At 72.6% G+C, this 57,078-nt stretch carries 46 protein-coding genes (1 of these 46 running past the window's edge); 14 read left to right on the top strand and 32 right to left on the bottom strand.

Translation table 11 applies throughout. The features are described 5' to 3' along the window. The first annotated feature begins 187 nt into the window (after positions 1 to 187). On the top strand, positions 188 to 1,726 hold the full coding sequence (locus tag OEIGOIKO_RS28220; RefSeq protein ID WP_125056343.1) for a class I adenylate-forming enzyme family protein: 1,539 nt from the start codon (positions 188 to 190) through the stop codon (positions 1,724 to 1,726). Positions 1,727 to 1,816: 90 nt separating this feature from the next. Here OEIGOIKO_RS28220 and OEIGOIKO_RS28215 read toward each other — a convergent pair whose 3' ends face one another. Together OEIGOIKO_RS28215 and OEIGOIKO_RS28210 are read right to left on the bottom strand one after the other, a co-directional pair. Then, positions 1,817 to 2,170, bottom strand: coding sequence for a cytidine/deoxycytidylate deaminase family protein (locus tag OEIGOIKO_RS28215; protein WP_032926488.1), 354 nt, complete (start codon positions 2,168 to 2,170; stop codon positions 1,817 to 1,819). A 110-nt stretch (positions 2,171 to 2,280) separates the two neighbouring features. Continuing rightward, complete coding sequence (locus OEIGOIKO_RS28210) at positions 2,281 to 3,111, bottom strand: helix-turn-helix transcriptional regulator (protein ID WP_246178137.1); 831 nt, start codon at positions 3,109 to 3,111, stop codon at positions 2,281 to 2,283. 231 nt (positions 3,112 to 3,342) lie between these two features. Here OEIGOIKO_RS28210 and OEIGOIKO_RS28205 point away from each other — a divergent pair, with 231 nt between their 5' ends. Then, entirely contained in the window at positions 3,343 to 4,830 is a 1,488-nt protein-coding gene (locus OEIGOIKO_RS28205) for an MFS transporter (RefSeq protein ID WP_125056342.1), read from the top strand. Positions 4,831 to 4,866: 36 nt separating this feature from the next. On the opposite strand, the gene OEIGOIKO_RS28200 is transcribed toward OEIGOIKO_RS28205, so the two are convergent. Continuing rightward, the gene (locus OEIGOIKO_RS28200; RefSeq protein ID WP_125056341.1) at positions 4,867 to 5,643 is read right to left on the bottom strand and encodes an AraC family transcriptional regulator; all 777 of its coding nucleotides are present in this window, start codon (positions 5,641 to 5,643) and stop codon (positions 4,867 to 4,869) included. Positions 5,644 to 5,788: 145 nt separating this feature from the next. Here OEIGOIKO_RS28200 and OEIGOIKO_RS28195 point away from each other — a divergent pair, with 145 nt between their 5' ends. Further along, entirely contained in the window at positions 5,789 to 7,021 is a 1,233-nt protein-coding gene (locus OEIGOIKO_RS28195; protein WP_246177567.1) for an MFS transporter, read from the top strand. Positions 7,022 to 7,073: 52 nt separating this feature from the next. Here OEIGOIKO_RS28195 and OEIGOIKO_RS28190 read toward each other — a convergent pair whose 3' ends face one another. The 4 genes from OEIGOIKO_RS28190 to OEIGOIKO_RS28175 all read right to left on the bottom strand — a co-directional run bounded on the left by OEIGOIKO_RS28190 (position 7,074) and on the right by OEIGOIKO_RS28175 (position 12,486). Continuing rightward, positions 7,074 to 8,390 carry a hemolysin family protein gene (locus OEIGOIKO_RS28190; RefSeq protein WP_125056340.1) on the bottom strand — a complete coding sequence of 439 codons (1,317 nt, stop codon included), beginning with the start codon at positions 8,388 to 8,390 and terminating at the stop codon, positions 7,074 to 7,076. 14 nt (positions 8,391 to 8,404) lie between these two features. Continuing rightward, entirely contained in the window at positions 8,405 to 8,902 is a 498-nt protein-coding gene (gene ybeY / locus OEIGOIKO_RS28185) for an rRNA maturation RNase YbeY (RefSeq protein ID WP_073761490.1), read from the bottom strand. Positions 8,903 to 8,922: 20 nt separating this feature from the next. Continuing rightward, positions 8,923 to 11,031, bottom strand: coding sequence for a PhoH family protein (locus tag OEIGOIKO_RS28180; protein WP_125056339.1), 2,109 nt, complete (start codon positions 11,029 to 11,031; stop codon positions 8,923 to 8,925). A 240-nt stretch (positions 11,032 to 11,271) separates the two neighbouring features. After that, positions 11,272 to 12,486, bottom strand: a complete 1,215-nt coding sequence (locus tag OEIGOIKO_RS28175) for a carbohydrate kinase family protein (RefSeq protein ID WP_246177566.1) — start codon at positions 12,484 to 12,486, stop codon at positions 11,272 to 11,274. Between the two features lie 66 nt (positions 12,487 to 12,552). Here OEIGOIKO_RS28175 and OEIGOIKO_RS28170 point away from each other — a divergent pair, with 66 nt between their 5' ends. After that, the gene (locus tag OEIGOIKO_RS28170) at positions 12,553 to 13,890 is read left to right on the top strand and encodes a family 4 glycosyl hydrolase (RefSeq protein ID WP_125056338.1); all 1,338 of its coding nucleotides are present in this window, start codon (positions 12,553 to 12,555) and stop codon (positions 13,888 to 13,890) included. A gap of 34 nt (positions 13,891 to 13,924) precedes the next feature. On the opposite strand, the gene OEIGOIKO_RS28165 is transcribed toward OEIGOIKO_RS28170, so the two are convergent. From OEIGOIKO_RS28165 to OEIGOIKO_RS28150, 4 genes are all read right to left on the bottom strand, one after another. Beyond that, on the bottom strand, positions 13,925 to 14,563 hold the full coding sequence (locus OEIGOIKO_RS28165) for an MBL fold metallo-hydrolase (RefSeq protein WP_125056337.1): 639 nt from the start codon (positions 14,561 to 14,563) through the stop codon (positions 13,925 to 13,927). Further along, complete coding sequence (locus OEIGOIKO_RS28160) at positions 14,563 to 15,648, bottom strand: S-(hydroxymethyl)mycothiol dehydrogenase (RefSeq protein ID WP_125056336.1); 1,086 nt, start codon at positions 15,646 to 15,648, stop codon at positions 14,563 to 14,565. Before OEIGOIKO_RS28160 ends, OEIGOIKO_RS28165 begins: the two co-directional genes overlap by 1 nt. A 106-nt stretch (positions 15,649 to 15,754) precedes the next feature. After that, positions 15,755 to 17,098 carry an enolase C-terminal domain-like protein gene (locus OEIGOIKO_RS28155; RefSeq protein WP_125056335.1) on the bottom strand — a complete coding sequence of 448 codons (1,344 nt, stop codon included), beginning with the start codon at positions 17,096 to 17,098 and terminating at the stop codon, positions 15,755 to 15,757. 112 nt (positions 17,099 to 17,210) lie between these two features. Then, positions 17,211 to 17,852, bottom strand: a complete 642-nt coding sequence (locus tag OEIGOIKO_RS28150; RefSeq protein WP_125056334.1) for a flavin reductase family protein — start codon at positions 17,850 to 17,852, stop codon at positions 17,211 to 17,213. A 172-nt stretch (positions 17,853 to 18,024) separates the two neighbouring features. On the opposite strand from OEIGOIKO_RS28150, the gene OEIGOIKO_RS28145 reads away from it, so the two are divergent. Next, positions 18,025 to 18,828, top strand: coding sequence for an HAD family acid phosphatase (locus tag OEIGOIKO_RS28145; protein ID WP_125056333.1), 804 nt, complete (start codon positions 18,025 to 18,027; stop codon positions 18,826 to 18,828). A gap of 25 nt (positions 18,829 to 18,853) precedes the next feature. On the opposite strand, the gene OEIGOIKO_RS28140 is transcribed toward OEIGOIKO_RS28145, so the two are convergent. The 3 genes from OEIGOIKO_RS28140 to OEIGOIKO_RS28130 all read right to left on the bottom strand — a co-directional run bounded on the left by OEIGOIKO_RS28140 (position 18,854) and on the right by OEIGOIKO_RS28130 (position 21,152). After that, a complete protein-coding gene (locus tag OEIGOIKO_RS28140; protein WP_125056332.1) occupies positions 18,854 to 19,759 on the bottom strand; it encodes a ribonuclease Z in 906 nt (301 codons plus the stop codon). Between the two features lie 24 nt (positions 19,760 to 19,783). After that, a complete protein-coding gene (locus OEIGOIKO_RS28135; RefSeq protein ID WP_031001933.1) occupies positions 19,784 to 20,140 on the bottom strand; it encodes a histidine triad nucleotide-binding protein in 357 nt (118 codons plus the stop codon). 190 nt (positions 20,141 to 20,330) lie between these two features. Next, a complete protein-coding gene (locus tag OEIGOIKO_RS28130) occupies positions 20,331 to 21,152 on the bottom strand; it encodes a hypothetical protein (RefSeq protein ID WP_125056331.1) in 822 nt (273 codons plus the stop codon). Positions 21,153 to 21,312: 160 nt separating this feature from the next. Between OEIGOIKO_RS28130 and OEIGOIKO_RS28125 the strand changes: the two genes are divergently transcribed. Continuing rightward, positions 21,313 to 21,741 carry an OsmC family protein gene (locus OEIGOIKO_RS28125; RefSeq protein ID WP_125056330.1) on the top strand — a complete coding sequence of 143 codons (429 nt, stop codon included), beginning with the start codon at positions 21,313 to 21,315 and terminating at the stop codon, positions 21,739 to 21,741. Between the two features lie 100 nt (positions 21,742 to 21,841). On the opposite strand, the gene OEIGOIKO_RS28120 is transcribed toward OEIGOIKO_RS28125, so the two are convergent. The 4 genes from OEIGOIKO_RS28120 to hrcA all read right to left on the bottom strand — a co-directional run bounded on the left by OEIGOIKO_RS28120 (position 21,842) and on the right by hrcA (position 26,227). Beyond that, positions 21,842 to 22,585 (bottom strand): 16S rRNA (uracil(1498)-N(3))-methyltransferase, encoded by a 744-nt coding sequence (locus tag OEIGOIKO_RS28120; protein WP_125056329.1) that lies wholly within the window; start codon positions 22,583 to 22,585, stop codon positions 21,842 to 21,844. Then, the gene (locus OEIGOIKO_RS28115) at positions 22,582 to 23,733 is read right to left on the bottom strand and encodes a nitronate monooxygenase (RefSeq protein WP_125056328.1); all 1,152 of its coding nucleotides are present in this window, start codon (positions 23,731 to 23,733) and stop codon (positions 22,582 to 22,584) included. Before OEIGOIKO_RS28115 ends, OEIGOIKO_RS28120 begins: the two co-directional genes overlap by 4 nt. Before the next feature lie 340 nt (positions 23,734 to 24,073). Further along, positions 24,074 to 25,210 carry a molecular chaperone DnaJ gene (gene dnaJ, locus OEIGOIKO_RS28110; RefSeq protein ID WP_031001929.1) on the bottom strand — a complete coding sequence of 379 codons (1,137 nt, stop codon included), beginning with the start codon at positions 25,208 to 25,210 and terminating at the stop codon, positions 24,074 to 24,076. Continuing rightward, positions 25,211 to 26,227: a heat-inducible transcriptional repressor HrcA gene (gene hrcA, locus OEIGOIKO_RS28105; protein WP_030021995.1), complete on the bottom strand. Its 1,017-nt coding sequence runs from the start codon at positions 26,225 to 26,227 to the stop codon at positions 25,211 to 25,213. It abuts the gene before it with no gap. A gap of 252 nt (positions 26,228 to 26,479) precedes the next feature. Between hrcA and OEIGOIKO_RS28100 the strand changes: the two genes are divergently transcribed. Both OEIGOIKO_RS28100 and OEIGOIKO_RS28095 read left to right on the top strand, forming a co-directional pair. Beyond that, positions 26,480 to 27,214, top strand: a complete 735-nt coding sequence (locus OEIGOIKO_RS28100) for an MBL fold metallo-hydrolase (protein WP_125056327.1) — start codon at positions 26,480 to 26,482, stop codon at positions 27,212 to 27,214. A 28-nt stretch (positions 27,215 to 27,242) separates the two neighbouring features. Then, positions 27,243 to 28,070: a DUF3097 domain-containing protein gene (locus OEIGOIKO_RS28095; RefSeq protein ID WP_125056326.1), complete on the top strand. Its 828-nt coding sequence runs from the start codon at positions 27,243 to 27,245 to the stop codon at positions 28,068 to 28,070. A gap of 212 nt (positions 28,071 to 28,282) precedes the next feature. Here the strand turns inward: OEIGOIKO_RS28095 and OEIGOIKO_RS28090 are convergent, their stop codons facing one another. The 3 genes from OEIGOIKO_RS28090 to OEIGOIKO_RS28080 all read right to left on the bottom strand — a co-directional run bounded on the left by OEIGOIKO_RS28090 (position 28,283) and on the right by OEIGOIKO_RS28080 (position 32,942). Then, complete coding sequence (locus tag OEIGOIKO_RS28090; RefSeq protein WP_246178135.1) at positions 28,283 to 28,753, bottom strand: Uma2 family endonuclease; 471 nt, start codon at positions 28,751 to 28,753, stop codon at positions 28,283 to 28,285. Positions 28,754 to 29,094: 341 nt separating this feature from the next. Continuing rightward, positions 29,095 to 30,327, bottom strand: a complete 1,233-nt coding sequence (gene hemW, locus OEIGOIKO_RS28085) for a radical SAM family heme chaperone HemW (RefSeq protein WP_125056324.1) — start codon at positions 30,325 to 30,327, stop codon at positions 29,095 to 29,097. 122 nt (positions 30,328 to 30,449) lie between these two features. Beyond that, entirely contained in the window at positions 30,450 to 32,942 is a 2,493-nt protein-coding gene (locus OEIGOIKO_RS28080) for a SpoIIE family protein phosphatase (protein WP_371858975.1), read from the bottom strand. Between the two features lie 257 nt (positions 32,943 to 33,199). Here OEIGOIKO_RS28080 and OEIGOIKO_RS28060 point away from each other — a divergent pair, with 257 nt between their 5' ends. Further along, on the top strand, positions 33,200 to 37,330 hold the full coding sequence (locus OEIGOIKO_RS28060) for a HAMP domain-containing protein (RefSeq protein WP_174857229.1): 4,131 nt from the start codon (positions 33,200 to 33,202) through the stop codon (positions 37,328 to 37,330). After that, positions 37,327 to 37,923: a response regulator gene (locus tag OEIGOIKO_RS28055; RefSeq protein WP_125056323.1), complete on the top strand. Its 597-nt coding sequence runs from the start codon at positions 37,327 to 37,329 to the stop codon at positions 37,921 to 37,923. Before OEIGOIKO_RS28060 ends, OEIGOIKO_RS28055 begins: the two co-directional genes overlap by 4 nt. Positions 37,924 to 38,180: 257 nt before the next feature. Here OEIGOIKO_RS28055 and OEIGOIKO_RS28050 read toward each other — a convergent pair whose 3' ends face one another. The 3 genes from OEIGOIKO_RS28050 to lepA form a co-directional block, all read right to left on the bottom strand. After that, entirely contained in the window at positions 38,181 to 40,070 is a 1,890-nt protein-coding gene (locus tag OEIGOIKO_RS28050) for an AMP-dependent synthetase/ligase (protein ID WP_125056322.1), read from the bottom strand. Between the two features lie 783 nt (positions 40,071 to 40,853). Next, positions 40,854 to 41,141, bottom strand: a complete 288-nt coding sequence (locus OEIGOIKO_RS28045; RefSeq protein WP_125056321.1) for a hypothetical protein — start codon at positions 41,139 to 41,141, stop codon at positions 40,854 to 40,856. 290 nt (positions 41,142 to 41,431) lie between these two features. Next, positions 41,432 to 43,300: a translation elongation factor 4 gene (lepA, locus tag OEIGOIKO_RS28040; RefSeq protein ID WP_125056320.1), complete on the bottom strand. Its 1,869-nt coding sequence runs from the start codon at positions 43,298 to 43,300 to the stop codon at positions 41,432 to 41,434. A gap of 191 nt (positions 43,301 to 43,491) precedes the next feature. Between lepA and rpsT the strand changes: the two genes are divergently transcribed. Together rpsT and OEIGOIKO_RS28030 are read left to right on the top strand one after the other, a co-directional pair. Beyond that, a complete protein-coding gene (gene rpsT, locus OEIGOIKO_RS28035; protein ID WP_125056319.1) occupies positions 43,492 to 43,758 on the top strand; it encodes a 30S ribosomal protein S20 in 267 nt (88 codons plus the stop codon). A gap of 566 nt (positions 43,759 to 44,324) precedes the next feature. Continuing rightward, entirely contained in the window at positions 44,325 to 45,068 is a 744-nt protein-coding gene (locus OEIGOIKO_RS28030) for a hypothetical protein (protein ID WP_125056318.1), read from the top strand. Positions 45,069 to 45,114: 46 nt separating this feature from the next. On the opposite strand, the gene holA is transcribed toward OEIGOIKO_RS28030, so the two are convergent. Further along, positions 45,115 to 46,098, bottom strand: coding sequence for a DNA polymerase III subunit delta (gene holA / locus OEIGOIKO_RS28025; RefSeq protein WP_125056317.1), 984 nt, complete (start codon positions 46,096 to 46,098; stop codon positions 45,115 to 45,117). Between the two features lie 84 nt (positions 46,099 to 46,182). Between holA and OEIGOIKO_RS28020 the strand changes: the two genes are divergently transcribed. After that, positions 46,183 to 46,428, top strand: a complete 246-nt coding sequence (locus tag OEIGOIKO_RS28020) for a hypothetical protein (protein WP_125056316.1) — start codon at positions 46,183 to 46,185, stop codon at positions 46,426 to 46,428. Between the two features lie 172 nt (positions 46,429 to 46,600). Here the strand turns inward: OEIGOIKO_RS28020 and OEIGOIKO_RS28015 are convergent, their stop codons facing one another. After that, complete coding sequence (locus tag OEIGOIKO_RS28015) at positions 46,601 to 47,395, bottom strand: arylamine N-acetyltransferase family protein (protein ID WP_125056315.1); 795 nt, start codon at positions 47,393 to 47,395, stop codon at positions 46,601 to 46,603. 302 nt (positions 47,396 to 47,697) lie between these two features. Continuing rightward, positions 47,698 to 48,183, bottom strand: a complete 486-nt coding sequence (locus OEIGOIKO_RS28010; protein WP_125056314.1) for an RrF2 family transcriptional regulator — start codon at positions 48,181 to 48,183, stop codon at positions 47,698 to 47,700. A 181-nt stretch (positions 48,184 to 48,364) separates the two neighbouring features. On the opposite strand from OEIGOIKO_RS28010, the gene OEIGOIKO_RS28005 reads away from it, so the two are divergent. Further along, complete coding sequence (locus OEIGOIKO_RS28005; protein ID WP_125056313.1) at positions 48,365 to 49,927, top strand: substrate-binding domain-containing protein; 1,563 nt, start codon at positions 48,365 to 48,367, stop codon at positions 49,925 to 49,927. On the opposite strand, the gene OEIGOIKO_RS28000 is transcribed toward OEIGOIKO_RS28005, so the two are convergent. The 5 genes from OEIGOIKO_RS28000 to leuS all read right to left on the bottom strand — a co-directional run. Then, entirely contained in the window at positions 49,830 to 52,568 is a 2,739-nt protein-coding gene (locus OEIGOIKO_RS28000) for a ComEC/Rec2 family competence protein (protein ID WP_125056312.1), read from the bottom strand. The two genes, OEIGOIKO_RS28005 and OEIGOIKO_RS28000, sit on opposite strands and share 98 nt — an antisense overlap. Then, positions 52,565 to 53,335: a ComEA family DNA-binding protein gene (locus OEIGOIKO_RS43790; RefSeq protein WP_307721248.1), complete on the bottom strand. Its 771-nt coding sequence runs from the start codon at positions 53,333 to 53,335 to the stop codon at positions 52,565 to 52,567. The genes OEIGOIKO_RS28000 and OEIGOIKO_RS43790 overlap by 4 nt, the downstream gene beginning before the upstream one ends. Before the next feature lie 636 nt (positions 53,336 to 53,971). Continuing rightward, complete coding sequence (locus tag OEIGOIKO_RS27990) at positions 53,972 to 54,817, bottom strand: DegV family protein (RefSeq protein WP_125056310.1); 846 nt, start codon at positions 54,815 to 54,817, stop codon at positions 53,972 to 53,974. A 201-nt stretch (positions 54,818 to 55,018) separates the two neighbouring features. After that, a complete protein-coding gene (locus OEIGOIKO_RS27985) occupies positions 55,019 to 55,768 on the bottom strand; it encodes a hypothetical protein (RefSeq protein ID WP_125056309.1) in 750 nt (249 codons plus the stop codon). A 168-nt stretch (positions 55,769 to 55,936) separates the two neighbouring features. Then, positions 55,937 to 57,078 carry the end of a leucine--tRNA ligase gene (gene leuS, locus OEIGOIKO_RS27980; protein WP_125056308.1) on the bottom strand. Its footprint extends 1,732 nt past the window's final position, so the window shows 1,142 of its 2,874 coding nt (coding positions 1,733-2,874); its start codon lies off the right edge, out of view — the gene reads right to left on this strand; it ends in the stop codon at positions 55,937 to 55,939.

The raw sequence follows: 57,078 nt of genomic DNA, 5'->3' as shown, positions 1-57,078 counted from the left end.
CACCGAATCCGATGTTTGCGAGTACGCTGCACAAGCCAGTGTCACTAGGTCCGGGATTTTTACCCGGAACGCCCTTCTGTCGCGCCCCGGCGGGTCTCCGCATTACTCTGCCGCACTCCCGGCCCCGCTTGCCCCGCCGGTCCCGTGACGCATTTCAGCCGTTCACACCCACCGGAGCGGACACGAAATGAGCCAGCTCACCGCACGCCCTTTCCCGCAAGCCCTCGTCGACGCGTTCCACCGGCAGCCGGACGTACCGGCGTTCGAACATCTGGGGCGCGCCGTCCCGCGCCGCGCGGTCCTGGACCTGGCCGGCCGCTGTGTGCGCGGGCTGCGCGCGGCGGGCATCGGTCCGGGATCGTCCGTCGCGGTGGCCGCCGGCGTCACCCCCGAGGCGTTCGCCCTGCACCTCGCGGTGCATCTGCTGGGCGCCCGGCTGACCGGCCTGCGCCCCGGACTGCCGCCGGGCCACCTCGCCCGCGTCCTGGCCGACGGGATCGACGTCCTCGTGCACGACGAGCCGTCGGACTCCCCCGGACTCCGCGCCGCCGCCGCCGCTGTCACCACCCGGCTCGGCCTGGAGAAAGACCTGCTGAACACGGCGGAACCGGCCTCCCCCGACGACCTCGTGGCGCACGGCCGCCCGGACGACATCGCCCTGATCACCCTCACCAGCGGCAGCACCGGGCAGCCCAAGGAGTGCGCGCACACCTACCGCAGCCTCACCGCGGGCTGGTCGTGGCAGCCGGCCCGCCGGACCGGGCGGGTCGCCGGTCTCGCGGCGGCTTACGCGCGCTTCCTGCTCTTCGGCACCCTCACCAGCGCCGTGATCTTCGAGCACCTGGGGCTGTGCCTGCTGGGCGGCGGCACCGCCGTCATACCGGACCCGCCGCTGTCCTTCCCGGAGGTCTTCGCACGGCACCGCGTCACCGCCTGCCTGCTGACCGTCCCCCGGCTGCACCACATCCTCAACGCCCTGCGCACCGAGCCCGAAAACCCCGTGGACCTCACGAGCCTCCGCGCTCTCCTTGTGGCCGGATCTCCCCTGGCGCCCCACAAGCTCGCCGAGGCCACCGAACGCCTGGGCCCCGTCGTGCACCAGGGCTACGGACAGACCGAGACCGGCATGCTCACCCTGCTCACCCCCGACGACCTGGCCCGCCGGCCGGACACGGCGTACGGCTCGGTGGGGCGCCCTCTGGACGGGGTGGACATCGACGTGCGGGACCCGGCCGACGGGCGGCCCCTCCCCGACGGCGCCACCGGTGAGATCTGGGTCCGTACGGCCGGAGCGCTGACCGGCTACCGCCGGGACGAGGCGGAGACCCGCGCCGTACTGCGGGACGGCTGGGTCCGCACCCGCGACCTCGGCCGCCTCGACGAGCACGGCTTCCTGCGCCTCACCGGGCGCACCCGTGACGTCATCATCGTCAACGCCGTCCTGCACTACGCGGGCGCCATCGAACAGGCCCTGGCCGCACACCCGGACGTCGACCAGGCGTACGTCGTGGGCGCGCCGGACGAGCGGACCGGCGAGGCCGCCCACGCGTTCGTCGTACCGGCGGCGGGACGGCGGCCCGCTCCCGCGGCGCTGCGCGCCCAGGTAGCCGACGCGCTGGGTCCGGCGAGTGTGCCCGCCACGATCACCCTCGTGCGGGAGGTACCGGTGGCGGCGAGCGGCAAGCCGGACAAGAAGGCGCTGCTGGAGCGGGTACGGGCAAAGTGAAGGCCGCCGCGCCGTTGCGCCGGCCCGGCCGTCCGCCCTGGTGTCAGCCCGCTTGGACCGTGGCCGGTCAGCCGCTTGGACCGTGGCCGGTCAGCCCGCCTGGACCGTGGCCCGCAGCGTGCCGTCCGGACCGGCGACCAGCACCGGCGTACCGGCGCCGCCGAGATCCCGTACGGCCGCGCGGTCCGCGTCCGAGGCCGACTCCGCCTCGGTCACCACGGCCGCCGCCTCCAGCGACTGCGCGCCGCTCGCGACGGCCATGGCGACCGCCGTACGCAACGCGCTGAGCTGCAACGACTCCAGGGCGACGGTCCCCGCGACATAGGTGCGCCCGGTCTCGTCACGGACGGCGGCGCCCTCCGGCACCCCGTTGCGGGCGCGCGCGGAACGGGCCAGCGTGATGATCTTGCGGTCTTCCGGGTCCAGCGGTGCGGCTTCGCTCATACGGGCGAGCATATGCGTCCCGCGGCCCGATGGGCACGAGGGGGCGTACGGCGGTGGCGGGCCCGCTCGTTCCCGTCCCCGTGTCCTCGCGCCGCCTGCTCCCGTCCCCGTCACCCTGCCACCGAGTACATCCCGCCCCGGCGGCCCTCCGGCGACGTCAGCCACTCCAGCTTCGCCGCCGTGTCGGTCTCCGCCGACCGGCGCGGGTTGTGCAGCACGATGGTCAGGTCCGGGCGGGCCGGCACCCGCAGCTGGGTGGTCTCGAAGAGCAGCGTGCCGACGAGCGGATGCTCCAGTTCCTTGTGGATCTGCCCGCCGTCCTGCACGTCCCCGCGCGCCCACAGCTCCGCGAACTCCTCGCTCGCCGCGGACAGTTCCCGTACCACCGACTCGTACCCCTCGTCGCCGGGCCGGTTCGACCAGGCCGCCCGGTACTGGGCCACCACCACCGGCGCGTTCCGCTCCCAGCTGGCGGCGCGGGCGCGGTAGACCGGGTCGGTGAAGAACGCGATCACGCAGTTCATGTCGACGCCTTCGTGACCGTGGTTCAGGACGAGCCGCGCCGCCTCGTTGTAGGCGACGTTGTTCCAGTACGGGTCCAGGATGTGGGCCGGGAACGGCATCCACGCGTCGATCAGCCGCTGCAGCCCCTCGCACATGTCGAGCACCGCCGGGTCCGGGTCCTGCCGCAGCGGCGGGTTGAGCCCGGCCAGTACGTACAAATGCCGCCGCTCGGTGTCGCTCAGCCGCAGCACCCGGGCCACGGAGTCCAGCACCTGCGGCGATACGGTGATGTCGCGCCCCTGCTCCAGCCACTGGTACCAGGAAGCACCGACCCCGGCGAGCACCGCGACCTCCTCCCGGCGCAGCCCCGGCGTCCGGCGCCGCCCGCCGTCGGGCAGGCCCGCGTCGGCCGGGCTGACCCGGGCGCGGCGGCTCATCAGGAAGTCCCGCAACTCCTGCCGGCGGCGCGGCTTGGCGCCGCCCGAGTCGCCGGACTCCCTTGTCGTCGGTACGGATTGTGCCCGCGCGGACTCGCTCACGCCGTTCCCCCTGTCGGCCGCATGGTGACGGCCGATGTAGCAGCCTGCTGCCGGACCCTGCCTGGTGGTCCGGACACCACGATAAGTTCCCGCTCCCCACGCCGTATTCCTGGGCCGCAGGCTCCTCGTATGCCGACCGACACGTCCACGCTCCCCGCCACGGCCCCCGCAGCACCGACTGGCCCAGCCACGACTGTTCCCGCCCCCACCCGTATGTCCGCCCGCGCCAAACTGATCCTTCTCCTGCTCTGCGCCGCGCAGTTCATCGTCGCGCTGGACTTCTCCATCCTGAACGTGACGCTCCCCGTCCTCGGCCGGGACCTGGGAATGGGCCAGGCCGACCTCCAATGGGCGGTCACCGCCTTCGCCCTGCCGTCCGGCGGCTTCCTGCTCCTCTTCGGCCGGATCGCCGACCTGTACGGGCGGCGACGGCTCTTCCTCACCGGGCTCGCCCTCTTCACGACGGCCTCCCTGCTGGCCGCGCTCGCCTGGAGCCCGTCCGTCTTCCTGGCCGGGCGCGCGCTGCAAGGGCTGGGCGCCGCGGTCATCGTGCCCACCGGCATGTCCCTGCTGACCACCACCTTCACCGAAGGCCCGCAGCGCGAACGCGCCCTCGGGATCAGCGGCACCCTGCTCTCGACGGGCTTCACCATCGGCATGGTGCTCGGCGGCGCGCTGACCGACTCGCTCGGCTGGCGGTCGACGATGGGCGTCCTCGCGGTGGCCGGGATCGCCGTACTGGCGGTAGCGCCCGCGCTGCTCACCGAATCCCGGCACCCCGAGCGTCCCCGGATCGACATCCCGGGCGCGGTGACCGTCACCGGCGGCCTGCTCGCCCTGATCTACGCCCTGTCCACCGCCGCCGAGGCCGGCTTCGGACGCCCGGACGTCCTGGTCACGCTGGCCCTCGGCGCCGTCCTGCTCGTCGCCTTCGTCGTCGTGGAGTCCCGGGCCGCCCAGCCGCTGGTGTCGCTGCCGATGCTGCGCCGTCCGACGGTGGCGTGGGGCAACCTGGCAGGCCTGGTCACCTTCTCGATGATGAGCGCGGTGATCTTCCTGCTGACGCTCTACCTCCAGGAAGTGCTGCACCTCTCCGCCTTCCTCACCGGTCTCGTCTTCGGCGTGCAGGGGCTCTTCGCGGTGGTCTCCGGCATGGTCGCGCCGAAGGTGATCGGGCGGATCGGCGCCCGCCGGACGCTGCTCACCGGACTGGCCGTCCAGGCCGTCTGCACCGCCGCGCTGCTGGGCGTGGGCACGGCCCCGTCCGGCGTCTGGCTCGCGACGGTCGCCATGACGGTCGCCTGCTTCGGCCACCTGTGGGCGATCGTCTCGTACGGAGTGATCGTCACCTCCGGTGTGCCGGACACCGAACAGGGCCTGGCCACCGGCCTGGTGACCAGCTCCCAGCAGATCGGCATCACGGTCGGCATCCCGCTGCTGAGCGCCCTGGCGTCGGCCCGCGTCGCGGACCTGCGGGAGGACGGCGCGAGCTTCGCGGACGCCACGCTCGGCGGCGTCAGGCTGGGGCTCGGCGCGGACGCGCTGCTCGTCGCGGTGATCGCCGTGCTGGTGGCCGTCGGCCTCTCCCGGGCGGCCCGCCGATCCCGTACGGAGTAGGACGTTTCCGATGGGTCTTCGCGGCTTCGTGACGCCCTACACGCCCGCGAAGTAGGCCGACGGAGTGGTGCCCAGCGCCCGCCGGAACATGGCCGTGAAGGCGCTGGGGGTGGCATAGCCGAGACCGGTGGCGACGGAGGTGACCGGTGTCCCCCTGGCCAGCAGGGTGACCGCGTGGACGAGCCTGGCCTGCTGCACCCAGCGGGCCGGGCTCATCCCCGTGGCGGCGGCGAACCTGCGGTGCAGGCTGCGCGGGCTCAGATGGGCGCGGGCCGCGGCGTTCGGGGTCGTCCAGTCCTCGCCGGGGCTGCGCCGGATCGCCGCGCACAGGTCGTGCAGCCGGGGATCGTCCGGGGCGGGCAGGTGCAGGGCCGGTACGGGGCGCGGCGCGAGTTCGTGCAGCAGCAGGTCCATCACCGTGCCGTCGCGGCCCCGTACGTCGTACTCCACCGGAATCCGGGTGGCCTCGTCGATCAGCTCCCGCAGCAGCGGCGGGACCGAGACGACGGTGGGGGCGTCCGGCAGCCGCCAGGCGGACTGCGGCTCGATGTAGAGGGTGCGCATGGCGACCGCGCCCGCGCAGGTCATCGCGTGGGTCAGCCCGGCGGGCACCCACACGCCACGGGTGGCGGGCACCACCCACACGCCGTGCCCGGTGGCCACCGAGATGGCGCCGGTGGTGCCGTAGATCAGCTGGGCCCGGAGGTGCCGGTGGCCGGGGATGTGGTGGCCGTCGGGCAGGTCACGGGCCATCGCGGCGACCGGCCGGGGCACCCGCTGGTAGTCGTCCCGGTCCTCGCTCTTGCCGTACACGCGGCCTCCCTTCCGGCTTCTCCCCCGCCTCGCTTCCCGCTTTCTCCCTCGTCTCCCGCTTCCTCCACCGCCTGGCACGTTCTCGACAGAACTTGGCAGTCCCGCACAAGCCTGCCACGCCCGCCCCGGCCTAGCGTCGGCTCATGTGATCGAACCAGCTTCCGCTCCCCCGCGCACCGCCCGCCCGCCCCGCCCCGGCCTGACCCGCCCGACTGCCCTGCTGCTCGCCGCCACCAGCGCCGTCACCGCCGCCAACGTCTACCTGAACCAGCCGCTGCTGGGCGCCGCCGCCCGCTCCCTCGGGGTGGCGCCGGACGTCCTCGGCGCGGTGCCCACCGCCACCCAGCTCGGCTACGCGGCGGGCATCCTGCTGCTGGTCCCGGCGGGCGACAGCCACGACCGGCGGCGGCTGATCCTGGGCCTCGGTACGGCGTCCGCGCTCGCCCTCGCCGCCTGTGCCGTCGCGCCCGGCGTGACCTGGCTGGTGGTGGCCGGCTTCGCGGTCGGCCTGCTCTCGCCCGTACCGCAGCTCGTCACACCGCTCGCGGTCGCCCTGGCCGCCGGTGGCGGCGACGCCGGCCGGGGCCGCGTCGTCGGGACCGTACAGGCCGGTCTGCTGGTCGGCGTGCTCGCGTCCCGCGCGTACTCGGGGGCGCTGGCGGAGCAGGTGGGCTGGCGGGCGGTCTTCGGCTGCTCCTGCGTCCTGACCCTGCTGACCATGCTGGTCCTGAGCCGCGCCCTGCCCCGCGTCCCGGCGGCCGCGGCCACCTCGTACCGGTCCACACTCGCCTCGCTGCCGCGGCTGTTCGCCGCCCACCCACCGGTCCGGCGGATCGCCGTGTCCGGCGCGCTGGTGGGCATCGCGTTCGGCGCGTTCTGGACGACGCTCACGTTCCTGCTGTCGAAGGATTACGGGTACGGGCCGACCGAGATCGGCCTGTTCGGGCTGGTGGCCGCGGCGAGCGCACTGGCCTCCCCGTACGCCGGACGGCTGGCCGACCGGCTCGGACGGCGCGGCGCGCTCGCGGCACTGATCGGCCTGGTGATCGCGGGCTGGCTGCTCCTGCTGCCGGGCGGCGGCTCGCTCTGGTGGCTGCTGGCCGGCGTGGTCGTGCTGGACGTCGGGGTCTGGGGCAGCCAGGCCGCCTCGCAGACGTCCCTGTTCAGCCTCGATCCAGCCGTGCACAGCCGCCTGAACACCCTCTACTTCACCCTGCGCTTCTCCGGCATCGCCGTCGGATCGCTGGCGGGAACGGTGGCCTGGTCGGGCGGCGGCTGGCCCGCCGTGGTGGTCACCGGGACCACCACGGCGCTCGCCGGGCTGTGCGTGGCGGTCAGCCCCGACCGCTTCTCGCTCCGTCGCCGCGGTCGGTCCTGACCGTTACCCCGTCGCCGCGGTCGGTCCTCACCGCTTCCCGCTCCGCCGCCGGTCACTCCTGACCGGCCGCGCCGTCCTCGCCCCTGACCGGCTCGCAGAGCACCGTGACGATCTTGTTGCGGCGGCCGGCCGGGGCCTCCGCGGTCAGCCGCAGCGCCTTGGGCGAGAGCGCGGACGCGTTCTCGCTGAGGTCGATCTCGGCCGTGGCACCCGCGATCGGCACCCGGCCCAGATGCTTGGCGAGCAGCCCGCCGACCGTCTCCACGTCCTCGTCGTCCAGCTCGGCGAAGCCGTACAGCTCCCCGAGGTCGCCGATGTCCAGCCGCGCGGTCACCCGGTACCGCCCGTCGCCCAGGTCCTCCACGGGCGGCAGCTCCCGGTCGTACTCGTCGGTGATCTCGCCGACGATCTCCTCCAGGATGTCCTCGATCGTCACGATGCCGGCCGTACCGCCGTACTCGTCGATGACGACCGCGACGTGATTGCGGTCCTGCTGCATCTCGCGCAGCAGGTCACCGGCGTTCTTCGTGTCGGGCACGAAGACGGCGGGCCGCATCGCCGTGGAGACCAGCTCGGTCTCCGCGTCCCGGCTGATGTGCACCTTGCGGGCCAGGTCCTTCACGTACACGACGCCGACCACGTCGTCCTCGTTCTCGCCGGTCACCGGGATGCGGGAGAACCCGGAGCGCAGCGCGAGGGTCAGCGCCTGGCGGATGGTCTTGAACCGCTCGACCGAGATCAGGTCCGTCCGCGGCACCATCACCTCCCGCACCAGGGTGTCGCCCAGCTGGAAGACGGAGTGCACCATCCGGCGCTCCTCGTCCTCGATCAGCGACTCCTTCTCCGCGAGGTCCACCAGCGAGCGCAGCTCGGCCTCGGAGGCGAAGGGGCCCTGCCGGAAGCCCTTGCCGGGTGTCAGGGCATTGCCCAGAAGAATCAGCAGCCGCGGAATCGGCCCCATGATCCGGGCCAGCGGCAGCAGCACGTACGCCGCGGCGGTGGCGGTGTTCAGCGGGTGCTGGCGGCCGATCGTCCGCGGCGAGACGCCCACGGCGACGTACGAGACCAGCACCATCACCGCGATGGCCACGGTCAGCGCCTGCCAGGTCTCCTCGAAGGAGCGCAGACAGGCGTACGTCACCAGCACCCCGGCCGCCATCTCGCAGCCGACCCGCACCAGCAGCGCGACATTCAGATAGCGGACGGGATCGGCGGCGACGGCGGCCAGCTTCGCGCTGCCCCGCCGCCCCGACCGCACGGCTTCCTCGGCACGGAAGCTGGTCGTACGGGCGAGCCCCGCCTCGGCACACGCCGCGAGCCACGCGACGACGACGAGCAGCACCGCGACCGCGATCAGCTGGGTGGTCACCGGATCTCCCGCCGTCAGGTGACGGTCGGGGCCGGCGACGGACCCGTCAGCCCGCGCTCGGCACGCCAGCCGTCGATGATCGCCGCCTGCAGACCGAACATCTCGGCCTTCTCCGAAGGCTCCTCGTGGTCGTACCCGAGCAGGTGCAGCACCCCGTGCACGGTCAGCAGCTGGAGCTCCTCGTCCATGCTGTGCCCGGTCGGCGCCTCCTCCCCCTGCTTCTTGGCGACCTCCGGGCAGAGCACGATGTCACCGAGGAGCCCCTGCGGGGGCTCCTCGTCGTCCTTGGCCGGCGGACGCAGCTCGTCCATCGGGAAGGACATGACATCGGTCGGGCCCGGCAGGTCCATCCACTGGAGGTGGAGCTGTTCCATGGCGTCGGCGTCGACGACGATGACCGACAGCTCGGAAAGCGGGTGGATACGCATCCGGGCCACGGCGTAGCGCGCGACATCCAGAATCGCCTGCTCGTCGATGTCCGTTCCGGACTCGTTGTTGACGTCGATCGACATGTGGTGCTGCTTCTCGTTTCTCAGGAACGCCGGCCGTTGTGGCTGTTCTGGCCGTTCTGGCTGTCGTACTTCTCGTACGCATCGACAATACGGCCGACGAGCTTGTGCCGGACGACGTCCTGGCTGCTGAGCCGCGAGAAGTGCACGTCGTCCAGCCCCTCCAGAATGTCCTGGACCTGCCGCAGACCGCTCTTCGTACCGCCCGGGAGGTCGACCTGCGTGATGTCACCGGTGATGACGATCTTCGAGTCGAACCCGAGGCGGGTGAGGAACATCTTCATCTGCTCGGGGCTGGTGTTCTGCGCCTCGTCCAGAATGATGAAAGCGTCGTTGAGGGTGTTGTGCGTCAGCAGGTAGTCCTGTGTGACGTACAACGAGTCCTCGGCCGCCACCTGGATGCACACCGCTTCCTCGCGCCCCGCGGGCTCGATGGAGTCGATGAACCGCATCGGACGTCCGCCGCCCCCGGCCGCGTGGTACTTCTCGGCCTTGCGGGCGAGGCGGAAGGGCTCGATGCCTTCGGGGAGGCGGATGTCGATGATGTGCGCGTCCCGGCGGTAGCCGACGTCACGGCCCTTCGCCCGCCCCGGCTTCCGGCCCCCGGCCGCCCGGCGGCGGCTGTAGGCGACGCCGCCCAGCGACTGGACCAGCGCGATGACGTCGTCCCGGAGCAGGATCGACGTCGTCGTGTACTGGATGCGGCAGGTCCGGTCGGCCTGGGTCACCGGGCCGCCGTCGGAGTCGAGCAGCCCCTGGAGGACGGCGAGACGCACCTCGGCGGAGTTCTGGAGGTAGTCGTCCGGCACGAACTTCGAGTACGACCGGGTGCCGAGCAGATCCAGGGCCCGCAGAGCGCCCGTGACCGGGTTCTCCAGCGTCACGACGTCGCCCGGCGCCTTGACGCGGTTGAGCACGTAGTCGACGTCGTTCTTCCGCCGGACGGACACACCGGGCAGCGCCGCGCCGAGAGCGGTCGCCAATTCCGGGTCGGCGGTGGCGAACGAAGGCGTCGTGCTGCCCGTGATGCAGCCGTCACCGAGCAGCAGGCCCAGTGCGTACGGATCCATCGGAACAGCGCGCTCGGGGAAGCAGACCGGCGCCGTGAGCAGCGGCAGCTCGTAGCGGCGGGCCTGCGCCGCGCGGAGATCGCCGATCATCTCCTTGGTCTCCAGGACCCGCCACGGCTTGTCCCGGCGCTTGTCCGCCGCGGTGCGGACCGTCCACAGGTGCTCGCCGCAGCACAGGGTCCAGGAACCGTCCTGTGCGGTGACGCGGTAGATGTCCTTCTCGCCCTGCGGGTAGACGCCGAGGACCGGGGTGGGCTCGCCGTTCGACCCTATGACGAGGTCGCCCACCTGGAGATCGCCGATGGGGCGCCAGCCGTCCGGGGTCAGGACGTTCGTGAAGATCGGCTGCGCGCGACCGCGCATATATGCGAGCGGCGCCACCTCGATCGTCCCCGCCGCCATCAGCCGCGGGATCGAGTCCGGGTCGAGCATGTCGTGCAGGGCGTCGTACAGCGGGCGCAGGTACGGGTCGATCTTCTCGTAGAGGGTGCCGGGGAGGAAGCCCAGGCGTTCGCCGGCCTCGACGGCGGGGCGGGTCAGGATGATGCGGTTGACCTGCTTGGACTGCAGGGCCTGGACCGCCTTGGCCATGGCGAGGTAGGTCTTGCCCGTGCCGGCGGGGCCGATGCCGAAGACGACCGTGTGCCGGTCGATGGCGTCGACGTAGCGCTTCTGGTTCAGGGTCTTGGGGCGGATGGTGCGGCCGCGGTTGGAGAGGATGTTCTGGGTGAGCACCTCGGCGGGGGTCTCGCTCGTCGCGCCCTCGCCGTCCGCCGCCGAGCGCAGCATGGCGATGGAGCGTTCCACCGCGTCCTCGGTCATCGGCTGGCCGGTGCGCAGCACCAGCATCATCTCGTCGAAGAGGCGCTGGACGAGGGCGACTTCGGCGGGGTCGCCGGTCGCCCGGATCTCGTTGCCCCGTACGTGGATGTCGGTGGCCGGGAAGGCGTTCTCGATGACCCGCAGCAGGGCGTCTCCGGACCCCAGGACCGTCACCATCGGGTGCTTGGCGGGGACGGTGAACTGGGCGTGCGCCTGCGGTCGTGTAGGTGTCTGAGTCATGGGCCGGCTCTCTGGCCTGCTCATCCCCCATTCGTTGCGCTGCAAAGGCGGTGCCCGGCAGCTCGGCTCCTTGGGATACCCAGGGTACGACGGTGCACTGACAAGCCCGAAGCCTTTTCCGGCGTTCGCCTGTTCTCGTGTTCCTCCGGTGACGGAGTGCTCATGGGTGGGTGGGGTGTGGTTGGCCGGTTGTTCACGTGCGGGACGCGTGTGGGGCTCATGCGGGGCCCGTGCGGGTGCTCACGCGGGGCGGCGGAATCCGAGGGTCGGCAGGGCGCGGGCCAGCGGCCAGGAGCGGTCCGCGGTGGGCAGCAGGGCGTCGAGGAAGGCGTAGCGGCGGCGCAGGGCGGCGGTGTCCCGGGGGCAGGCCGCCGAGGCGGTGGCGCCGTCCGGAGTCCGGCCGTACGCCTCCGCCCGCACGATGCGCTGCCACCAGGCGGCGATCTCGGTCCAGCCCGGTGCGGACAGCGAGCCGCCGAATTCCTGGACGGAGAGCGCGGCGGTCAGTCCGGCGAAGGCGAGCCGGTCGGCCAGCGGCCAGCCGGCCAGCGAGCCGGTGACGAAGCCCGCGACGAAGACGTCGCCGGCGCCGGTGGGGTCCATGGCCTCCACCGCGATGGCGGGCACCTCGGCGGTCTCGCCGGTGCGTCCGTCGACCGCGTACGCGCCCTCGGCGCCCAGAGTGACCACGGCGACCGGCACCCGGTCGGCCAGCTTGCGGGCGGCGGCGCGCGGGCAGTCCAGGCGGGTGTAGCGCATCGCCTCCTCCGCGTTGGGCAGGAAGGCCTCGCAGTGCTCCAGTTCGGCGAGGTCGGCCGGGTCCCAGCGGCCGGAGTCGTCCCAGCCCACGTCGGCGAAGATGCGGCTGCCGCGGTGGGCGGCGCAGCCGAGCCAGCCTTCGGGGCGGCCCGGTTCGAGGGAGGCGACGCAGGCCCGTGACGGCGGCGGGCAGCCCGGTGCGTGCTTGCCGTCGAAGGCCGTGCGGGCGGGGCCGCTGGGCGCTTCGTGGCCGTGCGAGACCATGGTGCGCTCACCCTCGTACGCCATGGAGACGGTGACGGGAGAGTGCCAGCCCGCGACGGTGCGGGACAGCGACAGATCGACGTGTTCGCCGCGCTCCAGCGCCTCCCAGCAGTACTCGCCGTACATGTCGTCCCCGAAGGCCGCGGCGAGCGAGGTGCGCAGGCCGAGGCGGGCGAGTGCGGTGGCCATGTTGGCGACGCCGCCGGGGCTGGAGCCCATACCGCGGGCCCAGGACTCCGTGCCGCGTACGGGCGCGGAGTCCAGGCCGGTGAAGATGATGTCGAGGAAGACCGTGCCGGTGAGATAGACGTCGGTGGCCGGGTCGCCGCCGGCCCGTACGGCGGCCAGGGGGTCGAGCGCGGGCGCGGGGCCCGGCGGGACGTGGCCGGCCGGGCCGTTGCCCGGGGTCCGCTGGACATCGTGTGCGCTCACCGTGCCTGCCCCTCTCATCCGTGCGCGTGACGCCAGTCTGCCCGATGCTGGGGTACGTTCCGGCCCATGAGGCTCACGATTTTGGGCGGCGGGGGTTTCCGGGTACCGCTCGTGCACCGCGCGCTCCTGGACGATCCCGCGCAGGCCGTCACCGAAGTGACCCTGTACGACACCGATCCGCGGCGGGTGGCCGTCATTGCCTCCGTGCTGACCCGGCAGGCGCAGCGGCGGACCGGTCCTGGGCGGCCGTCCCCCGTCCGCGTGCGGGTCGCCGAGTCGCTCGACGACGCGCTGCGCGGCACCGACTTCGTCTTCTCGGCGATCCGTGTCGGCGGCACGGCGGGGCGGATCGCGGACGAGCGGATTCCGCTGGACGCGGGGGTGCTGGGGCAGGAGACGGTGGGTGCGGGCGGTGTGCTGTACGGGCTGCGCACGGTGCCCGTCGCGCTGCACATCGCCGAGCGGGTGGCGGCGCTCGCGCCGGACGCCTGGGTCGTCAACTTCACCAATCCCGCCGGGATCGTCACCGAGGCGATGGCGCAGGTGCTGGGCGAGCGGGTGATCGGCATCTGTGACTCGCCGGTCGGGCTGGTGCGGCGCGCCGCGCGGGCGGCGGGCGCCGATCCGGACCGGGTGACGTACGGCTATGTCGGCCTCAACCACCTGGGCTGGCTGCGCTCCTTGACCGCCGAGGACGGCACGGACCTGCTGAAGAAGCTGCTGTCGGATTCCGGCGCGCTCACCTCTTTCGAGGAGGGCAAGCTGTTCGGGGCGGACTGGCTGCGGGCGCTGGGTGCCGTTCCCAACGAGTACCTGCATTACTACTACTTCCGCCGCGAGACGCTGGCCTCCGTACGGGACGCGTCCGAGACCCGAGGGGAGTTCCTGGACCAGCAGCAGAGCGGCTTCTTCGAGGCGGCGTCCGGCGTCCCGCCCGAGGAGGCGTACGCGCTCTGGGAGCGCACCCGGCAGGAGCGCGAGGAGACGTACATGGCCGACAGCCGGGAGGCGTCCGGCGGCTGGCAGCGCGACACCTGCGACATGGAGGAGGGCGGCGGTTACGACCAGGTGGCGCTGGCCGTCATGCGGGCCGTCTCGGGTGACCGCCCCGCGCGTCTCATCCTGAACGTGCGCAACGGCACGACCGTGCCGCAGCTCGCGCCCGAGGCGATCGTCGAGACGGTGTGCGAGGTGGACGCGGACGGCGCGCGGCCGCTGCCGTGCGCGCCCCTGCGGGAGGACCAGCTGGGGCTGATGCTCCAGGTCAAGGCCGTCGAGCTGGCGACGGTCGAGGCGGCGGAGTTCAAGGACCGGGACGCGGCCCTCCGCGCGATGGCGCTGCACCCGCTGGTGGATTCACCGGCGGTGGCCGCCCGCATTCTGGAGCGGGCGGCCACGGACTGACACGGCGGCCGCGGACTGACAAGGGAGCGGGGGTTCAGTGCCCCCTCTTCACCCACTCGTCCAGGTGCGGCGCCTCGGCGCCGATCGTGGTGCCGTCGCCGTGCCCGGTACGCACCTCGGTGCGCGGCGGCAGCGTCAGCAGCCGGTCCCGGATCGAGTCGACGATGGTCGGGAAGTCGGAGAACGACCGGCCGGTGGCGCCGGGGCCGCCCTGGAAGAGGGTGTCGCCGGTGAAGACCGTGCCGTGCTCCCCCAGGCCCGGTGCGTACAGGCAGACCGCGCCCGGCGCGTGGCCGGGGGTGTGCAGCACGGTCAGGTCGACGCCGGCGACGGTGAGCACCTGGCCGTCCGCCAGTTCTTCCTCCGGTGCCCGGTCCGGGTGGGTCTGCTGCCAGAGCGGCAGGTCGGCCGGGTGCAGGTGGATGGACGCGCCGGTACGGGCGGCGAGGGCCGGGGCCGCGTCGATGTGGTCGTTGTGCGCGTGGGTGCAGATGACGGCGCGCAGCGTACGGCCGTCGAGCGCCGCGAAGATCGCGTCGGCGTCGTGGGCGGCGTCGATGACGACGGCCTCGGTGTCGTCGCCGACGATCCACACGTTGTTGTCGACGTCCCACTCACCGCCGTCGAGCGCGAAGGTGCCGGACGTGACCAGGTGGTCGATGCGGGCCGCCATCAGAGCGTCACCACCGAACGCAGTACGTCGCCCTGGTGCATCCGCTCGAATGCCTGCTCGACCCCGTCGATGCCGATCGTCTCCGTGACGAAGCCCGCCAGGTCGATCCGGCCCTGCTGGTGCAGGTCGACCAGCATCGGGAAGTCGCGGGACGGCAGGCAGTCGCCGTACCAGGACGACTTCAGCGCGCCGCCCCGGCCGAACACGTCCAGCAGCGGCAGCTCCAGCTTCATCTCCGGCGTCGGCACGCCGACCAGGACCACCGTGCCGGCCAGGTCGCGGGCGTAGAACGCCTGCCGGTAGGTCTCCGGGCGCCCCACCGCGTCGATCACCACGTCGGCGCCGAAGCCGCCGGTCAGCTCGCGGATCGCCTCGACGGGGTCGGCGGCGCGCGAGTTGACGGTGTGGGTGGCGCCCATCGTCTTGGCCATGGAGAGCTTGCGGTCCGCCACGTCCACGGCGATGATCCGCGCCGCGCCGGCCAGCCGGGCGCCGACGATCGCCGCGTCGCCCACACCGCCGCAGCCGATCACCGCGACGGTGTCGCCGCGGCCCACCGCGCCCGTGTTGATGGCCGCGCCGATGCCGGCCATCACGCCGCAGCCCAGCAGCCCGGCCACGGCGGGCGACACCTCGGGGTCGACCTTGGTGCACTGCCCGGCCGCGACCAGCGTCTTGTCGGCGAACGCGCCGATGCCGAGGGCGGGCGTCAGCTCCGTGCCGTCCTTCAGCGTCATCTTCTGCTTCGCGTTGTGGGTGTCGAAGCAGTACTGCGGCCGGCCGCGCTTGCAGGCCCGGCACTTGCCGCACACCGCACGCCAGTTGAGGACGACGAAGTCCCCGGGTTCGACGTCGGTCACGCCCGCCCCGACGGACTCCACGACGCCCGCCGCCTCGTGCCCGAGCAGGAACGGGAACTCGTCGTTGATCCCGCCCTGCTTGTAGTGCAGGTCCGTGTGGCACACTCCGCAGGCCTGCACCTTCACCACGGCCTCGCCCGGTCCGGGGTCCGGCACCAGGACGGTCTCCAGCCGCACCGGCTCGTTCTTCCCCGGCGCGATGACGCCGCGCACTTCCTGTGCCATCGGGACAGCTCCCTCCAAAGATCACGTACGGGATGAATACGGTACGCGTCCTCGGCGCCGGAAGCGCCGGTGCGGTGGCGGGCCCGACAGCCTCGGGGGCGCCGGCTCACCACCGCGGCACCCGGGGCGTCACCCACCCCGGGTCGGCGGCCCGCATCGCCGCCGCGTCGTCGCGGTCCCGGTACGTGCCGTCGTCGGCCAGCCAGCGCGCGTGCAGGGCCGCCAGCCGGTCGCGGTCGAGCGTGACGCCGAGGCCCGGCGCGTCGGACACCGGCAGCGCGCCGTCCGTGAAGGCGAGGCGTTCGGTGAGGACGTCCTCCGTCTGCCAGGGGTAGTGGGTGTCGCAGGCGTGGCGCAGGTCGGGGACGGTCGCGGCGACGTGGTTCATGGCGGCGAGGCTGATGCCGAGGTGGGTGTTGGAGTGCATGGACAGGCCGACGCCGAAGGCGCGGCAGATCGCGGCGAGTTCGCGGGTGTTGCGCAGGCCGCCCCAGTAGTGGTGGTCGGAGAGGACGACCTGGACGGCGTCCCGGGTGAACGCCTCCCGGATCTCGGCGAAGGTGGTCACGCACATGTTCGTGGCGAGCGGCAGGTCCGTACAGGAGGCGACCTCGGCCATGCGGGCGGTGGTGGCGGCGGGATCCTCCAGGTATTCGAGGACGTCCTGGAGCGCGTGGGCGACCTTCAGCGACGTGGGGACGCTCCATGCGCCGTTCGGGTCCAGGCGCAGCGGGTGTCCGGGGAAGGCCGCGGCCAGCGCACGGACGGCGGCGATCTCCTGCACGGGCTCGAAGACGCCGCCCTTCAGCTTGAAGGAGCGGAAACCGTACGTGTCGCGGAGGCGGCGGGCCTGGTCGACGATGCCGGGCGGGTCGAGGGCCGCGCCCCAGTCGTCGGGTTCGCCGCGGCCGCCGGGGTGTGCGGCCCAGCGGTAGAAGAGGTAGGCGCTGTAGTCGACACGGTCGCGGACCTTGCCGCCGAGCAGGGCGTGGACGGGCAGGCCGGTGAGCCGCCCCCAGGCGTCCAGGCAGGCGACCTCGAAGCCGGAGAGGACGGAGAGCCGCAGCTTGTCGGCGGTCTGCACGCCGCGCAGGCCGCCCGCGGTGACCTCAGCGGCGCCGGTGGCCGCCGGGGAGTCGCCGCACACCTCGGCGGCCAGACGCGGCAGCACGTTCAGGTCCGTGACCGGGCGGCCGATCAGCGCGTCGGCCAGCGGACCCGCCAGGTCGAGGTACTGCGTGTCGCCGTAGGTCTCGCCGAGGCCGGTCGCGCCGCCCGCCGTGGTCACCTCGACGATCAGGCGGGGTGTGTAGGGCTGGTGGACGCCCTGGGTGTTCAGCAGGGGCGGGTCGGCCACGAGGACCGGGGTGAGACGGACGGCGGTGACGGCGGTGGGAGCGGCCGGCGCCCGGGGCGCCGCTGTCTGCGTATGTAGACGTGATCCGTCCATGGGAACGGAGGGTAGGGAGGCGGGCCCGGGGCGTCAATGGGGACTCGCGCAAGTCGGTCGGAGAACCGGCGAGTTGGGCGCCGCTCCGGTCGGCGCGGCCCGGCGGGTGCGGCTACGCGTCGCGAGGCGTCTGCGTACGGTACGACCGGCCCAGCTCCGGCCCGAGCCCGAAGTAGTGGCGGAAGTTGTAGACGAGCGGGCTCCAGGCGGCCGGGTCGATGTGGTCGGTGCCGGGGACGACGATGCCGGGATCGGCGTGCACCGCGCTCACGACGGTCTCGACGAGGACGAAGTGACCGGAGACGTCCGGTCGCACCCGCTCGGCGCGCGCCTCCATCTGGAACGGGCATTCGGCGACGCGGGGCGGCCGTACCGAGCGGGACGGTACGGCGGTCAGCCCGGCCGCGCCGAACTTGTCCGGCTCGTACCGGCAGCCCGCGGGCTTGCCCGGCGGCACCGGATCGCGGCCGGTGAGCGGCGCCAGCCGCTCCACCGCGGGCCACAGCCCGGGGCCCGGCAGACTGAGCACCAGTCCGGGCCGGCTGCCGAGGTTGTGCGCGGTCTGTCCTTCGCGGCCGAGTCCGAGGACCACGGTCCGGCCGAGCGCCCAGGCGGAGGAGATGGGGGCGAGGTTGAAGGTGCCGTCCTCGTTCTCCGTGGACACGAGGACCACCGGCGTCCCGAAGTACAGGACGCTGGGCGCTATCTCCAGGTGGCCGGTGGCGGGCGCGGCGGCAGGGGGTGCGGTGTTCATGACGGGGAGCCTAGGAGCCGGTCGTTTCGGTACGGACCGAAGCGTGTCGGCCCGTCCGGCACTGGTCCATTCGGGCCAGCCTTTGCCAATCATTGAATCTTCGCGCGTAGATGTCCGTGTAAACGCTCTGTTAAACCTAGGTGGCCCCCACCGGTCCAGCTAGGAGCAGCACATGCGCCACCCCGTCCTCTCCCGTCGCCGTGCCCGCATCGGCGCCGCGGCCGCCACGGTGGTCGTCGCCGGTACCGCGGCGTTCGGCGTCGGCCAGGCCACCGCCGAGCACTCCGTACCGCGTACGGACAAGGAGATCCCGAACCTCACTCAGGTGCAGGACAAGATCAAGGCGTACTACGGCGACACGGTGACCGCGGACGGGCAGCACTACGCCTCCCCGCACAGCAACTACGCCAAGCAGGTACGCGGCATCACGGACTCGGCCCGCCGCTACCTCGACAAGGTCGCCAAGGACGCCCGCACGCACCACCACGGCAAGAAGCCCGCCATCGTCCTGGACATGGACGACACCACGCTGCTCACCTACAACTACGAGCTCCAGGTCGGCTTCCACCACACCGAGGCGGCCCAGGACAAGTACCTGGCCAGCACCGACATGGAAGCGGTCTACGGCATGGACCGCCTGGTCAACCGGGCGCACCGCCAGGGCATCGAGGTCTTCTTCGTCACCGGCCGCAAGGAGGCGCAGCGCGAGTGGAGCGTGCGCAACCTCAAGAACGTCGGCTACGGCGTCCCGCTGGACCGCGCGCACGTCTACCTCAAGGACAAGAAGAACCCGCCGGCCTACCTGCCGTGCGGCGCGAAGTGCACGACGGTCCAGTTCAAGTCGGGCACCCGCAAGCACATCGAGTCGAAGGGCTACAACATCGTCGCCAACTTCGGTGACCAGTACAGCGACCTGAACGGCGGCTACGGCGACAAGACGTTCAAGCTGCCGAACCCGATGTACTTCCTGCCCTGATCCCGATTCCGCGGCCAGGAGCTCTTCAGGCGCGCTTGGGCACCGGGACGCGCATCAGGTCGCGGGCGACGGTCAGTTCGCCCGCGAACCCGGCCGCCCGCGCCTGCCGCTCGAACTCCGAGGGGTCCGAGTAGCGCTGGGAGAAGTGGGTGAGGACCAGGTGGCGCACGCCCGCGTCAGCGGCGGCGCGCGCCGCCTGGCCCGCCGTCAGGTGCCCGTGGTCGGCGGCCAGCCGCTCGTCCTCGTCGAGGAACGTCGACTCGATGACCAGCAGGTCGCAGCCCTCGGCGAGGGCGTGCACCCCGTCGCACAGCCGGGTGTCCATGACGAAGGCGAAGCGCTGGCCCCGCCGTACCTCGCTGACGTCGTCGAGGGTGACCCCGTTCAGCTCCCCCTCGCGCTGGAGCCGGCCGACGTCCGGTCCCGCGATGCCGTGCGCGGCGAGCCGCTCCGGCAGCATCCGGCGCCCGTCCGGCTCGACGAGCCGGTAGCCGAACGACTCGACCGGGTGGGAGAGCCTGCGCGCCTCCAGGACGTACGACGGGGTACGGGCCAGCACCCCGTCGGCGGCCACCGGCTCCTCGCCCAGCCGTACCGTCTCGCGGTAGGCGGTGGCGTACCGCAGCCGGTCGAAGAACCGCTGCCCGCTCGCCGGGTAGTGCGCGGTGACCGGGTGCGGCACCCGGTCGAGGTTGATCCGCTGGATGACGCCGGCGAGCCCCAGCGAATGGTCACCGTGGAAGTGGGTGACGCAGAGCCGGTGCAGGTCGTGCGCGGCGACCCCGGCCCGCAGCATCTGCCGCTGAGTGCCCTCGCCGGGGTCGAACATGATGCCTTCGCCGTCCCAGCGCAGCACGTAGCCGTTGTGGTTACGGTGCCGGGTGGGCACCTGGCTGGCGGTGCCGAGGACGACGAACTCGCGTACGGACACGGGACTGCGGCTCCTTCGCCCCGGTCAGACCAGGCGCTGGAGGTCGCGGCCGCCCAGCACGTGCGCGTGCGCGTGGAAGACGGTCTGGCCGGCGCCCGGACCGGTGTTGAAGATGATCCGGTAGCCGGTCGCGTCGACCTTCTCGTCGGCGGCCACCGCGGCGGCCTCGCTCAGCACCTCACCGGCGATCCGCGGCTCGGCAGCGGCCAGCTCCCCGGCGTTCGCGTAGTGCACCTTGGGGATCACCAGGACGTGCGTCGGTGCCTGCGGGCTGATGTCCCGGAAAGCGACGGTCGTCTCGGTCTCCCGCACGATCGTCGCGGGCACCTCGCCTGCCACGATCTTGCAGAACAGGCAGTCGGCCTGCGGTTCTCCCGCCACCGGTGGGCTCCTCCCGGGTCGCCGGCCGGTACGCGGCGCCCCCGTCCGTCCGGAGCCGGGCCGCCCGTACCGTGCCGTGTCACATCACCATCACGTCTACGGGACCGGATGTTACCGGGCCGCCCGTGGGCGGTGGTGCGGCGGCCGGGCCGGAGGCGGGAGGAGCCCGGGGCGGCGCGCCGGACGGTGGTCAGTGTTCGGCGGCCCAGGTCTGCTTCTGGCCGTCGTTTCCGTCGTGGTTGTTGCCGTCGTCGTGGTTGTTGCCGCCGTCGTCCTGGCCGTTGTCGTTCTGGCCGTTGTCGTTCTGGCCGTCCTGGCCGTCCTGGCCGTCGTGGTCGCCCTGGCCGTCGTGGTCGTGCGAGTCGTCCGAGCAGGTTTCGCTGGGCGACGGGTCCGGGTCCGGGTCGGGGTCCGGATCCGACGGCTGAGCCGTGACCGTGACGGTGACGGGCGGTGTGTACGGCGGCTCGTGGGACGTGTGGCCGCTGCTGGGCGGCTGGACGGTGTGGGTGACGGTCGGGCGCGGGGTGCCGGTCGGCTCGTCCTCGTCGCAGTTGCCGAGCACGCCCACCTTGAAGACGACCTGCCCGGCGACCCGAGCGGTCAGCCGCCCGCGCACACAGCGGCCGTCGACCTCGGAGGTGACCCGGCCGGTGATGGTGATCTTGCTGCCCCGAGCGGTCTGGCCCTGGCAGTCGACGGTGACGACGGTGTGGCGGGACGCCGTGGCCGTGGCGTTGCCCGTGGCCTGCTGGTCCCGCGGCACGGTCGCCGTACAGCTCAGCCAGCTCACGTTCACGCCGATGCGCTCCAGCGCCACGGTCCCCGCCTGATCGGTGGTGTAAGCGATCGACGAGGTGTTCAGTCCGCCGGCCGGCTCACAGGCGGTCACCGCGACGACCGCCGCGCCCGCGGCGCCCACCGTCGCGAGCAGCCGGCCGCGCCGGGTCGATCCGGCCCGGGACCTGCCGGTCCGCGCGAGCCGTGTCCGTACGTCTCGTAAGCGCCCCATGGACCCCATGCCCGGCAGCGTCCCACCCCGGCCCCCGGACCAACAGTCCCGGCTCGGCCAGTGTGCGCCCGCCGCTCCGGGGCACGCGGAGCACCGCGCCGACTTCACTAAGCTGATCCGGCACAGCCCGCCATCACCCCACGACCAGGAGTCATCCACCATGGCAACGACCCGCACCGCGCAGACCCACTGGGAAGGCAACCTGATGGAGGGCAAGGGCCAGGTCGCCCTCGCCTCCTCCAACGTCGGCACGTTCGACGTGAACTGGCCGGCCCGCGCCGAGCAGCCGAACGGCGTCACCAGCCCCGAGGAGCTGATCGCGGCGGCCCACTCGTCCTGCTACTCGATGGCCTTCTCGCACGGCCTGGCCGGCAAGGGCTACACCGTCGCGGCGCTGGACACCAAGGCCGACGTGACCTTCCAGCCGGGCGAGGGCATCACCGGCATCGTGCTGACCCTCAAGGCCAGCGTGCCCGGCCTGTCCGAGGAGGACTTCCAGGCCGCGGCCGAGGACGCGAAGAAGAACTGCCCGGTGAGCCAGGCGCTGGCCGGCGTCAAGAACATCACCCTCCACGCCGAGCTGGTCTGATCCGGCGGCAGCGGTGAGCGGCGGGGCCGCGGCGACACGCGCGCCGCGGCCCCGCCGTCGTCCGTCGCCTCTCCCGCGCCAGGGGCCCGGAAGGCCCGGGTCAGCTCCAGCGGCCGGTACGGCCCAGCAGCAGCGCGGTGGCCGCCGTACCCGCCGTCGACGTCCGCAGGACGCTCCACCCGAGCCGGTACGCCTTGGCGCCCGCCTCCTCGAAGGCCGTCAACTCCTCCGGAGACACGCCCCCTTCAGGGCCGACCACGAGCACGATCCGCCCGCTCGACGGCAGTTCGGCGGCGGCCAGCGGGGCACTGCCCGCGTCGCGGTCCTCGTGCAGTACGGCGGCGAAGTCCGCCTCCGCGAGGAGCGCCGCGACCTGCTTGGTCGACATCAGGTCGGCGACCTCGGGAAAGCGCAGCCGGCGCGCCTGCTTGCCCGCCTCGCGGGCGGTGTTGCGCCACTTGGCCAGGGACTTCGCGGCCCGCTCACCCTTCCACTGCGTGATGCACCGGGACGCGGCCCACGGGACGACGGCGTCCACGCCGGTCTCCGTCATGGTCTCCACGGCCAGTTCGCCGCGGTCGCCCTTGGGGAGGGCCTGGACGACGGTGATGCGCGGCGCCGGCTCCGGCTCGGTCTGCGTACCGGTCACGTCGACGACGAGCCGGTCCTTGCCCTCGGCGGCCCGCACCACGCCCACCGCGCCGCTGCCGCGCCCGTCCGTCAGCACCACGGATTCGCCCGCGCGAAGCCGCCGTACGGAGACCGCGTGCCGCCCCTCGGGCCCGTCCAGCACGGTCTCCCCCGCGCCCGGGACGCTCTCGACGAGAAACACCGGCGCCGTCACAGCGCACCTCCCAGCTCGCCCGGGAGCCCCGGACCGGCCTGATAGCCCTCCGGCACGGCCAAGTCGCGCGCGTCCTCCCGGACCGATCCGGCGCGCGCCGCCTCCAGTTCGGCCACCAGCACCTCGACCAGCTGACCGGCCGGCAGCTGCCGCGCCATCCGGTGCCCCTGGCCCGCCCACAGCGCCATGCCCTGCGCGTCGCCGGTCTTGGCGGCGGCCTTGCGCAGGCCCGAGGTGAGGTGGTGCACGGCCGGGTAGGCGGCCGGGGCGTACGGGCCGTGCTCGCGCAGGAAACGGTTCACCAGGCTGCGGGCCGGGCGTCCGGAGAAGGCCCTGGTCAGCTCGGTACGCGTGAACAGGGGGTTGGTCATCGCCTGTTTGTGCAACGGGTTCGCGCCGGATTCCGGGGTGACCAGGAACGCCGTACCGAGCTGCGCCATCGACGCGCCCGCCGCCAGCACCGCGGCGATCTGCGAGCCGCGCATCAGACCGCCCGCCGCGACGATCGGTATCTGCACGGCCTCCCGCACCTGCGCGATCAGCGACAGCAGCCCGACCCCGGCGCCGGTGCCGTCGGCCTGCGGGTCGTCGCGGTGGGTGCCCTGGTGGCCGCCGGCCTCGATGCCCTGGACGCAGACCGCGTCGGCGCCGGACCACTGCGCGGCCTGCGCCTCGGCCGCCGTGGTGGCGGTGACGATCGTGAACGTACCGACTTTGGCGAATCCGTCGAGGACGGCGCGCGACGGACACCCGAAGTGGAAGGAGACGACCGGCACCGGGTCCTCGCGCAGGATGGCGAGCTTCGCCTCGTACCCGTCGTCGACACCTTCGTACGGGTCGATGTCGTCCAGCGGTGTCTCGTACCAGGCCGACTCGCCCGCGAGCTGCTCACGGTAGACCTCGACGGCGGCGTTGTCGGCGAGCGCGGGCTGCGGCATGAAGAGGTTGACGCCGAAGGGGCGGTCGGTGAGCCCGCGCAGCTGTTTGATCTCCTGATACATGCCGTCCGCGGTCTTGTACCCGGCGGCCAGGAAGCCGAGTCCGCCGGCGCCGCTGACGGCGGCGGCCAGCTCCGGGCGGGCGACGCCGCCTGCCATGGGGGCCTGCGCGATCGGATGACGGCAGAGATCGGTCAGCGCTGTGGGCATGACCACATCGTGTCACGCCGCACGCGGGGTCCCGAACCGGGCCCGGACCCACCAAGATCAAACAGGTCCGGCGATCAGGGCAGTTCGGGCGGGACCGAGGGCTTCGGGGGCACCGGACGACGAACGGCGGCCGGGCTGAAAAGCCCGGCCGCCGCCATGTTCCGTACGGGGGTCACCACCCGTTGCCGTGCCCATCCGGGGGACAACCCCCGGACCCCCGGCACAACAACCGCCTACCGCCCGTTGAACGCATCCTTCAGACGCGAGAACAGCCCCTGCTGCCCCGGCTGACGGTACCTGCCCGGGGGACAACCCCCGGACCCCCCGGCACAACAACCGCCTACCGCCCGTTGAACGCATCCTTCAGACGCGAGAACAGCCCCTGCTGCCCCGGCTGGAACTGCCCCGTCGGGCGTTCCTCGCCGCGCAGCTTGGCGAGCCGCCGCAGCAGCTCCTCCTGCTCCGCGTCCAGCTTGGACGGCGTGATGACCTCGACGTGCACGATGAGGTCACCGCGCCCGTTGCCGCGCAGGTGGGTGACGCCGCGGCCGTGCAGCGGGATCGACTGGCCGGACTGGGTGCCGGGCCGGATGTCGATCTCCTCCATGCCGTCCAGCGTCTCCAGCGGGCACTTGGTGCCCAGCGCCGCCGCCGTCATCGGGATGGTGACCGTGCAGTGCAGGTCGTCGCCGCGCCGCTGGAACGTCGGGTGCGACAGTTCGTGGATCTCCACGTACAGGTCGCCGGCCGGGCCGCCGCCGGGGCCGACCTCGCCCTCGCCCGCGAGCTGGATACGGGTGCCGTTGTCCACACCGGCCGGGATCTTGACCGTGAGCGTACGGCGGGAGCGGATCCGGCCGTCGCCGGCGCACTCCGGGCACGGGGTCGGCACGACCGTGCCGAAGCCCTGGCACTGCGGACACGGCCGCGAGGTCATGACCTGGCCCAGGAAGGACCGGGTGACCTGCGAGACCTCACCGCGGCCGCGGCACATGTCACAGGTCTGCGCCGAGGTGCCGGGCGCCGCGCCCTCACCCGAACAGGTCGTACAGACGACGGCGGTGTCCACCTGGATGTCCTTGGTGGTCCCGAAGGCCGCCTCGTCCAGTTCGACGTCCAGCCGGATCATGGCGTCCTGGCCGCGCCGCGTACGGGACCGGGGTCCGCGCTGCGACGCCGTACCGAAGAACGCGTCCATGATGTCGGAGAAGTTGCCGAAGCCCGCGCCGAAGCCGCCGGCCCCGCCGCCGCCACCCGCCTGCGAGAGGGGGTCGCCGCCGAGGTCGTAGACCTGCTTCTTCTGCGGGTCCGAGAGCACCTCGTAAGCGGCGTTGATCTCCTTGAACCGCTCCTGGGTCTTCGGATCCGGGTTCACATCCGGGTGCAGCTCGCGGGCCAGCCGCCGGAAAGCCTTCTTGATCTCGTCCTGCGAGGCATCGCGCCGTACGCCCAGGACCGCGTAATAGTCCGTGGCCACTTACGACTCCGCGAGGATCTGTCCGACGTAACGTGCCACTGCGCGTACCGCTCCCATCGTTCCGGGGTAGTCCATGCGGGTCGGTCCGACCACGCCGAGTTTGGCGACTGCCTCGTCGCCCGAACCGTAGCCGACCGCGACGACCGATGTGGACGTCAGGCCCTCATGGGCATTCTCATGCCCGATGCGTACGGTCATGCCGGAGTCCTTGGCCTCCCCCAGCAGTTTGAGGAGCACCACCTGCTCCTCCAGGGCCTCCAGCACCGGCCGGATGGTCAGTGGGAAATCGTGCCCGAAGCGCGTGAGATTGGCGGTGCCGCCGATCATCAGCCGCTCCTCGGTCTCCTCCACCAGAGTCTCCAGCAACACCGACAGCACTGTCGAGACCGTGCCCCGGTCCTCCTGCTCGAAGGACTCCGGGAGATCCTGCACGAGCTGCGGCACGTCCGTGAACCGCCGCCCCACCACGCGGCTGTTCAGCCGCGCCCGCAGGTCCGCCAAGGAGGTCTCGCCGAACGGCGCCGGGCAGTCCACCATGCGCTGCTCGACCCGGCCGGTGTCCGTGATCAGTACCAGCATCAGCCGGGCCGGCGCCAGCGACAGCAGTTCCACGTGCCGCACCGTGGACCGGGTCAGCGACGGGTACTGCACGACGGCGACCTGCCGGGTCAGCTGCGCCAGCAGCCGTACCGTGCGGCCCACGACGTCGTCCAGGTCGACGGCGCCGTCCAGGAAGTTCTGGATGGCGCGCCGCTCGGGGCTGGAAAGCGGCTTGACGCCGGCCAGCTTGTCGACGAAGAGGCGGTAGCCCTTGTCCGTCGGGATGCGCCCGGCGCTCGTGTGCGGCTGGGCGATGAAGCCCTCGTCCTCCAGCGCGGCCATGTCGTTGCGGACCGTGGCGGGGGAGACACCGAGCTGGTGCCGCTGGGTCAGCGCCTTGGAGCCGACCGGCTCCTCGGTCCCGACATAGTCCTGGACGATGGCGCGCAGCACTTCGAGTCTGCGTTCACTGAGCATCGCGCACACCTCCAGTCCGGCCGTGTCACCGGCGCGCGGCCGGGTTCTTCCGGGTCGTCTTCCCTGGCACTCATCAGGTCCGAGTGCCAGACCCTGACCAAGTGTACGGCCGGGTCGCACGGGCAGGGCAAGGGCGGCGGTACCCAAGTCGCACTCCGGGCTCCCGCGAAATGCGTACCGCGGGCGGCGGCGGGCACCCGGAACCCCCCGGTCCGGCGGGCAACGCTATCGCGATACGGCTAGCGTCTCGGTATGCGTACGACTTGGGAAGAGGCCGGGTGGGAACGGCTCGGCGCGGGCGTCGGGCGGCGCCGGATGCCCGGCTGGGACGAGACGGTGGGCGCCGTCGTCGGCTCGTCCGGCGTGCTGATCGTGGACACCGGCGCGACGATCCGGGACGGTGCCGAGCTGCGCCGTCAACTTCGCGACATCACTGGACGGAACGTGACATATGTCGCGCTGACCCATCCCCACTTCGACCACGTCCTGGGCACCGCGGCCTTCGCGGGCGTCCAGGTCTTCGGCGCGGCCGGGCTCGACGAGTTCCTGCCGCGCGCCCAGGACGACCTGCGGCGCGACGCGGTGTCGCACGGCGTGGACCCGGACGCCGCGGCGGAGGCCACCGACCTGCTCGTGACCCCGCACCACCTCGTGTCCGGCGAACGCACCGTCGACCTCGGCGACCGGCAGGTCCTGCTCGCCAACGTCGGCCCCGGCCACACCGCGCACGACCTGGTCGTCCTGGTCCCCGGCACGCACGGCTCGCCCGCGGTCGTCTTCTGCGGCGACCTGGTCGAGGAGTCCGGCGAGCCCCAGGCGGGGCCGGACGCGCTCCCCGGCCGGTGGCCCGCCGCCCTGGACCGGCTGCTGGCCCTCGGCGGCGAGGACGCGGTGTACGTACCCGGGCACGGAGCTGTCGTGGATGCCCGATTCGTCCGTGAGCAACGCGACGCGCTGAGCCGCCGCTTCGGCGTGTCGCGGCACTGACCGGCCATCCCTTCTTATCGTCTGTCCAATGCGCAGCAGAGAGTACGGCCCGGACCTCACCCCGCCGTGGAAGAAGCAGCAGCCGGCTCCCGAGGTCGAGGCCGAGCCGGACCTCGTCGTCGAGGAAGCCGTCACCGGGTTCTGCGGCGCGGTCGTCCGCTGCGAGAAGACCGCCGAAGGCCCGACCGTCACCCTGGAGGACCGCTTCGGCAAACACCGGGTCTTCCCGATGCCCCCGCGCGGCTTCCTCCTGGACGGCAAGCCCGTCACCCTCGTACGCCCCTCCTCGCGCCCCGCCGCACGCGGACCGGCCCGTACGGCCTCCGGCTCCCTGGCCGTCCCCGGCGCCCGCGCACGGGTCGCCCGCGCCGGGCGCATCTACGTCGAAGGGCGCCACGACGCCGAGCTGGTGGAACGCGTCTGGGGCGACGACCTGCGCATCGAGGGCGTCGTCGTGGAATACCTCGAAGGCGTCGACGACCTCCCGGCCATCGTCCGCTCCTTCTCCCCCGGCCCGGACGCCCGCCTCGGCGTCCTGGTCGACCATCTCGTCCCCGGCTCGAAGGAGTCCCGCATCGCGGCCTCGGTCACCGACGAGGACGTCCTGGTCGTCGGCCACCCGTACATCGACATCTGGGAAGCGGTGAAACCCGCCGCGGTCGGCATCCCCGCCTGGCCGTCCGTCCCCCGCGGCCAGGACTGGAAGACCGGCGTCTGCCGCGCCCTCGGCTGGCCGGAGAACACCGGGGCGGCGTGGCAGCACATCCTCTCCCACGTCCACTCCTACAAGGAGCTGGAGCCGGCGCTGCTGGGGCGGGTGGAGGAACTGATCGACTTCGTCACGGCGCCGGGGTGAGCGGCGTCGGCTCCGCTACCCCGCCACCAGCCGCACCGCACGCCCGCAGCGGTGGAGGACCAGGTCATCCGCCTGCGAGGCGAACACCACGCCGGCCCGCTGCGACCGGCCGTCCGTACCGGTGTGGCACCCTCCGCCCACTGCGTCCTCAAGCGCCACGGCCTGCCGCCGCCGGCCGCCACCGTCCAGGCCCCCGGTGAGCCCGTCCGCCGCTACGAACGGGCCGGCCCGGCGTTGGGGAGGGACTGAAATGCGGTGGTGTCCAACTGGACGCCGAGGAGGTCCAGTGGCATGGGAGTACCGAACTTGGTGGTGAGCTGCACCGCGTAGTCGGCGTGGTCACCGATGCCGGTGGGCTCGGTGAGCAGGACACACTGCGCCACGGTGGGATCGATGATCAGGTAGGCGGGGATCCCGCCTGCGGCGTAGATGTTGCGCTTGACGCGGTGGTCACGGTCGACGCTGGTCTCGGAGACGACCTCGACAAGCATCGTGACCGCCTCGGACGGCATGCGCCGACCGGACGCGGGACCGGCGCCGCGCTCCAGGACCACCAGGTCCGGCTCAGGCTCGCTCACCTCTTCGGCGCCCCCCGACAGCACGATCTGTCCGCGCAGAAGCTCCGCCTTGTATCCCTCGGGAACCTCCAGTCCCTCGAAGAAGGCGACAAGGGAGCGCGAAATCGGCGGTTGCGGCTCGCTTCCCTCCCGCGCGGACGGGACATCCGGCGCCCGCTGACGGCGCCGGCACTCGTACGGGATCTGATCCGCCACGGACGCGACGATGTGGTCGTGGGCGCGGTCAGGCGCCGGCGAAATCAGGATCTCGCCCCAGAGGAGTTCCTTTCTGCTCCCCTCCGGAACGTCCAGCCGCCGGAAGAACCCGGCCACGTCGGCGATCGGCCGACCGCCCACGTCGCTCATCCCTGTGCCCCCTCCGCCCCCCCTCACGTGCATCGATCGCAGCCTAGGGACGCGCCGGAGGGCCGGCCGCGACTACGCCCGCCCTTCACCCGGCCGAGTGATCAGTCCACCAAATCCCGCACCACCGCGTCCGCCAGCAGCCGCCCCCGCAGGGTCAGGACGGCGCGGCCCTGCTCGTACGGGCCGGGTTGCAGGAGGCCGTCGGACAGGGCGCGGGCGGCGGCCTTCGCGCCCGCCGGGGCGAGGAGGCCGAGGGGGCAGCCGGCCGCGAGGCGGAGTTCGAGGAGGATGCGTTCGACGCGGCGGTCCTCGTCGGAGAGGAGTTCGCGGCCCGCGCCGGGCGACCGGCCCTCGCCGAGTGCCTGTGCGTACGCGCCGGGGTGCTTCACGTTCCACCAGCGGACGCCGCCCACGTGGCTGTGCGCGCCGGGGCCCGCGCCCCACCAGTCCGCGCCGGTCCAGTACAGCTCGTTGTGGCGGCAGCGGGCCGCCTCCGTCGTGGCCCAGTTGGAGACCTCGTACCACTGGAAGCCGGCCGCGGACAGCGCCTCCTCGGTGATCAGGTAGCGGTCGGCGTGCACGTCGTCGTCGGTCATCGGCACCTCGCCGCGCCGGATCCGGCGGGCCAGCTGGGTGCCCTCCTCGACGATCAGCGCGTACGCGGAGACGTGGTCGGGCGCCGCGCCGAGCGCCGCGTCCAGCGTGGCCCGCCAGTCGTCGTCGGACTCGCCGGGCGTCCCGTAGATCAGGTCCAGGTTGACGTGGTCGAAGCCCGCCGCGCGCGCCTCGGCGACGCAGGCTTCCGGGCGGCCCGGGGTGTGCGTACGGTCCAGGATCTTCAGGACGTGCTGCCGGGCGCTCTGCATGCCGAAGGAGACCCGGTTGAAGCCGGCCTCCCGCAGTTCGGCGAGGTAGCGCGGGTCGACGGATTCCGGGTTGGCCTCGGTGGTGACCTCGGCGCCGTCCGCCAGTCCGAACTCGTCGCGGATCGCGGCGAGCATCCGTCCCAGGTCGGCGGCCGGGAGCAGGGTCGGCGTGCCGCCGCCGACGAAGACCGTCTCGACCGGCCGGGGATCGTCGCCGAGCACCTTGCGGGCGAGCCGGATCTCCTCGGCGACGGTCTCCGCGTAGTTCTCCCGCGAGGCGAGCGCGCCGCCCGAGCCGCGCAGCTCGGTGGCCGTGTACGTGTTGAAGTCGCAGTAGCCGCAGCGCGTCGCGCAGTACGGCACGTGCAGGTAGAACCCGAGCGGCCGGGCGGCCGCCCCCGTCAGGGCGTGACCGGGCAGCGACCCGTCTTCGGGCATGGGCTCACCGTCGGGGAGTGCGGAAGGCATGTGTTCCATTGTCCGGCATCGGGAGGGGAGCGGCTGCGGGCGGCCGGGACAGGGTGCCACCCGGCCGCCTCCGCCCGCCCCGGCCGCTGCCTCCGCCCGGCCGCCTCCGCCCGCCCCGGCCGCTACCGCTGCCCGGTCGCCTGAAGCACCAGCAGCGCCAGGTCGTCGTCCGGCGGCGTGTCCGCGAACGCGTGCACCGCCCGCCGGATGTGTTCGGCGACCGCGGTGGCCCCCAGGCCGGTGCAGGCGGCGAAGTGGTGGGCCAGGCCGTCATCGTCGTCGAACTGACGGTGGCCCGAGCGCCGCTCCGTCACCCCGTCCGTGACGCACAGCAGCGTCTCGCCGGGGGCCAGCTCGAAGGACTCGGACTCGTACGATGTGTCCTCCACCACTCCGACCAGCATCTGCGGCGCGGCGGCGATCCGTACCGCGCCGTCCGTGCCGAGGACCAGCGGCAGCGGGTGACCGGCGCTGGCCAGGGTGCAGCGGGCGCCCGCCGTGCCGTCGGCGTGCGGCTCGATCTCGCCGTACAGGAGGGAGAGGAAGCGGGTCTGCTCGCCCTCGGCGCGCAGTTCGACGGAGGGCTCCAGGCCGCTGCCCGCGGCGGCGACCGCCGCCGTGACGGCGGCCACCGAGTCCGCGGCCTCGCGCGCCATGGTCTTGTTGAGCCGGTCCAGCACCTCACCGACACCGAAGCCGTCGCGGGCCAGCAGCCGCAGGACGGGGCGGGCGAGGCCGGTGACCGCCGCGGCTTCCGGGCCGTTGCCGCACACGTCGCCGAGGGCGAAGCACCAGCGGCCGTTCCCGGCGTAGAACAGGTCCCAGAAGTCACCGCCCGCCCAGGCGCCCTCACGCGGCTCGTACACCACGGAGGACTCCAGGCCGGGAACGGCGGGCCGGCCCCTGGGGAGTAGACGGCGCTGGAGCACCTGGCTGATCCGTTCCTGGTTCCGGTACGCGCGGGCCGTGGCCAGGGCCCGCGCGACCCGGCGGGTCAGGTCCTCCATGAGGCCCACGACCTCGTCGGGGAAGCGCATCAGCCCGGCCCGCCCGATCAGCAGCGTGCCGTGGTCGCGGCCGCCCGCCACCAGCCGGCAGGCCAGCGCGGCGCCCCCGGGCCCGTACCCGCTCGGCTCCTGCGGCCAGGGCCACGGCACGGCGGCCCCGGCGCCCTCCCGCTGCGGGCCGGGGACCGGCATCACCGGCGGCTCCTTCTCCAGAGCCATGCGCAGGGCGTCGATACGGCTCTCGCTGGAATGCCAGACGCGGGCGAGCCGCGGCGCCTCGCCCGTGCCTTCCCGGCCGCCGCTGTGCAGCCAGACCGCGCACCAGTCGGCGAGGCGCGGTACGACCAACTGGGCGGCGAGCAGCGCCACCTGCTCCTCGTCGAGCTGCCCGGACAGCAGGTCGGACGCCTCCGCGAGGAAGGACAGGGCGCCGTGGTTGATCCAGTCGGCTTCGGTCCGCCGCGCCGGGGAGCGGCGGACGGGCGCGGGGGCGAGCAGTTCGGCGGCGCGCAGGCCGCGCTGCAGCTCCAGGTCGTGGTGGGAGAACCGGGCCGGCGGCCCGTAGGCGTGGTGCCGCGGACCGGCCTGGAGCCGGAACCACACGGTCTTCAGGTCGCGCCGGTACGTGATGCCCCAGGACTCGGCGACGGCGCCGACCAGTTGCAGGCCATGGCCCCGGCTCTCGTTCGCGGAGGCCGACTGGCGCGCCCGTACGGCGCGGGCGGGGTGGTGGTCGGAGACCTCGATGACGACTGCGGTGCGGGGGTGGTTCGGGTCCGGTGCCGGGCCCGCGTCCGGGTTCGGGTCCATGTCCGGGTCCGGGTTCGGGTTCGGGTTCGGGGCTTTGTCCGTGTCCGTGTCTGCGTCAGCGGCATCCGAATCCGCGTCGGCGCCCGCGCCCGCGTCCACGTCGGCGCTCGCGCCCGTACTCGCGTCCGTTCCTGCCTCCGTGCCCGCGTCCGGCTCCGTCTCCAGGCGGCACAGCAGTTCCACGGTGGTGCCCGCGTGCACCACGACGTTCGTGACCAGCTCGCTGACCAGCAGGACCGCCTCGTCGGCGAGGCGGTCACCGATGGCGTCCGCGCCGGGCAGCGGCCGGGTCACCCAGTCGGCCAGGACGGCCCGTACGAACTGGCGCGCTGCCGCGGCCGCACGCGGATTGCCGGGCAGACTCGACCGGCGGACGCTGTCCCGCCCTTCGGTTCCGGACCCGGCGTCGGGCCCGGGAGCCGGTCTGGAGGACGGGGCCGCGGGAGTCTCCACGGGGGCGGCTTCCGCGGGTACGGACCCGGTGGACACGGATCCGGTGGACACGGACCCGGTGGACACGGACCCGGCAGGAGGCGCTCCGGCGGGGGCCGCTCCGGCCGGATCGGCAGCCGCCTCCGTCACCTCCGGAGCCCCCGGAGCCCCCGGAGTCTCCGCCGCCCCACCCGTCTCACCGTCCCTCTCACCCGCACCCGGCCCCATGGCCGCATCCGTCACCTCAGCCTCCTTCACCCCGGTGGCCGGATCCGTCGCCTCCGCCACCCCCTCCCCCACGGCCGCGTCCGTCGCGCCGGCCACCTCCATGGCTGGGTCCGTGTCCGCCTCCGTGCGGGAATCCACCGGCCTGCCTCCTTCGGGACGTGCGTCGGTGAACTTCTCGCGAGGCCCGCCGGGAGCCGCCCTGCCGGGGCCGCCGCGGCCGGGGCGGACCGCCGCCCGGGCCACCGCGGCGCCCCGGGCCGGGGCGTCCCTGTCTGACGAAGTTGTCGTCCTCATTGAGCAACTCCCGAGCAGTTCCGCAATAGCGCCGAATACGCCACTCCCAGAGTGACAGACTGAGCGCACCCATAAGCACCGAGTTACTGAAGTGGGGAGACATGGCGGTCGATTCGGCAGTGCCCCGAGTGTCCCTCGATCCCGGTGGTGACGTCGTGCGTGCCGCCGATCTCAGACCGCTGCTGACCGCGCTGACGTCGATGGCGGCCGGCGACTTCCGTACGCGGCTGCCGGTGGCCCAGGAGGGGCTGCTGGCCGAACTGTCCGCGGTCTTCAACCAGATAGCTTCCCGCAACCAGCACCTGTCCGACGAGTTGTTACGCCTGCGGTCGGAGGTCGTGCGCCAGGGCCGGCTGGACGAACGGATGTCCGCCAGCCCGGGTCCCGGCACCTGGGCCACCTCCGTACAGGCCGCCAACGCCATCATCGACGCCCTGGTCATCCCGACCACCCAGGCGACCCAGGTGCTGGACGCGGTGGCGGGCGGCGACCTGACCCTCCGGGTGGACCTGCACGACGGCAACCGCCCGCTGCGCGGCGACCGCCGGCGGCTGGGCCGGGCGGTGAACCGCATGGTCGACCAGCTGTCGCTGTTCACCGGCGAGGTGACCCGGGTGGCCCGCGAGTCCGGCACGGAGGGCCGGCTCGGCGGGCGGGCGAAGGTGGCGGGGCTGTCCGGGAGCTGGCGTGACGTGACCGAGGCGGTCAACACGATGGCGGCCAGGCTGACCGCCCAGGTGCGGGACATCGCGCTGGTGACGACGGCGGTGGCGCGCGGCGACCTGACCCGGCAGGTGACGGTCGAGGCGGCGGGCGAGCTGCTGGAGCTGAAGCTGACCGTCAACACGATGGTCGACCAGCTCTCCGCCTTCGCCGACGAGGTCACCCGCGTCGCCCGCGAGGTCGGCACCGAAGGGCAGCTGGGCGGCCGGGCGCAGGTACGGGGCGTGTCGGGCGTCTGGAAGGACCTCACCGACAACGTCAACTTCATGGCGTCCAACCTGACCAGCCAGGTACGCAACATCGCCCAGGTGACCACGGCGGTGGCCAACGGCGACCTCAGCCAGAAGATCACCGTGGACGCGCGCGGCGAGATCCTCCAGCTGAAGCTGACCGTCAACACGATGGTCGACCAGCTCTCCGCCTTCGCCGACGAGGTCACCCGCGTCGCCCGCGAGGTCGGCACCGAAGGGCGGCTCGGCGGCCGGGCACACGTACGCGGCGTGTCGGGCGTCTGGAAGGACCTCACCGACAACGTCAACTTCATGGCCGACAACCTCACCTCCCAGGTCCGCAACATCGCCCTGGTGGCGACGGCGGTCGCGGAGGGCGACCTGGGCCGGAAGATCACGGTCGAGGCGAAGGGCGAGATCCTGGAGGTGAAGTCGACGATCAACACGATGGTCGACCAGCTCTCCGCCTTCGCCGACGAGGTCACCCGCGTCGCCCGCGAGGTCGGCACCGAAGGCAATCTCGGCGGTCAGGCGCAGGTGCGCGGTGCCTCGGGCGTCTGGAAGGACCTGACGGACAACGTCAACTTCATGGCGTCCAACCTCACCTCCCAGGTGCGCAACATCGCACAGGTGACCACGGCGGTGGCCGACGGCGACCTGTCGAAGAAGATCACGGTCGACGCGCGCGGCGAGATCCTGGAGCTGAAGGACACCGTCAACTCGATGGTGGAGCAGCTGCGGGCGTTCGCCGACGAGGTCACACGGGTGGCGCGGGAGGTCGGCACCGAAGGCAACCTGGGCGGCCGGGCGCAGGTCCGGGGCGCGTCCGGGGTGTGGAAGGACCTGACGGACAACGTCAACTTCATGGCGTCCAACCTGACCACGCAGGTGCGCAACATCGCGCTGGTGGCCACCGCGGTCGCCCAGGGCGACCTGTCGAAGAAGATCGACGTGGACGCGCGCGGCGAGATCCTGGAGCTGAAGACCACGCTCAACACGATGGTCGACACCCTGTCGTCGTTCGCGTCCGAAGTCACCCGGGTCGCCCGCGAGGTGGGCAGCGAGGGGCAGCTGGGCGGCCAGGCCCGGGTCGAAGGCGTGTACGGCACCTGGAAGCGGCTGACGACGAACGTCAACGAACTGGCGTCGAACCTCACCACCCAGGTACGGGCCATCGCCGAGGTGGCCTCGGCGGTGGCGGCCGGCGACATGACCCGTAACGTGACCGTGGAGACCCAGGGCGAGGTCGCGGAGCTGCGCGACAACATCAACCTGATGGTCTCCAATCTCCGCGAGACCACCCGCGCCAAGGACTGGCTGGAGTCGAACCTCGCGCGGCTGGCGGGGCTGATGCAGGGCCACCGGGACCTGATGGAGGTCGCCGACCTGATCCTGCGGGAGCTGACGCCGCTGGTGAACGCCCAGTACGGCGCCTTCTTCCTGGCCGACACCGACCGCGACGACCTCCAGATGGCCTTCATCGCCGGGTACGGCTCGTCCCTGGACACCACGATCGACACGCCGGGCTCCATGGATCACGGCCTGGTGCGCCAGGCGGCCCTGGAGAAGAAGCGCATCCTGGTGGAGGACGCCCCGCCGGACTACATCAAGATCAATTCGGGGCTGGGCGAGGCCAACCCGGCGACCGTCGTCATCATCCCGGTGCTGTTCGAGGACCAGACGCTGGGCGTCATCGAGCTGGCGTCCTTCTCCCGCTTCTCCGACGTGCACCTGGCCTTCTTCGACCAGTTCGTGAACACCATCGGTGTGGCCATCAACACCATCGTCGCCAACTCCCGTACCGAATCCCTGCTCGGCGAGTCGCAGCGGCTGGCCCGCCAGCTCCAGGAACGTACCGACGAGCTCCAGCGGCGGCAGGCGGAGCTCCAGCGGTCGAACGAGGAACTGGAGGAGAAGGCGGCGCTGCTGGCCAGCTCGTCCCAGTACAAGTCCGAGTTCCTGGCGAACATGTCGCACGAGCTGCGCAACCCGCTGAACTCGCTGCTCATCCTCGCCCGGCTGCTCGCCGACAACCCGGACGGGCACCTGAACGAGCAGGAGGTGCAGTTCGCGATCACCATCCACCGGTCCGGGTCCGACCTGCTCCAGCTCATCAACGACATCCTCGACCTGTCGAAGATCGAGGCGGGCCGGATGGACGTACGGCCCAAGCGGCTGCCGCTGATCAAACTGCTCAACTACGTCCACGACACGTTCCGGCCGATGACCCTCGACCGGGGGCTGGCCTTCGAGGTGTCGGTGAGCGAGAACGTGCCCAAGGAGCTGTTCTCCGACGAACAGCGCCTCCAGCAGGTGTTGCGCAACCTGCTGTCCAACGCGGTGAAGTTCACCGCCGCCGGCAAGATCGACCTACGGGTGGACCGCTCCGGGGACGGCACCGTCGCCTTCACCGTCACGGACACCGGCATCGGTATCGCGCCGGAGAAGCTGCCGGTCATCTTCGAGGCGTTCCAGCAGGCGGACGGCACCACCAACCGCAAGTACGGCGGTACGGGCCTGGGCCTGTCGATCAGCCGGGAGATCGCGGGGCTGCTCGGCGGCCGGATCACCGCGAGCAGCCGCCCCGGCGTCGGCAGCGTCTTCACCCTGCACGTCCCCGTCGACTGCCCCGGCTACGCCGAGCCGCTGGACGGCCTGGACAGCGGTGAACAGCGCGCCGACGGTGCGCTGCAACTGGCGAAGACGCCGCGGCACCATCCGCGCTCGGGGCCGCCCGCCCCGCGCGACGAGACGCCGTGGCCGACCACCACCCGGCTGGAGGACTGGGTGACCGGGCCCTCGGGCCCGCTGCTGTCCGGCTGCCAGGTGCTGGTCGTCGACGACGACATCCGCAATGTCTTCGCGCTCACGAATGTGCTGAGCCGGGTCGGCATGCGGGTCCTCTACGCCGAACACGGCCGGGAGGGCATCGAGATGCTGGAGAAGAATCCCGGTGTCAACCTGGTCCTGATGGACATCATGATGCCGGAGATGGACGGTTACGAAACCATTCGCGCGATCCGGCGTACGCCACGCTTCGCGGAGCTGCCCGTCATCGTGCTCACTGCGAAAGCGATGCCCGGCGACCGTGAGAAATCCCTGGAGAGCGGAGCCAACGAATACGTCCCGAAACCCGTCGACGTGGACCGCCTGCTGGCGGTGGCCGTCGATCTGCTGTCCCGGCACGGCTCCGGCACCCCGGCCCCGGGCGGTGAATCAGGCAAGCACGACCCCGACGCGACCTCTCCGAGGTCCCAAGGCACCGAAGGCCCATCATGACCCATGCACCCGACACCGGCGCCGGCGCCGGAACCGACGACCGGGCGGGCATCCTTCTCGTCGACGACATGGAGGACAACCTCGCCGCGCTCGAAGCGGTCCTGGGCTCGCTCGGCGAGCCGCTGGTCCGGGCCCGGTCCGGCGAGGAAGCCATGAAGGCACTGCTCCGGCAGGAATTCGCGGTCGTCCTGCTGGACATCCTCATGCCCGGCATGGACGGATTCGAGACCGCCTCCAACATCAAACGTCTCGACCAGACGAAGGACATCCCGATCATCTTTCTGACCGGGACGGACAGCGACTCCGGATTCGCCTTCCGCGGCTATTCGACGGGCGCCGCCGACTACCTCACCAAACCCTTCGATCCATGGGTGCTCCGCGCCAAGGTGAACGTCTTTCTCGACCTGCACCGCAAGAACCGGCAGTTGCGACGACTCATAAAGCAGGACCACGCCCGGATGGGCGAGTTGGCGGACCGTATCTCCGAGATCGAGCGTCATCTCTCCGGCAGTTCCGTCCCCGGTGAACGTGAGCTGAGCGAGAGCGTGGCGCGGATGGGCGAATCGGTGCGGGCGCTGCGGCGGGGGCAGTAGCGGGCGGGAGGCCGGGCGGGTCGAGGAGGCCGGGCGGGTCGAGGAGGCGGGCGGGTCGAGGAGGCGGGCGGTTCGGGGCTCAGGGCTTCCAGGGCAGGGTTCGGGACTCGGGACCTGGCGTTCGTACGGACTCCAAGCGGTACGGGCACCGGTGGGTACCGGTGTTCGTACCGCCCGGAGTCGGCGCGGCCGCCGCCGTCGGGGGCCTGCCGCCATGCCGCACCGAGGGCCGACGCTTGTCCCCTCGGGCGCGGCCGTCACGCCTCGCGGGCGCCCTCGTACATCTCCTCCAGCAGGTCCTTGAAGGCCCGTTCCACCACCGGCCGCTTGACCTTGAGGCTGGGCGTCACCTCGCCGTGCTCGATGTCCAGGTCCCGCGGCAGCAGCCGGAACTTGCGGATCTGCTGCCAGCGCTGGAGCCCCTCGTTGACCCGCTCGACGTAGCCCTCGATCAGCTCGCGGGTCTGCGCCGCGCCCACGACCTCGGCGTACGGCCTGCCCTTGAGGCCGTGCTCGGCGGCCCAACCCATGATCGTGGGCTCGTCGAGGGCGATCAGCGCGGTGCAGAAGTTCCGGTTCGCGCCGTGCACCAGCACGTTGGAGACGAACGGGCAGGCCGCCTTGAACTGCCCCTCGACCTCGGCCGGCGCGATGTACTTGCCGCCGGAGGTCTTGATCAGGTCCTTCTTGCGGTCGGTGATCCGCAGATAGCCGTCCGGGGACAGCTCGCCGATGTCGCCGGTGTGGAACCAGCCGTCCGACTCCAGCACCTCGGCCGTCTTCTCCGGCAGCCCGTGGTAGCCCTCCATGATGCCGGGCCCGCGCAGCAGCACCTCGCCGTCCTCGGCGATCCGCACCTCCGTGCCGGGCAGCGGCTTGCCGACCGTGCCGGTGCGGTACGCCTCACCGGGGTTCACGAAGCTGGCCGCGCTGGACTCGGTGAGTCCGTACCCCTCCAGGATGTGGATGCCGGCGCCGGCGAAGAAGTAGCCGATCTCGGGGGCGAGGGCCGCGGAGCCGGAGACCGCGGCGCGCAGCCGGCCGCCGAAGGCTTCGCGCAGCTTGGCGTAGACGAGCGCGTCGGCGATCTTGTGCTTGGCGCCGAGGGCGAAGGGGACGGAGGCGTTGCCGGTGCGGCGGAAGTTCTCCTGCGAGGCCTTGGCGTACTCCCGTGCCACGCCTGCCGCCCACTGGAAGATCTTGTACTTGGCGGCGCCGCCCTCCCGGGCCTTGGACACCACGCCGTTGTAGACCTTCTCGAAGATCCGCGGCACCGCGGCCATGTAGGTGGGCTGCACCACCGGCAGATTCTCGATGATCTTGTCCACCCGGCCGTCCACCGCGATCACGTGCCCGACGGAGATCTGTCCCGCGGTCAGCACCTTCCCGAAGACGTGCGCCAGCGGCAGCCAGAGGTACTGCACGTCGTCCTCGGTGACCAGGCCGGTGGCCTGGATCGCCCGCGCCATGTACGACCAGCAGTCGTGCGGCAGCCGTACGCCCTTGGGGCGGCCGGTGGTGCCCGAGGTGTAGATCAGGGTCGCGAGCTGGTCCGCGCGCAGCGCCGCGATCTGCTCCCGTACGCAGTCCGGGTTCTTCTCCAGGTGGGCGGCGCCGCGCCGCTCCAGCTCGGCTAGGGAGAGCACCCAGTCCTCCGGGTCGCCCTCGGCGGACTGGGCGTCGGCTTCCTCGATCACCACGACATGGGCCAGTTCCGGCAGGTCGGCGCGCTTCTCGCGGGCCTTGGCGAGCTGCCCCGCGTCTTCGGCGATCAGCACCCGGCTGCCGGAGTCGGCGAGGATGTACGCCGACTCGTCCGCGTTGGTGCTGGGGTAGACGGTGGTGGTGGCCGCGCCGGAACACAGCACGCCGAGGTCGGTGAGGATCCACTCGACGCGGGTACTGGCGGCGAGTGCCACCCGCTCCTCGGCCCGGACGCCCAGCGAGATCAGGCCGGCGGCCACCGCGTACACCCGCTGGGCGGCCTCGGCCCAGCTCAGCACCTTCCAGTCGTCGGGCCCCCGGCCCGCGGCGGACGGCACCGGATAGCGGTACGCCTCGTGGTCGGGGGTTGCCGCGACACGCTCCAGGAAGAGGGTCGCCACGGAAGGTGGCCGGTTCTCGATCAGCGTCTGGGTGTCCGTCACGGCATCCTCCGGGGCCCGCTACGTTGCTGGTGACTCGCGAGTAACCTTCGAGCAGTGATCAGACTAGAGCGCGTCGCGCCATGGCGTAAGGGGCTGCGGCGGACTGGTTCAGGAGGGGACCAACGCGGTGGGTGTCCGGTACACGTTTCGGCCGGACCGAGTGTGTGGCGGGTCCGCGGCGGGCTGCCGCGGCGGAGGTATACGCCCCTGACCAGCTCTGATGTCCGCCGCTTGCGGCGCGGACGGTGCGGCCGACCGGTACGCGCGAGGGCGCCCACCGGTACGGACGGGAGGCGGACCGCCGTGTGAGCGAGGTCATCGGGCTCGCGCGGCCCGCCGGTTGTGACGTGGCATACGCCGTTCGCGCGGCCCGGCGTCAGCCGATCGTGTGACGTGGAGGTGCGCCGTCGCCCGCGCGCCGGGCGGGGGTGGGGGTGGGGGTGGGGAGCGGTCGGCGGAGGCCGGGAGCCGGTCCGGCACCGGCGGAGGCCGGGAGGCGGGCCCGCACCGGCGAAGGCCAGGAGCCGGACCCGCACCGGCGAAGGCCGGGAGCCGGTCCGGCACTGGCGGAGGCCGGGAGGCGGACCGACACCGGCGAAGGCCAGGAGCCGAACCGACACCAGCGAAGGCCAGGAGCCGAACCGACACCAGCGAAGGCCGAGAGGCGGACCGTCAGGGGCGGAGCGTTCCGGACAGGCCTTCGCCGGGCGGCGGGCGCGGACCACGAACGCGAGCTGCGGACGCGGACCACGGACGCGGGGCGCGCGGGCGGCAGACGGCTGATCAGCGGCGGAGCGAAGCGGCCTGGATGCCGATACCGTCGGCGCTGGGCGCGTTCGACGAGGCCGAGTCGCCGACCATGTGGCCGAGCTTCTCGTCACCCCGCAGCGTGCCGTTGACCTTCTTCAGGCCGTCACCGACGTGGGTGACGGCCCGCTGCGCACCGCCGACCGTCCCGCTGACACCGCTCTTGAACTTGTCCGCCCCCGTCTGGTCGGCGAAGGCGGGCGCGGCGACGCCCACGGACAGCGCGGCCCCGGCCAGCAGCGCGGCGGCCTTGGTGTACTTCATTCCTGTCCCTTTCCGGCGCGGCCTCCTCGGGAGCACGGCACTCATGCCGCCCGGACGCCCTGGGCCGCCCGGATCCGCTGCCACCCACCACAACGGCGTCCGGCACGTCCCGGAAACCGCCTGGCCGCCGTTTTCCCCGCCGACCGCCCGGATGCCGTACGGACCGGACGCCCGTTCCGCGACAGCACTCAGCCCCCGGCCGGAAGCGGCCGGGGGCTGAACGGAGGGGCTGCGGGGCGGCCGGGCGGCGGGCGCGCCGGGCCGTGGGCCCGGGCCACCCGCCTACGCGGCTACTTCTTGCCCTTGGAGTCGCCGTCGGAGTCGGAGGACAGCACGGCGATGAAGGCCTCCTGAGGGACCTCCACGCTGCCGACCATCTTCATCCGCTTCTTGCCTTCCTTCTGCTTCTCCAGCAGCTTCCGCTTACGGGAGATGTCACCGCCGTAGCACTTGGCGAGCACGTCCTTGCGGATCGCGCGGACCGTCTCACGGGCGATGACCCGGCTGCCGATGGCGGCCTGGATCGGCACCTCGAAGCTCTGCCGCGGGATCAGCTCGCGCAGCTTGGCGACCAGCCGTACGCCGTACGCGTACGCCTTGTCCTTGTGGCAGATCGCGGAGAACGCGTCGACCTTGTCACCGTGCAGCAGGATGTCGACCTTGACCAGGTCGGCGGCCTGCTCGCCGGTGGGCTCGTAGTCCAGCGAGGCGTAGCCGCGGGTCTTGGACTTGAGCTGGTCGAAGAAGTCGAAGACGACCTCGGCGAGCGGGAGGGTGTAGCGGATCTCGACCCGGTCCTCGGAGAGGTAGTCCATGCCGAGCAGGTTGCCGCGGCGGTTCTGGCACAGCTCCATGATCGCGCCGATGAACTCGCTGGGCGCCAGGATCGTGGCCCGTACGACCGGCTCGTGCACCTTGTCGATCTTGCCGGTCGGGAACTCGCTGGGGTTGGTGACCTCGTGCTCGGCGCCGTCCTCCATGTCCACGCGGTAGACCACGTTGGGGGCGGTGGCGATCAGGTCGAGGCCGAACTCGCGCTCCAGGCGCTCGCGGATGACCTCCAGGTGCAGCAGGCCCAGGAAGCCGACGCGGAAGCCGAAGCCGAGGGCCGCGGAGGTCTCCGGCTCGTAGACCAGCGCGGCGTCGTTGAGCTGGAGCTTGTCCAGGGCGTCGCGCAGCTCCGGGTAGTCGGAGCCGTCGAGCGGGTACAGGCCGGAGAAGACCATCGGCTTGGGGTCCTTGTAGCCGCCCAGCGGCTGCTCGGCACCCTTGCTGAGCTGGGTGATCGTGTCGCCGACCTTGGACTGGCGGACGTCCTTCACACCAGTGATCAGGTAACCGACCTCGCCCACGGACAGGCCGTCGGCGGCCGTCATCTCGGGCGAGTTCGTGCCGATCTCCAGCAGCTCGTGGGCGGCGCCGGTGGACATCATCCTGATGCGCTCGCGCTTGCTGAGCGTGCCGTCGACGACCTTCACGTACGTCACGACGCCGCGGTACGCGTCGTAGACCGAGTCGAAGATCATCGCGCGGGCGGGCGCGTCCTTGACGCCGACCGGGGCCGGCACGTCACGGACGACCTTGTCGAGCAGCTCGGCGACGCCCTCACCGGTCTTCGCGGAGACCTTCAGCACGTCCTCGGGCTCGCAGCCGACGAGGTTGGCCAGCTCCTTGGCGAACTTCTCGGGCTGCGCGGCCGGCAGGTCGATCTTGTTCAGCACCGGAATGATCTGGAGGTCGTGCTCCATCGCCAGGTACAGGTTGGCGAGGGTCTGCGCCTCGATGCCCTGGGCGGCGTCCACCAGGAGGATGCAGCCCTCGCACGCGGCGAGGGAGCGCGAGACCTCGTACGTGAAGTCCACGTGGCCCGGGGTGTCGATCATGTTGAGGATGTGGGTCGCGCCACTGTCCTCGTCGGTGCGGGCCCAGGGCAGCCGGACCGCCTGGGACTTGATCGTGATGCCGCGCTCGCGCTCGATGTCCATGCGGTCGAGATACTGCGCGCGCATCTGCCGCTGCTCGACGACGCCGGTCAGCTGGAGCATCCGGTCGGCAAGCGTGGACTTGCCGTGGTCGATGTGCGCGATGATGCAAAAGTTACGGATGAGAGCCGGGTCGGTACGGCTCGGCTCCGGCACGTTCGTAGGGGTCGCGGGCACGCAGGGTCCATTCAGAGAACGCGGGTAGGCGGGACTCGGTTGTTTTTCGTCCCCCCATGGTCCCATGCGCGGCGGTCCTGGTCCGGTTTGGGAGGCCGCGGAAGCTGCTGGTAGCCTGGTCCACTGCGCTTTGTGCCCTCTCTCGTACGAGGCGCAATACGAAATTCCAACGAACCTGAAAAGGCTCTTTCGTGGCGAACATCAAGTCCCAGATGAAGCGGATCAAGACCAACGAGAAGGCTCGTCAGCGCAACAAGGCTGTCAAGTCCTCGCTGCGTACCGCGATCCGTCGCACCCGTGAGGCCGTGGAGGCCGGTGACCTGCAGAAGGCCGCCACCGCCCAGGCCGAGGCCGCCAAGAAGCTGGACAAGGCCGTCAGCAAGGGTGTCATCCACAAGAACGCCGCCGCCAACAAGAAGTCGGCGCTGGCCAAGAAGGTCGCGGCCCTCCAGGCCTGACCTGTTCTCGACGCTTCACCACTGCCGGTAAGGGCCCAGCGGCCCCTCTCTCCGCTCCTTCCGGTGCACCACCGCGCCGCACACGGCCTGCGTTCGCCACGCGGGTGCGGCGCACACACAGCTTGAGACGAAGGACCTCGCGGTCGCCCTTCCCCAGGGCGGTGCGGGGTCCTTTGTCGTGGGGCGGAGCGGGCGCGGGGGTGGGTGCGGGGCGTGCGCGGAGTGAGTGCGGGGCGGGTGCAGGGCGGGCACGAGGTGGGTGCGGGGCGGGCGCGGAGTGGGTGCGGGACGGCCGCGGGGCGGATGCGGGGCGGCCGCGGGGCGGATGCGGGGCGGCCGCGGGGCGGATGTGGTCCAGGTCACGATTACGGCCATGCGGCCGGTTCCGTTCCGCTACGCTGCCGCGCATGTCGATTCCGGGGGACCAGCATCATCCCTACGCGCAGCCACAGTCGTCCGTTCCCTCTCAGCCGGGGCTGGGGCCGGGGCAGGGAGGGATGGGACCCGGGCCAGAGGCAGGAGCGGGCCCGGCACCAGGGGTAGGACCAGGGCCGTACGGGCCCGGGATGCCGCAGCACAATCCGTACGCCCAAGGGCCCGAACCCGGGCCCGGCGCGGGCGGTACCGGCGGCGGAGGTGTCCAGCACTGGCTGTGGGCGCTCGGCGGGGCGGTCGCCGCGTCGGCGATGGGCGGGGCGATCCTCTTCGCCGTCGGTGCCTTCGGGGACGCGCGGCCCAATCCCGACCTGGCGGGCTACTCGTACACGTCCGACCTGTGCAACCGCACCGCGTTCACGCCGTTCGAGAGCGCGAACTACAAGATCAAACCGGCCGGGAGCACCTCGTCCTCGGGCTCCTCCGGCAGCAGCACGCAGAATCCGCAGTACAGCGGCGTCCAGCAGGGCGCGATGGACTCGATGTGGTGCAACGCCGAGCTGAAGCCGTCCGGCGCGGACAGCAACGACTACTCCTCGACCTGGATCTACAGCAGCGCCACCCTGCACAGGAAGACCGACCCGTCGGCCGAGTTCGCGGACAGCTACCGCGCGTACGGGAGCCAGCGCAGCTCGGTCTCGTACCAGGTCACCCCGGTACCGGGCATCGGGGACGAGGCGTATCTCGTCAGCCGGTCCGACAACAGCAGCGGCTCGTACGTGATCCTCGGGGTCCGCGACGGCTGGGCGACCTATCAGCTCACCTGGTCGAGCTACACCTCCCGCAGCAGCTCGGCGAAGCCGCCGACGACCGAGCAGGTCACGGGGCTGCTCAAGGCGAGCGCGGCGGAGACGCTCCGGAAACTGCGGAGCTGAGGCCGGGCCCCTGCTCCCGGCCCTGCTCCGGTGGCTCCTCCGGCGGTCAGCGGGAGCGGGCCGCGCGGGCGATGGTGACGACGGCCTTCTCCAGTGCGTACTCGGGGTCGTCACCGCCGCCCTTGACGCCGGCGTCGGCCTCGGCCACCGCACGCAGCGCCGTCGCCACGCCGTCCGCCGACCAGCCGCGCATCTGCTGCCGCACTCGGTCGATCTTCCAGGGGGGCATGCCCAGCTCGCGGGCGAGGTCGCCGGGGCGGGCGCCGCGCGGGGCGGAGGCCAGCTTGCCGATGGCGCGGACGCCCTGGGCGAGCGCGCTGTTGATCATGACGGGAGCGACACCCGTCGACATGGCCCAGCGCAGCGCCTCCAGCGCCTCGGCGGCCCGGCCCTCCACGGCACGGTCCGCGACGGTGAAGCTGGACGCCTCGGCACGGCCGCGGTAGTAGCGGGCCACGATGGCGTCGTCGATGGTGCCCTCGATGTCGGCGACCAGCTGCGAACAGGCGGAGGCCAGTTCGCGCAGATCACTGCCGATCGCGTCCACCAGCGCCTGGCACGCCTCCGGGGTGGCGGACCGGCCCGCCGTACGGAACTCGCCGCGCACGAAGGCGAGGCGGTCGGCGGGCTTGGTCATCTTGGCGCAGGCGACCTCCCGCGCTCCGGCCTTGCGGGCGGCGTCCAGCAGGCCCTTGCCCTTGGCGCCGCCGGCGTGCAGCAGCACGAGGGTGATCTCCTCGGCCGGGGAACCGAGGTACTTCTTGACGTCCTTGACCGAGTCGGCGGACAAATCCTGGGAATTGCGGACCACCACGACCTTGCGCTCGGCGAACAGCGAGGGGCTGGTCAGCTCGGCGAGCGTGCCCGGCTGGAGCTGGTCGGGCGCGAGGTCGCGCACATCGGTGTCCGCGTCGGCGGCGCGGGCCGCGGCCACCACCTGCTGCACGGCGCGGTCCAGGAGCAGATCCTCCTGGCCCACGGCGAGGGTGAGCGGGGTGAGCGGGTCGTCGTTTGCTGCTTTCCTGGCCATCGCGCTCCAGCATCCCACGCCCCACCGACAGCGGTGTCCGGCGCCCGGCCCGCGCTGCCGGACGGCGACCGGGACAATGACCGGGTGAGCGATGTACGACATGTTCTGGTGCTGCCCGACCGCGACTCCGCCGAGGAGGTCGCCGAAGCGCTGGCCGAGCGCTTCGGCGTCACGGAGGAACCCCAGCTCGTCCGGGACGCCCTGGCGGGCGAGGACGACGCCGAGGACGCCCAATGGCTGGTGGTCGTCGAAGATCCCACGGGGATCCACGACCCGGCGAAGCTGGACGCCTTGGCGGACGAGTACGAGGGCTGGCTGGAGGCCGAGTGACCCGTCAGCCGCCCGCCGGGCAGGCGCACCTCAGCGGCCCCCGGACAGGCGCACGTCAGCGGCCCGCCGGACAGGAGTGCGTCAGCGGCCCCCGGACAGGCGCACGTCGGCGGCCCGCCGGTCAAGAAGGTGTCGGCGGCCTGCCCGGCAGGAACGCGTCAGCAGGCCGCCGTCAGCCGCGCAGCTCCGGTATCCGGCCCAGCGTGATGCCGAAGTGGGTGCGGTAGGCGGGGAGCACCTCGGCTTCGGACAGTTCGCGCTCGTCCCGGCCGCCGTCGGCGTCGGTGATCACGAGCGTACGGCCGGAGAGGGTGACGCGGCCGGTCTCCGTCAGCCGGGAGCAGACCAGTGACCGGGTGAAGGGCGAATCCGGCGAGGTGCGGTGGTACCAGCAGCCCGCCACGAAGTCGGCCAGGGCACGCGGCCGCTGTTCCAGCCGGTACTGGGGCACGCCGTCCCGCAGGACGTCGAGGTCACCGTCGGCGGTCTCCTCGATGCGGAACAGTCCGGCGGGGTCGGGCTGCTGCTCGCGGCTGTCCAGGCGCAGCGGGTACTGGCTGTTCCTGCCGAAGCCGATGTCGGCGAGCCACGGCCCGCCCTCTCCGTCAGCGGTGTGGACGCGCAGCGCGAGGTGGTCGTACGGGATGCCGGGACCTTCCGGGCCGAAGACCCGGGCGGCGAGCAGTTCGACGCGGTAGCCGAGGGCGCGGAGCAGAGCAGCGAAGGCGCCGTTGAGTTCGTAGCAGAAGCCGCCGCGCCAGGCACCGACGACCTTGTCCACCAGCGGCTTGTACTCCAGAGCCACGTCCTCGGCGAGATGGACGGAGAGGTTCTCGAAGGGGACGGTCCGCAGGTGCCGCAGGTGCAGGTCGTGCAGCGCTCCGGCGTCGGGCACCGCCGGCCGGTCGGCCCCGATACGCCGCAGGTAGGCGTCGGTACGTGCCGGGTCGAGCGGCTCGGCCCGCATCCGCGCGGCGTCCGAGGGGCGGCCGGCCGGCTTCCCGCCGTCCGCCGGGGATACCGCCGGGGCCGGGGTCGGGGTTTCCTCCGGAGCCGTGGGTGCCTCCCGGCCCGGGGATGCCGCCGGAGCCGTGGGTGCCTCCCGGCCCGTGGGTGCCGCCGGAGCCGGTGCCGGAGATGCTTCCGGGGCCGGGGATGCCGGCTGAGCCGAAGCCGGGGACACCGGCGGTTGCCGAGGTGTCGGCTGCTGGAAGGCCGGCGGGCTCGGCGGGGCGGGCTGGGACGCGGACCGGGTCTGCGGGGAGTCCATCAGGTGCTCGTCCTCTCGGTCGCGAACCAGCGGCGGGTGCGCTCCGCGGCCGGTCCGGGGACGCCGGCCAGGAGGTCGGCGACGGTCTGCTTGGCCAGTTCGCGGCGCCAGGCCAGCTCCGCCCTGCGCATCGCGGTGGAGATGCCGCAGGGGCGGCGGAAGTCCCGGTCGGGCGCTCCGGAGCCGGGGCCCTGGCGGCGGATCTCGGTGCACCGGAAGACGTCGTCGGTGCCCTCGATGGCGGCCACGACATCCATCAGGGAGATCTGCTCGGGCGGCCTGGCCAGCCGGAACCCGCCGCGGGCGCCCGGTGTCGAGGTCAGGACGCCGGCCCGGACCAGGGACTGGAGGCGCTTGTTCAGATACGCCTGGGGCAGATCGAAGGAGGCGGCGAGCCGGGCTGTCGACACGGGACGCGCGTCGTCGAGCGAGGCCAGGGTCACACAGCAGTGCAGGGCCCATTCGACGCCCTCGCTCATCCTCATATTTCTGGAGTTTACAGGTCCTGATTAACGGGGCGGCCGGATGCGCCAGGTCCCCTGCCGTCACCGGCCGCGCGGACAACGGATGAACCTCTGGTGACGGGATGCCGAAGCCGAACCGGGCCGCCTGCCGTGTCCCTACATTGCAGGCATTCCGCCACCCGATCAGCTGTGCGAGGTAGTCGTGACCCTGCCGGACACCGAGACGCTCCTCGCCGCGGCGGGGCTCGTCGCCACGGCCGCGCTCTGGGCCGTCGAGCGGTACCTGCCGGGCCGCAAGCGCATCGGCTACCGCGTCCAGATGGACACCGCGATCGGTATGAACCCGCGGGACGCCCACAGCCTGGTGCAGTTGCGGCTGCTCAGGCAGGACCAGGAGATCACCGACGCCACCCTGGCGCTGCTGCGGTTCGAGAACGACGGCGGCAAGGACATCGTGCGGCAGGACTACCAGGAGCCGCTGACGGTGGAGTTCACCGGGCGCACGGTCATCGGGGTGGAGGTGCCGGACGCCAACCCGCCGGACCTGGTCGGGATGCTCACCCGCAACGGGGGCGGCCTGCGGCACGACGGCGGCCGGCTCTCCATACCCAAGGTGCCGCTGAACAAGCGCAACCACTTCAAGCTGCTGGTGCTGTTGTCGGCGGAGGCCGGAGACGGGAGCGGGGACGGGGACGCGGGCGGGGCACACCGCGGCCGTGCCGGGGGCGCGGACGGCGGCCGGCCGGGCGAGGTCGTCGTCGGCGGATTCATCAGCGGCGGGCGGATCCGGCGCAACGCGCAGCGCTGGGGGCCGCGCAAACTGAGCCTCGGGCTGGGCGGCGTCTGCATCATCCTGGTCGGCCTGCTGGCCGGGCTGCTGCTCAACGGGCCCACGGTGGTGGCGAGCGCGGAGTGCGCCACCGGGCGGCTGACCGTCGACGGCTCCAGCGCCTTCGCACCGCCGATGCGGGAAATCGCCCGGCAGTACGCGGCACGCTGCCGGGGCGCCGAGATCGACGTGGTGGAGAGCGGCAGCCTGTCCGGGCTGGGACGGCTGAACCGGGCGGGGAGGTCCGCGCCGGCCGGCGGGCCCGCGTTCCTGGCCGCGTCGGACGTCGCCGCGCCGGCCGTCTACCGGGAACTGGCGGGCCGACGGATCGGCATCGTTCTGCTCGGCATGGTCGTCAACGGCCGGACCGGCGTCGGCAACCTCACCTCCGAGCAGCTGCGCGGCGTCTACGACGGCCGGTACACCAACTGGAAGCAGCTCGGCGGCAGCGACCTGCCGGTCCGCATCGTCGGCCGGGACGCGGCGTCCGGCACCCGGCGGGCGTTCGAGACGACCGTGCTGCGCGGCCCGGAGCCGGGCACGGTGTCGTCGTACGACTGCAGCGGCAAGGACCGTGACGCGGCGGCCCGCGTCACGCGCTGCGAGGTGAACAGCACCGGCAGCCTTCTGGAGACGGTCGGCCGCGTGCCGGGCGCGATCGGGTACGCGGAGGTGTACGCGGCGGCCAAGAACCCCCGGGTGACCCGCGTCCGGCTGAACGGGCGGGAACCTGACATCGAATGGGCCGGTCAGCACAGCTATCCCTTCTGGACGGTGGAGTACCTCTACACGTACGGGCAGCCCGAGGCGGGCTCGCTCGCCGCGAAGTTCCGGGCGTTCATGGACTCCGACACGGCGAAGAACATCCTGCGCAAGTACAAGCACGTGCCCTGCGCCGACCTGGCGAGCGCGCCGGGCTCCGCCTGCGGCCCCTGACGGTGGTGGTCAGCCGGCCCGCGCCGCCCAGTACCGCGATGGCGCCGTCGGTGTCCGTACGCAGCACCCGTGCTCCTTGAAGGCGCAGCGACTGGACGGTGCGGGGCGCCGGATGGCCGTACGGGTTGCCGGCGCCGCAGCTGATCAGCGCGACACGCGGCGCCAAGCGGCGTATCAGCTGCGGGTCCTGGTACCCGGAGCCGTGGTGCGCGACCTTGAGGACGTCCACGGCGCCCAGGTCGGGGCGCACGGCCGACAACGCTTGCTGCGAGACCGGTTCGAGGTCGCCGAGGAGGAGGAAGTTCAGCCCGGCCGTACGCAACAGCAGCGTGACGCTGGCGTCGTTGGGGCCTTCGACAGCACGTGAGGCGGGCGCGGCGAAGGGGTGGCCCGGGCCGGCGCCGGGTGGCCACAGGACCTCCCATCTGAGCGGGCCGAGGCTGCGCCGCTCCCCCGGTGTGGAACCGATCACCGGCACGCCTGCGGCCGCCGCGGTGCGGTGTACGAAGGCGGCCTGGCCGGGCGGCTCGGGCAGGGTCGTGGTCTCGATGGCGCCGACCGAGCGCCCGCGCAAGGCGCCGGGCAGTCCGCTGACGTGGTCGGCGTGGAAGTGGGTGAGGACGAGCAGGGCGATGCGGCGTACGCCCAGGTCGGTCAGGCACCGGTCGATGGCGTCCGGCTCCGGGCCGGTGTCCACGACCAGGGCGGTGCCCTCCCCCGCCGCGAAGACCAGACCGTCGCCCTGCCCCACGTCACAGGCCACCGCTCGCCAGCCCGGAGGCGGCCAGCCGGTGATGACGCGGGTGACCGGGACCGGCCGCAGCACCGCGACGAGCAGTGCCAGGACACCGAGGACGCACAGCCAGGGCCGACGTGACAACCGCCGCCCCGCCAGGACGAACACCATCGTCACGACAGCCAGCAGCAGCGCGCCGCCCCACCCTCCCGGCCAGTCCACCTCCGCCCCGGGCAGGCCCGCCCCCGTACGGGCCACACCGGCGATCCACTCGGTCGGCCAGCTCGCGCACCAGGCCAGGGCCTGGGCCAGGGGCGGCGCGAACGGTGCGGTGGCGAGCGCCGCGAACCCCAGGACGGTGGCCGGGGCGACGGCGAGTTCGGCCAGCAGGTTGCAGGGGACGGCGACGAGACCGACGCGTGCGGCGAGCACCACGACGACGGGTGCGCAGACCGCCTGTGCCGCGGCCGCCGCGGCGAGCACCTCGGCGAGGCGGGGCGGCACCCGGCGGCGTTGCAGCGCCGCGCTCCAGCGAGGGGCGAGGGTGAGCAGGGCGCCGGTGGCCAGTACGGACAGCAGGAAGCCGTAACTGCGGGAAAGCCAGGGGTCGTAGAGCACGAGCACCAGGACGGCGGCGGCGAGCGCGGGGACGAGCGAACGGCGGCGTCCCGTCCCGATCGCGAGCAGGGTGATCAGTCCGCAGGCGGCGGCGCGCAGCACGCTGGGGTCGGGGCGGCAGACGATCACGAAGGCCAGGGCGATCGAGCCGCCGATGACGGCGGTGGTGCGCAGCGACAGGCCCAGGAGCGGTGCCAGGCCACGGCGTTCGGCCCGTACGGCGAGGTGGGGTGGGCCGATGAGCAGGACGAGCAAGATGGTCAGGTTGCTGCCGGAGACGGCGAGCAGATGGGTCAGGTCGGTGGTGCGGAAGGCGTCGTCGAGGTCGGGCGGAACCCGCGCGGTGTCACCGACCACCAGGCCCGGCAGGAGGGCGCGGGCGTCGGGGCTCAGGTCGTCACTGGCTTCCCGGAGTCCGGCCCGCAGACCACCGGCGAGCCGTTGCAAGGCGTCGGGGGCACCCACCACGAGCGGCCCTGGACCGGTGGTGACCCGTAGGGCGGCTGCGGCCCGGTCGGACGGCTGGAGGGGCGGTGCCGCGCGGGCCGCGACGCGGACGCGGGTCGAGGGCAGGAGGCGCTGCCAGTCGGCGAGGTGCTTCGTGCGGTGCACGACGACCAGGACGGGGGTGCGGGTGGCGGTCACCGAACCGTCCGGTGCGGTGACGCGTAGGACGTCCGCGGTGAACACGACGGCGGGCGACGCTTGTCGGGCACCGCTCACCCGTGGGCGGGTCAGCCGCGGATCGCCGGTCAACTCCACCTCGGCCGTGACCTGGGCGTGTCGGCGCGCCAGCTCCGGCAGCGGCCCGCGCCGTACGTCCGCCGCGTGCAGAGCGGCGGACGCGGCTCCGGCGACCGCGCCCAGCAGCACCGCGGCGAGGGTCACCAAGGCCCCGGTGGCGCGCCCTCGCGGCTGGCGGACCGCGACCACGACCATGAGCGCCGCCAGCGCCACGGCCACGGCACACGCCGCCGCCACCGGTCCGCCGGACCACCCCAGGGCCAATGCCGCCGCGCCCCACGCGGCCGCCGCGGGCCCGGCCAGTCGTAGGTCGACGGCTTCGTCCGGCCGGCGGGGGTCGGCGGCGCCGTAGGGGGAAGATGCCGCCGCGTGGACGGCGGTCCGGTCGGTGGTTCGGCCGATCCTTCGGTCGGAGGTGGTGCCGGGTGCGGTGCGGGGGCCGGAGGGCTGGGGCGGTGGGGGCGGTCGGAGCGGTGAGGGCGGTCGGAGCGACAGAGGTGCCTGGGACGGCGGGAGCGGCGGCGGGGTGGGGTACGAGGTCATGGCTGGACCAGAGGCCGCAGGTCGGCGAAGCGGCGGTCGCCGATGCCGTTCACTTCGCGGAGCTGTTCCACGGAGGTGAAACCGCCGTGCGCGGTGCGGAACTCGATGATGTGCCGGGCCAGGACGGGGCCGACTCCGGGAAGGCCGTCGAGTTGCTCCGCGGTCGCGGAGTTCAGGCTGACGGGAGCCCCTCCGGCGCCCGTACCACCGGACGCGCCGACGCTTGCGGACGTCGCGTCACCGCCCGTGCCCGCCCCGGCAGCCGCTCCGGCCCCGCCTCCCGCGGCCGCCCCAGAGCCCGCCCCTGCCCCCTGACCTGCCGCACCCGGCGCCGCCCCCGCGACATCCACGGCGATCTGCTCCCCGTCGACCAGCAGCCGCGCTCGGTTCAGCCCTCGGGTGTTCGCACCGTCCAGCACCCCGCCCGCCGCTCGCAACGCGTCGGCGACCCGGGCTCCCTGCGGCAGGCGATGGATGCCGGGACGGTGCACCTTCCCGGCCACGTCGACCACGACAAGCCGCCCCGCGGCGGTCGGCGGCACGCCTCCCGGTGTCGGCGCCGCCACCTGCGGCTGCGGCGCCGGGGCCGGAGTCGGCAGCGCCGGGGCCCGGGCGGCGGACGGTACGCGGACAGGCTCGGGCCGGGCCGTCCAGAAGTGGAGGACCGCGAAGGCCACCGCCACCGCGAACACCACGATCAGGGCAGTCAGCGCTTTCGGGGCGATCGCACATCTCGACTGCGCCCACAGCGGCAGCCGCTCCCGCACGGCGAGTGCCAGCCGGGCGGCACGGTCGGGAGGGACGCCTTCGCGGGCAGCTTGGGTCCGGTCAGTGGTCGGGGCGTCAGCGGCTGAGGCAGCCGACGCAGCTGGGGTGTCGGGAGCGCCGGGAGTGTCGGGCGCGTCTGGCTCCGATAGGCCGCCGGCAGAGGGTGGGCTGCCCGCAGACGGTGGGCTGCCCGAGGGCGGTGGGCTGCCGCCCGATTCCGCGGGGCTCGCCCTCCGGACCGCCCCGGGCGGGCCCCGGAACAGACCCGCGGCCCGCGTACGTACCACCGCGGCGGTCTCCGCACGCCGGGCAGTCCGCCCGCGCGGCCCGGACTTCGAGCCAGGCCCTGACTTCGGGCCGGGACCGGGCCTCCGGCCAGGACCAGAGCCCGAGCCAGGATCGGAGCCCGAGCCAGGACCAGAGCCCGAGCCAGGATCGGAGCCCAAGCCAGGATCGATAGCCGACCCACCGAAGGAACTGGTTACAGAGAGTGATTGCTGCGTCATGCCCACGAACGTTAGACACTTCACGCCGATCCCGCCGCGACCCGTCAAATCCCGGGGATAACCGGCCCGTTGTGGATAACCCCGTCACCCGAAGGGGGTAAACCGCGCCGACGAAAGAGGCCGTCCGCCCTAACGCGGCGAGACCACCGCCCCCAGCAGCCCCGGCCCCGTGTGTGCCCCGATCACCGCTCCCACCTCGCTCACATGCAGCTCGGCCAGCCCCGGCACCCGCTCCCGCAGCCGTTCCGCGAGCGCGTCCGCCCGTTCGGCCGCCGCGAGATGGTGCACGGCGATGTCCACCTGCGCCTCCCCGGCCCGCTCCACGGCGATCTCCTCCAGCCGGGCGATCGCCTTCGACGCCGTACGCACCTTCTCCAGCAGGTCGATCCGCCCCTCGGCGAGCTGGAGCAGCGGCTTGACCGCGAGGGCCGAGCCGAGGAGCGCCTGCGCCGCCCCGATCCGGCCGCCCCGTCGCAGGTAGTCGAGGGTGTCGACATAGAAGTAGGCGGACGTCTGCTCGGCGCGCTTCTCGGCCGCGGCCACCGCCTCGTCCAGGCTGCCGCCGGTCTCCGCGGCCTCGGCCGCCGCCAGGGCGCAGAAGCCGAGTGCCATGGCGACCATGCCGGTGTCGACGACCCGCACCGGTACGGGGGCTTCAGCGGCCGCCAGTACCGCCGCGTCGTACGTGCCGGAGAACTCCGAGGACAGATGGAGCGAAACGATGCTCTCGGCCCCCGCCTCGGCGATGGCCCGGTAGGTGGACGCGAAGGCCTCGGGACTCGGCCGCGATGTCGTCACGTACTTGCGCTTCTGCAGGGCCTGGGCGACCGATCTCGCCGAGATCTCGGTGCCCTCCTCCAGGGCCTGGTCACCGAGGACGACGGTGAGCGGTACCGCCGTGATCCGGTGGCGCTGCAGTGCCGCCCGCGGCAGGTAGGCCGTTGAATCGGTGACGATCGCGACATGGCGGGACATGACTGGGAGGTTATCCGGGGATCACGGAGGCCGACAGTGCGGGCCCCTACCAAGATCGGCCGGTACCGGCCGGACCCGGAGGAGGACGCCCGGCAGCGGCTGCCGGTTGCGCACCCGGGCCGGGGTGAATCAGACCGCCCGGCTCATGTCGGACCGTCTGCCCGACCGGCGCTCCCTGCCCGGCCGGCCGCCCCGTCGCCCTCAGGTCGTCCGCTCCGTGCGCGGCGCCTTCTGCCAGGCGTACGTGGGCTGCGTACGCGGATCCCGAGCCGTGATGGCGGGTGTCCCGTCCTCGGCGGAGCCCCACGGCTTCCGCCCCGCCGAACCTTCCGAAGCAGCCCCGGACGCCCCGGCCCCGGCGGCCGCCGACGCACTCCCGGACGCCTCGATGCGGTCCTCCAGCGGCTCCTTCGACCAGTGCCGCAGCGCCCCGGCCTCCATGTCGATCTGCTCGCCGAGCGCGGCGAGGTCGTCGTCGGCGAACTGCCGTGCGCGGTCCCGGGCGGCCCAGCGCAGCGACTCCGCGGAGTGCGTGATGCGCTCCAGCCGCTCGCGCAGCTCGGGCAGCCGGGCGGCGATGCTGGCCTTGTCGGGCTCCCGCTCCAGCCGCTTGAGCTCGTCGTCCAGCTCGTGGCCGTGGGCGCTGAGCCGCTCGAAGAGGCCCAGCGCCTCGGTCAGCGAGGTGTCCCGCTCGGCGCCGGTGTGCAGCGCGTCCTGGGTGGCCCGCATGGACGTACGCAGCGACAGCCGCAGCTGGGCCAGCTCGCCGGCCACGCCGGGCTGGGTGAACTGACGGGCCCTGAGGGTGGTGTCCTCGACGGTCCGGCGCGCCTGTGCCACCCCGCGGTCCACCCCGCGCTTGGCCGCCTTGACGGCCTTGACCGTGACGAAGACACCAGCCGCGACGAGCAGCAGGAAGAGGAGCCCGAAGATCGCGGCGACGGCTTCCATGATTTCTCCTCGATGGCAACGGCACGGTGGACGGCGGCGCCGGGGGTCCCGGCTCTTCCACCGTAAACGCCACGGGCAGGCCGGGGGTTCCCTTCGAACCCCCAACCTGCCCGTAGTGGTCATCCCTTAGCCACGCCCCCGAAGGGCCCCGGCGCCGGGATCAGCGCGTCACGCAGGGACGATGTTCACCAGCTTCGGCGCCCGCACGATCACCTTGCGGATGCCCGCGCTGCCCAGCGCCGCCACGACCGCCGGGTCCGCCAGCGCCGCCGCCTCCAGGTCCGCGTCCGAGACGGCCGGCGAGACCTCCAGGCGCGCCTTGACCTTGCCCTTGATCTGCACGACGCAGGTCACGGTCTCGTCGACCACGTAGGCCGGGTCGGCGACGGGGAAGTCCTGGTGGACGACCGTGTCGGTGTGGCCCAGCTTGCGCCACAGTTCCTCGGCGATGTGCGGGGCCAGCGGGGCGACCAGCAGCACCAGGCGCTCGGCCACCGAGCGCGCGACCGGGCCGCCCGCCTTGGTCAGGTGGTTGTTCAGCTCCGTCACCTTGGCGATGGCGGTGTTGAAGCGGAGGTTGGCCAGGTCCTGGCCGACGCCGTCGATCGCCTTGTGCAGCGCGCGCAGCGTGTCCTCGTCCGGCTCGGTGTCGACGACGGTGGCCTCGCCGGTCGCCTCGTCCACGACGTTGCGCCACAGCCGCTGCAGCAGGCGGTACTGGCCGACCACGGCGCGGGTGTCCCACGGCCGCGAGACGTCCAGCGGGCCCATCGCCATCTCGTACAGGCGCAGGGTGTCCGCGCCGTACTCCTCGCAGATCTCGTCGGGCGTGACGGCGTTCTTCAGGGACTTGCCCATCTTGCCCAGGACGCGGCTGACCTTCTCGCCCTGGTAGTAGTAGGCGCCGTCGCGCTCTTCCACCTCGGCGGCGGGTACGGCGATACCGCGGCTGTCCCGGTAGACGAACGCCTGGATCATGCCCTGGTTGTACAGCTTGTGGAACGGCTCGGAGGACGCGATGTGCCCCAGGTCGTGCAGCACCTTGGACCAGAACCGCGCGTACAGCAGGTGCAGTACGGCGTGCTCCTGGCCGCCCACGTACAGGTCGACGCCGCCGTGCGGCTGCCCGTCGCGCGGGCCCATCCAGTACTGCTCGACCTCCGGGTCGACCAGCGCGGTGTCGTTGCGCGGGTCGGTGTAGCGCAGCTCGTACCAGCAGGAACCGGCCCAGTTGGGCATGGTGTTGGTCTCGCGGCGGTACTTCTTCGGGCCGTCGCCCAGGTCCAGCTCGACGTTGACCCAGTCCTCGT

Origin of the sequence: Streptomyces paromomycinus (assembly GCF_003865155.1) — a bacterium.
Classification (GTDB): Bacteria; Actinomycetota; Actinomycetes; order Streptomycetales; family Streptomycetaceae; genus Streptomyces; species Streptomyces chrestomyceticus.
This window is presented reverse-complemented; position numbering and strand designations above follow the sequence as displayed.

What these genes read in the sequence shown, in the direction of transcription:
- OEIGOIKO_RS28130 (WP_125056331.1), bottom strand. Translation starts at nt 21,152, where the DNA reads ATGGGGCGCTTACGAGACGTACGGACACGGCTCGCGCGGACCGGCAGG.
- OEIGOIKO_RS28170 (WP_125056338.1), top strand. Translation starts at nt 12,553, where the DNA reads ATGAGGCTCACGATTTTGGGCGGCGGGGGTTTCCGGGTACCGCTCGTG.
- OEIGOIKO_RS28100 (WP_125056327.1), top strand. Translation starts at nt 26,480, where the DNA reads ATGCGTACGACTTGGGAAGAGGCCGGGTGGGAACGGCTCGGCGCGGGC.
- OEIGOIKO_RS27990 (WP_125056310.1), bottom strand. Translation starts at nt 54,817, where the DNA reads ATGTCCCGCCATGTCGCGATCGTCACCGATTCAACGGCCTACCTGCCG.
- OEIGOIKO_RS28155 (WP_125056335.1), bottom strand. Translation starts at nt 17,098, where the DNA reads ATGGACGGATCACGTCTACATACGCAGACAGCGGCGCCCCGGGCGCCG.
- OEIGOIKO_RS28205 (WP_125056342.1), top strand. Translation starts at nt 3,343, where the DNA reads ATGCCGACCGACACGTCCACGCTCCCCGCCACGGCCCCCGCAGCACCG.
- OEIGOIKO_RS28150 (WP_125056334.1), bottom strand. Translation starts at nt 17,852, where the DNA reads ATGAACACCGCACCCCCTGCCGCCGCGCCCGCCACCGGCCACCTGGAG.
- OEIGOIKO_RS28015 (WP_125056315.1), bottom strand. Translation starts at nt 47,395, where the DNA reads ATGCGGGCCGAGCCGCTCGACCCGGCACGTACCGACGCCTACCTGCGG.
- OEIGOIKO_RS28045 (WP_125056321.1), bottom strand. Translation starts at nt 41,141, where the DNA reads ATGAAGTACACCAAGGCCGCCGCGCTGCTGGCCGGGGCCGCGCTGTCC.
- hrcA (WP_030021995.1), bottom strand. Translation starts at nt 26,227, where the DNA reads ATGCTCAGTGAACGCAGACTCGAAGTGCTGCGCGCCATCGTCCAGGAC.
- OEIGOIKO_RS28030 (WP_125056318.1), top strand. Translation starts at nt 44,325, where the DNA reads ATGCCGCAGCACAATCCGTACGCCCAAGGGCCCGAACCCGGGCCCGGC.
- OEIGOIKO_RS28145 (WP_125056333.1), top strand. Translation starts at nt 18,025, where the DNA reads ATGCGCCACCCCGTCCTCTCCCGTCGCCGTGCCCGCATCGGCGCCGCG.
- OEIGOIKO_RS27985 (WP_125056309.1), bottom strand. Translation starts at nt 55,768, where the DNA reads ATGGAAGCCGTCGCCGCGATCTTCGGGCTCCTCTTCCTGCTGCTCGTC.
- OEIGOIKO_RS28220 (WP_125056343.1), top strand. Translation starts at nt 188, where the DNA reads ATGAGCCAGCTCACCGCACGCCCTTTCCCGCAAGCCCTCGTCGACGCG.
- hemW (WP_125056324.1), bottom strand. Translation starts at nt 30,327, where the DNA reads ATGCCTTCCGCACTCCCCGACGGTGAGCCCATGCCCGAAGACGGGTCG.
- OEIGOIKO_RS28060 (WP_174857229.1), top strand. Translation starts at nt 33,200, where the DNA reads ATGGCGGTCGATTCGGCAGTGCCCCGAGTGTCCCTCGATCCCGGTGGT.
- OEIGOIKO_RS28210 (WP_246178137.1), bottom strand. Translation starts at nt 3,111, where the DNA reads ATGAGCCGCCGCGCCCGGGTCAGCCCGGCCGACGCGGGCCTGCCCGAC.
- ybeY (WP_073761490.1), bottom strand. Translation starts at nt 8,902, where the DNA reads ATGTCGATCGACGTCAACAACGAGTCCGGAACGGACATCGACGAGCAG.
- OEIGOIKO_RS28055 (WP_125056323.1), top strand. Translation starts at nt 37,327, where the DNA reads ATGACCCATGCACCCGACACCGGCGCCGGCGCCGGAACCGACGACCGG.
- OEIGOIKO_RS28215 (WP_032926488.1), bottom strand. Translation starts at nt 2,170, where the DNA reads ATGAGCGAAGCCGCACCGCTGGACCCGGAAGACCGCAAGATCATCACG.
- OEIGOIKO_RS28000 (WP_125056312.1), bottom strand. Translation starts at nt 52,568, where the DNA reads ATGACCTCGTACCCCACCCCGCCGCCGCTCCCGCCGTCCCAGGCACCT.
- OEIGOIKO_RS28010 (WP_125056314.1), bottom strand. Translation starts at nt 48,183, where the DNA reads ATGAGGATGAGCGAGGGCGTCGAATGGGCCCTGCACTGCTGTGTGACC.
- OEIGOIKO_RS28180 (WP_125056339.1), bottom strand. Translation starts at nt 11,031, where the DNA reads ATGACTCAGACACCTACACGACCGCAGGCGCACGCCCAGTTCACCGTC.
- OEIGOIKO_RS28125 (WP_125056330.1), top strand. Translation starts at nt 21,313, where the DNA reads ATGGCAACGACCCGCACCGCGCAGACCCACTGGGAAGGCAACCTGATG.
- holA (WP_125056317.1), bottom strand. Translation starts at nt 46,098, where the DNA reads ATGGCCAGGAAAGCAGCAAACGACGACCCGCTCACCCCGCTCACCCTC.
- OEIGOIKO_RS28115 (WP_125056328.1), bottom strand. Translation starts at nt 23,733, where the DNA reads ATGCCCACAGCGCTGACCGATCTCTGCCGTCATCCGATCGCGCAGGCC.
- OEIGOIKO_RS28165 (WP_125056337.1), bottom strand. Translation starts at nt 14,563, where the DNA reads ATGGCGGCCCGCATCGACCACCTGGTCACGTCCGGCACCTTCGCGCTC.
- OEIGOIKO_RS28095 (WP_125056326.1), top strand. Translation starts at nt 27,243, where the DNA reads ATGCGCAGCAGAGAGTACGGCCCGGACCTCACCCCGCCGTGGAAGAAG.
- OEIGOIKO_RS28160 (WP_125056336.1), bottom strand. Translation starts at nt 15,648, where the DNA reads ATGGCACAGGAAGTGCGCGGCGTCATCGCGCCGGGGAAGAACGAGCCG.